At 46.9% G+C, this 57,671-nt stretch carries 41 protein-coding genes, 1 tRNA gene, 1 rRNA gene and 1 riboswitch (1 of these 44 running past the window's edge); of the genes, 11 read left to right on the forward strand and 32 right to left on the reverse strand.

Annotated features, from left to right (window positions below; all coding sequences use genetic code 11):
* A 5S ribosomal RNA gene (gene rrf / locus Tanf_RS02460) occupies positions 1 to 108 on the forward strand; the annotation flags it as partial.
* Between the two features lie 272 nt (positions 109 to 380).
* Here the strand turns inward: rrf and Tanf_RS02465 are convergent.
* From Tanf_RS02465 to Tanf_RS02475, 3 genes are read right to left on the reverse strand one after another with little or no spacing between them, the layout of a single operon-like run.
* Positions 381 to 2,015 (reverse strand): RagB/SusD family nutrient uptake outer membrane protein, encoded by a 1,635-nt coding sequence (locus Tanf_RS02465; RefSeq protein WP_371706626.1) that lies wholly within the window; start codon positions 2,013 to 2,015, stop codon positions 381 to 383.
* 39 nt (positions 2,016 to 2,054) lie between these two features.
* Positions 2,055 to 5,258, reverse strand: coding sequence for a SusC/RagA family TonB-linked outer membrane protein (locus Tanf_RS02470; protein WP_052448976.1), 3,204 nt, complete (start codon positions 5,256 to 5,258; stop codon positions 2,055 to 2,057).
* Positions 5,255 to 5,551: a hypothetical protein gene (locus Tanf_RS02475; RefSeq protein ID WP_046824793.1), complete on the reverse strand. Its 297-nt coding sequence runs from the start codon at positions 5,549 to 5,551 to the stop codon at positions 5,255 to 5,257. The genes Tanf_RS02470 and Tanf_RS02475 overlap by 4 nt, the downstream gene beginning before the upstream one ends.
* Positions 5,552 to 5,698: 147 nt before the next feature.
* On the opposite strand from Tanf_RS02475, the gene Tanf_RS02480 reads away from it, so the two are divergent.
* Both Tanf_RS02480 and Tanf_RS02485 read left to right on the forward strand, forming a co-directional pair.
* Positions 5,699 to 6,460 (forward strand): YaaA family protein, encoded by a 762-nt coding sequence (locus Tanf_RS02480; RefSeq protein WP_046824794.1) that lies wholly within the window; start codon positions 5,699 to 5,701, stop codon positions 6,458 to 6,460.
* 129 nt (positions 6,461 to 6,589) lie between these two features.
* Positions 6,590 to 6,925 (forward strand): YtxH domain-containing protein, encoded by a 336-nt coding sequence (locus Tanf_RS02485; protein ID WP_014226380.1) that lies wholly within the window; start codon positions 6,590 to 6,592, stop codon positions 6,923 to 6,925.
* Between the two features lie 21 nt (positions 6,926 to 6,946).
* Here the strand turns inward: Tanf_RS02485 and Tanf_RS02490 are convergent, their stop codons facing one another.
* The 5 genes from Tanf_RS02490 to glgP form a co-directional block, all read right to left on the reverse strand.
* Positions 6,947 to 8,218: a nickel-dependent putative hexonate epimerase gene (locus Tanf_RS02490; RefSeq protein ID WP_014226379.1), complete on the reverse strand. Its 1,272-nt coding sequence runs from the start codon at positions 8,216 to 8,218 to the stop codon at positions 6,947 to 6,949.
* A gap of 38 nt (positions 8,219 to 8,256) precedes the next feature.
* Positions 8,257 to 9,324: a sugar kinase gene (locus tag Tanf_RS02495; protein WP_046824795.1), complete on the reverse strand. Its 1,068-nt coding sequence runs from the start codon at positions 9,322 to 9,324 to the stop codon at positions 8,257 to 8,259.
* Positions 9,325 to 9,357: 33 nt separating this feature from the next.
* Entirely contained in the window at positions 9,358 to 10,170 is an 813-nt protein-coding gene (locus Tanf_RS02500) for an SDR family oxidoreductase (protein ID WP_046824796.1), read from the reverse strand.
* Between the two features lie 18 nt (positions 10,171 to 10,188).
* Positions 10,189 to 10,812, reverse strand: a complete 624-nt coding sequence (locus Tanf_RS02505; protein WP_014226376.1) for a DUF7847 domain-containing protein — start codon at positions 10,810 to 10,812, stop codon at positions 10,189 to 10,191.
* A 111-nt stretch (positions 10,813 to 10,923) separates the two neighbouring features.
* The gene (gene glgP, locus Tanf_RS02510; RefSeq protein WP_014226375.1) at positions 10,924 to 13,488 is read right to left on the reverse strand and encodes an alpha-glucan family phosphorylase; all 2,565 of its coding nucleotides are present in this window, start codon (positions 13,486 to 13,488) and stop codon (positions 10,924 to 10,926) included.
* A 370-nt stretch (positions 13,489 to 13,858) separates the two neighbouring features.
* On the opposite strand from glgP, the gene Tanf_RS02515 reads away from it, so the two are divergent.
* Positions 13,859 to 14,638, forward strand: a complete 780-nt coding sequence (locus tag Tanf_RS02515) for a hypothetical protein (protein ID WP_140230585.1) — start codon at positions 13,859 to 13,861, stop codon at positions 14,636 to 14,638.
* A gap of 18 nt (positions 14,639 to 14,656) precedes the next feature.
* Here the strand turns inward: Tanf_RS02515 and Tanf_RS02520 are convergent, their stop codons facing one another.
* On the reverse strand, positions 14,657 to 16,312 hold the full coding sequence (locus Tanf_RS02520) for a glycogen/starch synthase (RefSeq protein WP_046824798.1): 1,656 nt from the start codon (positions 16,310 to 16,312) through the stop codon (positions 14,657 to 14,659).
* A 152-nt stretch (positions 16,313 to 16,464) separates the two neighbouring features.
* Between Tanf_RS02520 and Tanf_RS02525 the strand changes: the two genes are divergently transcribed.
* From Tanf_RS02525 to Tanf_RS02540, 4 genes are read left to right on the forward strand one after another with little or no spacing between them, the layout of a single operon-like run.
* Positions 16,465 to 16,764: a hypothetical protein gene (locus Tanf_RS02525; protein WP_046824825.1), complete on the forward strand. Its 300-nt coding sequence runs from the start codon at positions 16,465 to 16,467 to the stop codon at positions 16,762 to 16,764.
* Positions 16,761 to 17,345, forward strand: coding sequence for a lysophospholipid acyltransferase family protein (locus Tanf_RS02530; RefSeq protein WP_046824799.1), 585 nt, complete (start codon positions 16,761 to 16,763; stop codon positions 17,343 to 17,345). Before Tanf_RS02525 ends, Tanf_RS02530 begins: the two co-directional genes overlap by 4 nt.
* On the forward strand, positions 17,338 to 18,126 hold the full coding sequence (locus Tanf_RS02535) for an amidohydrolase (RefSeq protein WP_046824800.1): 789 nt from the start codon (positions 17,338 to 17,340) through the stop codon (positions 18,124 to 18,126). Before Tanf_RS02530 ends, Tanf_RS02535 begins: the two co-directional genes overlap by 8 nt.
* Positions 18,123 to 19,274, forward strand: coding sequence for a Rid family hydrolase (locus Tanf_RS02540; protein ID WP_052448978.1), 1,152 nt, complete (start codon positions 18,123 to 18,125; stop codon positions 19,272 to 19,274). Before Tanf_RS02535 ends, Tanf_RS02540 begins: the two co-directional genes overlap by 4 nt.
* A gap of 12 nt (positions 19,275 to 19,286) precedes the next feature.
* On the opposite strand, the gene Tanf_RS02545 is transcribed toward Tanf_RS02540, so the two are convergent.
* From Tanf_RS02545 to rpmH, 11 genes are all read right to left on the reverse strand, one after another.
* The gene (locus tag Tanf_RS02545) at positions 19,287 to 21,098 is read right to left on the reverse strand and encodes a glycoside hydrolase family 2 protein (RefSeq protein ID WP_046824801.1); all 1,812 of its coding nucleotides are present in this window, start codon (positions 21,096 to 21,098) and stop codon (positions 19,287 to 19,289) included.
* Positions 21,099 to 21,252: 154 nt separating this feature from the next.
* Positions 21,253 to 24,495, reverse strand: coding sequence for a S41 family peptidase (locus Tanf_RS02550; protein WP_046824802.1), 3,243 nt, complete (start codon positions 24,493 to 24,495; stop codon positions 21,253 to 21,255).
* Between the two features lie 1,415 nt (positions 24,496 to 25,910).
* A complete protein-coding gene (locus tag Tanf_RS02560; protein WP_140230584.1) occupies positions 25,911 to 26,888 on the reverse strand; it encodes a hypothetical protein in 978 nt (325 codons plus the stop codon).
* Positions 26,889 to 27,068: 180 nt separating this feature from the next.
* Positions 27,069 to 30,500, reverse strand: coding sequence for a type IX secretion system sortase PorU (gene porU / locus Tanf_RS02565; RefSeq protein WP_046824827.1), 3,432 nt, complete (start codon positions 30,498 to 30,500; stop codon positions 27,069 to 27,071).
* 19 nt (positions 30,501 to 30,519) lie between these two features.
* Positions 30,520 to 31,131, reverse strand: coding sequence for a fumarylacetoacetate hydrolase family protein (locus Tanf_RS02570; protein ID WP_014226363.1), 612 nt, complete (start codon positions 31,129 to 31,131; stop codon positions 30,520 to 30,522).
* A 4-nt stretch (positions 31,132 to 31,135) separates the two neighbouring features.
* Complete coding sequence (locus Tanf_RS02575; RefSeq protein ID WP_046824805.1) at positions 31,136 to 31,786, reverse strand: redox-sensing transcriptional repressor Rex; 651 nt, start codon at positions 31,784 to 31,786, stop codon at positions 31,136 to 31,138.
* Entirely contained in the window at positions 31,783 to 32,949 is a 1,167-nt protein-coding gene (locus Tanf_RS02580; RefSeq protein WP_046824828.1) for a 1-acyl-sn-glycerol-3-phosphate acyltransferase, read from the reverse strand. The genes Tanf_RS02575 and Tanf_RS02580 overlap by 4 nt, the downstream gene beginning before the upstream one ends.
* Positions 32,950 to 32,988: 39 nt before the next feature.
* Positions 32,989 to 33,999, reverse strand: coding sequence for a D-alanine--D-alanine ligase (locus Tanf_RS02585; RefSeq protein WP_046824806.1), 1,011 nt, complete (start codon positions 33,997 to 33,999; stop codon positions 32,989 to 32,991).
* 17 nt (positions 34,000 to 34,016) lie between these two features.
* Complete coding sequence (locus Tanf_RS02590; RefSeq protein ID WP_046824807.1) at positions 34,017 to 35,087, reverse strand: RluA family pseudouridine synthase; 1,071 nt, start codon at positions 35,085 to 35,087, stop codon at positions 34,017 to 34,019.
* Positions 35,088 to 35,095: 8 nt separating this feature from the next.
* Entirely contained in the window at positions 35,096 to 35,764 is a 669-nt protein-coding gene (locus Tanf_RS02595) for a PASTA domain-containing protein (RefSeq protein ID WP_052448979.1), read from the reverse strand.
* Positions 35,765 to 35,875: 111 nt separating this feature from the next.
* A complete protein-coding gene (rpmH, locus tag Tanf_RS14090) occupies positions 35,876 to 36,031 on the reverse strand; it encodes a 50S ribosomal protein L34 (protein ID WP_014226357.1) in 156 nt (51 codons plus the stop codon).
* A 215-nt stretch (positions 36,032 to 36,246) separates the two neighbouring features.
* Here rpmH and Tanf_RS02605 point away from each other — a divergent pair, with 215 nt between their 5' ends.
* The gene (locus Tanf_RS02605; protein WP_080948534.1) at positions 36,247 to 39,093 is read left to right on the forward strand and encodes a T9SS type A sorting domain-containing protein; all 2,847 of its coding nucleotides are present in this window, start codon (positions 36,247 to 36,249) and stop codon (positions 39,091 to 39,093) included.
* Positions 39,094 to 39,095: 2 nt separating this feature from the next.
* On the opposite strand, the gene Tanf_RS02610 is transcribed toward Tanf_RS02605, so the two are convergent.
* From Tanf_RS02610 to Tanf_RS02620, 3 genes are read right to left on the reverse strand one after another with little or no spacing between them, the layout of a single operon-like run.
* Complete coding sequence (locus tag Tanf_RS02610; RefSeq protein WP_046824808.1) at positions 39,096 to 40,235, reverse strand: ABC transporter substrate-binding protein; 1,140 nt, start codon at positions 40,233 to 40,235, stop codon at positions 39,096 to 39,098.
* A gap of 22 nt (positions 40,236 to 40,257) precedes the next feature.
* The gene (locus tag Tanf_RS02615) at positions 40,258 to 41,358 is read right to left on the reverse strand and encodes a YncE family protein (protein ID WP_046824809.1); all 1,101 of its coding nucleotides are present in this window, start codon (positions 41,356 to 41,358) and stop codon (positions 40,258 to 40,260) included.
* Positions 41,359 to 41,394: 36 nt separating this feature from the next.
* Positions 41,395 to 43,377 (reverse strand): TonB-dependent receptor plug domain-containing protein, encoded by a 1,983-nt coding sequence (locus Tanf_RS02620; protein WP_236684366.1) that lies wholly within the window; start codon positions 43,375 to 43,377, stop codon positions 41,395 to 41,397.
* A gap of 69 nt (positions 43,378 to 43,446) precedes the next feature.
* Positions 43,447 to 43,651, reverse strand: a riboswitch (cobalamin riboswitch).
* Between the two features lie 168 nt (positions 43,652 to 43,819).
* Here Tanf_RS02620 and Tanf_RS02625 point away from each other — a divergent pair.
* Both Tanf_RS02625 and Tanf_RS02630 read left to right on the forward strand, forming a co-directional pair.
* Positions 43,820 to 43,893 (forward strand) — tRNA-Asp (locus Tanf_RS02625).
* 310 nt (positions 43,894 to 44,203) lie between these two features.
* Positions 44,204 to 45,289 carry a site-specific integrase gene (locus Tanf_RS02630; RefSeq protein ID WP_046824811.1) on the forward strand — a complete coding sequence of 362 codons (1,086 nt, stop codon included), beginning with the start codon at positions 44,204 to 44,206 and terminating at the stop codon, positions 45,287 to 45,289.
* Positions 45,290 to 45,865: 576 nt separating this feature from the next.
* On the opposite strand, the gene Tanf_RS02635 is transcribed toward Tanf_RS02630, so the two are convergent.
* The 9 genes in view from Tanf_RS02635 to Tanf_RS02675 are tightly spaced (at most 6 nt apart) and all read right to left on the reverse strand, a layout consistent with a single transcriptional unit that may run on beyond the window.
* Complete coding sequence (locus tag Tanf_RS02635; RefSeq protein WP_039441065.1) at positions 45,866 to 46,441, reverse strand: hypothetical protein; 576 nt, start codon at positions 46,439 to 46,441, stop codon at positions 45,866 to 45,868.
* Positions 46,442 to 46,447: 6 nt separating this feature from the next.
* Positions 46,448 to 48,622 carry an AAA family ATPase gene (locus Tanf_RS02640; RefSeq protein ID WP_046824812.1) on the reverse strand — a complete coding sequence of 725 codons (2,175 nt, stop codon included), beginning with the start codon at positions 48,620 to 48,622 and terminating at the stop codon, positions 46,448 to 46,450.
* Complete coding sequence (locus tag Tanf_RS02645; RefSeq protein ID WP_046824813.1) at positions 48,619 to 48,852, reverse strand: hypothetical protein; 234 nt, start codon at positions 48,850 to 48,852, stop codon at positions 48,619 to 48,621. Before Tanf_RS02645 ends, Tanf_RS02640 begins: the two co-directional genes overlap by 4 nt.
* Positions 48,853 to 48,858: 6 nt before the next feature.
* Positions 48,859 to 51,129 carry a DEAD/DEAH box helicase family protein gene (locus tag Tanf_RS02650; RefSeq protein WP_046824814.1) on the reverse strand — a complete coding sequence of 757 codons (2,271 nt, stop codon included), beginning with the start codon at positions 51,127 to 51,129 and terminating at the stop codon, positions 48,859 to 48,861.
* A 2-nt stretch (positions 51,130 to 51,131) separates the two neighbouring features.
* Positions 51,132 to 52,385, reverse strand: a complete 1,254-nt coding sequence (locus Tanf_RS02655; RefSeq protein ID WP_046824815.1) for a DNA sulfur modification protein DndB — start codon at positions 52,383 to 52,385, stop codon at positions 51,132 to 51,134.
* A gap of 2 nt (positions 52,386 to 52,387) precedes the next feature.
* A complete protein-coding gene (locus tag Tanf_RS02660; RefSeq protein ID WP_021663292.1) occupies positions 52,388 to 52,912 on the reverse strand; it encodes a hypothetical protein in 525 nt (174 codons plus the stop codon).
* A complete protein-coding gene (locus Tanf_RS02665; protein ID WP_021663293.1) occupies positions 52,909 to 54,018 on the reverse strand; it encodes an adenine nucleotide alpha hydrolase family protein in 1,110 nt (369 codons plus the stop codon). The genes Tanf_RS02660 and Tanf_RS02665 overlap by 4 nt, the downstream gene beginning before the upstream one ends.
* Positions 54,015 to 57,164, reverse strand: coding sequence for a hypothetical protein (locus Tanf_RS02670; protein ID WP_021663294.1), 3,150 nt, complete (start codon positions 57,162 to 57,164; stop codon positions 54,015 to 54,017). Before Tanf_RS02670 ends, Tanf_RS02665 begins: the two co-directional genes overlap by 4 nt.
* Positions 57,151 to 57,671 carry the 3' portion of a DUF4007 family protein gene (locus tag Tanf_RS02675; RefSeq protein ID WP_046824816.1) on the reverse strand. The gene runs 340 nt beyond the window's last position, so the window shows 521 of its 861 coding nt (coding positions 341–861); the start codon falls outside the window, past its right edge — the gene reads right to left on this strand; its stop codon occupies positions 57,151 to 57,153. The genes Tanf_RS02670 and Tanf_RS02675 overlap by 14 nt, the downstream gene beginning before the upstream one ends.

Raw genomic sequence — 57,671 nt, forward strand, 5'->3', positions numbered from 1 at the left:
GGTGGTTATAGCACGAGGGATCCACCTCTTCCCATTCCGAACAGAGAAGTTAAGCCTCGTCACGCCGATGGTACTGCTATATTGTGGGAGAGTAGGTAGCCGCCGTTTTTTAGGTATTATTTTTTTTCAAGAAGGAGCATTTTCCAATGAGAAAGTGCTCCTTCTTTTTGCATGGTATACTTCTGTCACGGGGATATTCTAACGGGTGCAAGTCCTTAAGCCGCCCTGATAACGAGATTACTTGTTCTTCTCATGTTTGGCCCATTGACGCTACTGTAAATAGATGCCCTCTGAAGTAATCTACTCCAGTTTTGTCTATTTGTTCATTGTGCAGTAAATATCGTCTTTCGCTGTATGAGGATCATTGATTATGTTATCATCTACTTATATCCTTCGTTCTGTTTCAATTTTCCGTTCGATTTGGTGATCTGCTCCGAAGGATAAGGAAATACGATCATGTGTTCCTTATAGCTGCCTTTATTGGCATAATCGGAGTAATACGTCACTTCGAAAGTCGATTTCGGATTGGCGCGGTCGGCGTATTTTCGGATGCGTGGACGGGAGTTCAGCTCTTTCACGGCCAGTTCTTTTATTACGGCGTTGGGCGAACGTTGCCACCGTTTCAGATCGTAGAGATGGTCTGTAAATTCGAAAGCCAGTTCGCAGCGCCGCTCGTGATACAGCTCGGCCATGGTTGGCGTAGCGGCAAGAGGCGTCAGCCTGGAACGTACACGGATACGGTTAAGGTCTGCTTTTGCTTCTTCCGCCCGGTTTGTCATCAGATACGCTTCGGCACGGAAGAGGAGCATTTCGGCAAAACGTATGATCGGGAAGTTCACGCGTACCGTAGGCCAGTCGCCATTCGAACACACGTAGCCGTTCTCGACAGGATTGGCGTGTTTGAACGGGTCCATGTACTTGTTGATCATGAACCCCGATTCGATATCGGAGGTGGAGAAGAACCGACGTTTTTCACCCCAGAACTCAAATTCCTGATTGTATTCGAGGATGGAACGTACGAGACGGTCGTTTCCGGGGCCGTCTTTGAGCATCAGCTCGTAGATGTCGTACGAGGGCTTGTTCTGTCCCCAGCCGTTGTATTTACCCCATCCTTTGTTTTCGAGCACGACCCCGGGAAATTCGCTCCCGCCCCCCTTGGCTCCGCCGGTCGAAGGAATCGACCAGAGGTATTCGGCATTCCAGAAGTCGGCGAAATCGGACGAGAAGACTTCGGCGAATGTTTTGGCCAGATTGCGCCCGTAATCTTTTTCGAGCAGATTGACCATGCTGATCACGTTGTTCCACTGCGTTTGATCCCACGTAGCCCAATAGGCGTACACCTTCGCTTTGTAAGCGACGGCCGCGGCCTGATGCGCACGTCCTCTGTCTTCTTCGCCGTAGGCTTCGAACCTCGGCAGGTACTTGATCGCCTGATCCATATCGTCGATGATATACTTGTAATTGTCGATCACCGACGGCTGTTGCGTGGGGATGGATTGATCATATCCTTCCGGGAAATCTTCGTATCGCACGAACGGAACACCCTGCTTGTCGGTACCGTAACGATAAGCCATGTAAAAATGTCCCATGCCTCGCATAAAGTAAGCCTCTCCCAGGCTGCGCGTTTCGATGGCTGTCAGGGCTACTTTCTGCTGTTTGTTCAGCAGCTTCTGAACAACCCAGTTGGAGCGGGAAATGATCGTATAGAATGCTTCAAAGTTCCAGCGCAGCGGGCCTTCGTCACCCGTATAAGCCAATGTGGCGAGCGTGTTATAGCCTCGTGTGCGCCCCCATACGATATCGCAGGCGGCTCCCTGCTCCCAGAATAAATCACGCCCGAAGGTCTCTTCCCAGTGAATCGGTATGTAGAGCGCGGTAATGGCGTCGATGGCTTGTTGATCGTTCGTAAAATACTGCTCGTCGGTCACGCTTCCTTCGGGCTGAACGTCTAAAAAATCACTGCACGCGCCTAACATAAGGAACGGCAGGATCAAGGCAAATCGATATTTTTTCAGTTTCATGTTCTTCTTCTTTATTTTGATGAATACAATAGATTAATATGTAAGTTGTATACCCAAAGACAGCACACGCGAAAGCGGGTATTTCAGCGCGTCGTATCCTCCGGTTTCCGGGTCCATACCCGAATATCGGGTGAAAGTGTATAAGTTCTCACCGCTGAGATAGAGGGAGAGCCGGCTGTTCGATCGGTCGGCAAAGCAGGATTTGCGTAACATATCGGTCAGATCGTAGGCTACGGTCACGTTTTTAATTCGCAGGTAAGAGGCGTCTTCGAGATACCAGTCCGAAGGGGTCGTGAAATTACCGTTCGGGTCGGCTTTCGAGAGACGGGGAATCTTCGACGACGTGTTGTTCGGACTCCATGCGTCGAGGATGGTGTTCTGGCGGTTAAAATTCCCTTCCACATCGCCCAACAACATGTATTTGGCCATGTACAACGATTGTGCTCCGCCGACGCCTTGCAACATGGCGCTGACCGAAAGTTTTTTGTACGAGCATCCCATCGAAAGGGCAAACGTCGTTTCAGGCATCGCATTACCGCAGTATTGGCGGTCTTTGTCGTTGATCACCCCGTCGCCGTTGGCATCGACGAATTTCAAATCGCCGGCCACGGCATTCGGCTGAATACGTTTTCCGTTTTTATCGACATACGCTGCGGCTTCGGCATCGCTCTGAAAAATACCGTCTGTCTTAATCACATAATACGAGTCCAACGGTTCTCCTTCGGCCGTCTGATACATATAAGGCACATTTCTGAAACTGCCCTCTCCGGTCCATACGCCGGGCGTGCCGTCGGCGTTTTTAACACCGATGTCCGAAACCCAATTCTTCAAGTAAGCGAAGTTGCCTGAAATGAAATACGAAAAATCCTTCCCGATGCGGTCGTTCCACGAAGCCTGTATCTCAAACCCCCGGTTACGTACCTCTCCCTGATTCACGAGCATGGGATTCAGACCGATGGTTTGCGGCCAGTTCATCGTCTGTTTCTGAATCAGGTTATACGTGCGTTTGCTGAAGTAATCGACAGCCAACGACAAACGTTCGTTGAACATGTCGATATCCATACCGAAGTCCGTCTGTTCCGAGGTCTCCCACGTAAGGTGTCGGTTCAAAGCATCTCCTTTATAAATGGCCGTGCCCCATGCTCCTCCGACGGTTGTTCCGTACTGCCCGCCCTCGTTCGACGGATTTTCCTTTTTCGATAGAATGGCGGCTTTATAATTGTAACCGATCGATCCCAAATTACCGACCCGTCCCCACGAAGCGCGGAGTTTGAGCAGGTTAAACCGGTCGCTCTTCGGGAAGAATTTTTCGTTCGAGATTTTCCACGCAGCCGTGAAAGCCGGAAAATCGCCGTAATTGTTCTCTTTCGGCAGACGGCCGGCATAGTCGCGACGCCACGAACCGGTGACAAAATACCGGTCGTTGAACGAATAGGCCAGACGTGAGATCAGTGAGACGTTGGCATCCGGCCCTTCCAGCTTATCGCCTGCGGTGATGGTCTCGGCATAAGCCAGATATTGCAGGGGCTTCGATTCGTTGGCAAACGTCCTTCCTTCTACTTCGAGCCTTCTATTTTCGTAATGATCGGCCGTGGTCGAAAGCAGGCCGCTTACGGTATGCTCACCGAAGGTGTTATCGTACGTCAGCGTATTTTCCGTTTTCCACGCATCGGTGCGATAGGTGCTTTCCGAAAGCGTGTTCGTGTTGCTCGGTTTGCCGACTTCTTTCCGGCGAGGAGTGAAATTCTTGTATAAGTTGTTTTCTACATTATACGTAAAACGGCTGGTGAATTTTAATCCTTCGACGATGTTGGTGATGTCGAGTGCCGTTGTCGTCCATACGTCGCTCGTCTTGTTGTAATTCGTCTCGGCGATCAGCGAGCGCACCGGATTGATGACGTCGCCGTGAATGTCCGGATAACTCGAACCGTATTTGGCAATGTATTCGGGGTCTTCCGTCGTAGTACCCCCGAACGAACCGGTGAGGGGATTATAGACTGTGGCGCTTCGAGGCATATAAATGGCCGAAAGGATGACTCCGGAATAAGCGCTCGAGGTGTTGGTTCCCCGGCTCGAAGAATTTTTCCATACGAAGTCTTCGCTGATCGAAACCCATTTATTCAGTTTATACGTTCCGTTGTAACGCAGTCCGACCGAGTTGTTGTAGGTGTTCAGTAACACGCCGTTGTCGACGTTCGAAGAGAATGAAATGCGATTCGTGAAATCGTCCGTCCCGACATTCAGCGAGATGTTGTGCCGTTGATACGAAGCGGTGCGGAAAATCTCGTCCATCCAGTCGGTACGTGTCGTACCGACCCACGGGTTTTTGGCGGTATCCCACCCGGTCGGGATCGACAGTTTGGCCTGGGTGTATGACGTTTGTCTCATCCGAATCTGCTCTTCGGCCGTAAGCGACTGCGGCAGGTTCATGGCTTGGCGTATTCCCAAGATACCCTCGTACGAGATGCTCGGTTTGCCTTTCTTCGCTTTCTTCGTCGTGACCAGCACGACTCCACCGGCGCCCGACTGCGCTCCGTAAATAGCCGCCGAAGCGGCGTCCTTCAGTACCACAATCGATTCGATGTCGCTCATCGAAGCGACAGGAGCACCGGGCACACCGTCTACGACCCAAAGCACACGGTCGCCATTCTGCGACCCTTGTCCGCGAATCACAATATGCGGGCTTGAGGTCGGATCTCCTCCGTTCGCCGTAATCGTGACACCGGCCAGTTGTCCCTGCAACATGCTTTCAGTCGATGTGACCGGGCGCGTGACCAGCTTTTCGGTGTTGCTGATAATCCCGACTGAGGCCGACAGGTCCTGCTTCCGCGCGTTCGTTCCGTAACCCAGAACGACAACCTCATTCAACATCTTCGTATCTTCGACGAGTACGATGTCGAGTTGAGTCCGGTCTCCGACAGGTACGGACTGCGATAGAAACCCGATATACGAAATCTCCAGTACGGCATTCGGCGGTACTTCGATCGAGAAGTTTCCGTCATAGTCCGACGTCGTTCCCGTGTTGGTACCCTTGAGAAGGATATTCACACCGACCATGCCTTCTCCAAGCTCGTCTTTGATCGTTCCGGTGATCTTTCGGACGCTCTGCTGCTGAGCTGCGCCTGTAAACTCCGGATTACTTCCATACGTTGTTACTTCTGCCGACAAATTGCCGCCGAGAAATAACATGGAAGAGAATAAAAGGATTCTGATCCTTGTTCCATTCGTTTTTCTCATACTTTTACTGCTTTAAAATGATTGTTTGTTGAATCTTTTATATCATAATGTTTGTATAGACCGTATTTCGAGAAAAAGACAGACGCTTTCCGTTCGGGCCGTTTCTGCCAAACTACAAGCCTTTCTCTGTCGGGTGTGCGCTCTCGGGCTGTCCGAACTGGTATATCGGGGTTCTTCTTCATGGTATTCCTGATATTCATGTGTCGGAGTTCGGATTTACCCCCTACCTTCCAGCGCAGCATATCGTCGTCTTGGGTAAGAGAGGTATCCGATTCCGCCACAAACTTACGCATCGTTTTTTAATTATAAAAACAGATGAGAGAAAAAATAAGCTGTCCGGTCTCCGATAGATATAGAGCGGTAATCAAAAAGTTGCTTTTTGTATTCATACTCTTTATCTTTGCCTCAAAAAGAATAGGAACTTCTCTAAATGATGATATATGCAAATTGTTTTATCTCCTGCCAAATTAATGGATTTTGACGGCGCCGACGATTCGGTCAAGGCTATCGACCCGCTTTTTACCGATAAGACGGCCGAACTGGTGGCGGTCTGTCGCGAAATGTCGGTCGATGAGATCGCCGCGTCGATGAATATCAATCCGCAGATGGCGCACGACGTGTTCGGCTATTTTCAGACGTTCGACCTGCCCGTTGCGCCTCGCCGCGCCGCTGCTCTGGCCTATAACGGTATTGCCTACAAGGGACTTAATGCGCATGACTTCTCGGCAGATGATTTTGCTTTTGCCCAGCAACATCTGAATATCCTCTCGGGACTGTACGGCATCATCCGTCCGATGGACGCGATACGTCCTTACCGACTCGAATTTCAGCGAAAAATCGTTCCCGAAGGATATAAAAGTCTGTACGATTTCTGGGGCGATACGCTTAATGCATACCTCGCGTCGAAGTTAGCGCACGACGAACGTGTCATCATCAATGTGGCCTCGCAGGAATATGGAAAGGTGGTTCGTAAGAACAAGCTTCCGCAGGGCACAAGAATCATCGATATCCGTTTTTTGCAACATGAGACAAACGGCTTCCGGCAGGTTGTCGTGCATGCCAAAAAGGCGCGCGGACTGATGGCGCGGTTCATCATCAAGAACAGACTTACGAAGTATCAAGACGTGCAGGCGTTCGACAGCGAGGGCTATTTCTTTTATCCCGACCTCTCGAAAGAGGATGAGTGGGTATTTGTCCGATAAAACGCGTGAAAGCGATCGGGATAATACAATTAAAAAGAATTAAATATGCCTAAACAATGGTCTGAGTGGGTAGAAACAAAAAATATATGATACATTTGTAGGAGTATTAATTTCAAAATTTTAAAAGCTATGTGTAATAATGCAGGAAAAACAGTCGTATCATTTTTAGTAGGCGCTATGCTGGGAGCAGGAATGGGTATTCTTTTTGCTCCGGATGAAGGAACGAAAACACGTAAGAAAATAAAAAAATCGTTTGACGATACCTCCGATAATATCAAACACAGTGTGGAGGATTTCAGCAAAAACCTTAAAGCAAAGGTGAAAGAGCTTAAAGGTTCATTGGAAGAAAATATTGAAACGTTGTTCTCTCACTCCAGCTACAAAGCCGATGAGGCGATTGAAGTGCTGGAGAAGAAGCTTGAGCAATTGAAAAAGGAAGCAGCGAAACTTCAGAATCAGAAGTAAGAAAAAACACCGAAAAAAAAATCAGGTCTTTTCAAATCTTTTCCGATAGGCCCAAAGCCCGAGCGCGGGATTGGAGATGTAGTAGATTTCTTCGCCGTCGACGGTGTTCCAGCCTTCGCGCAGGGTGTGCGGGTGATATTTTCGCATCATGGCGTCGAGGTCGGCATACCCGAAGCCTACGCTCTCGATTTCGCGGCGTGTCAGGTGTCCGGGGCAGTAGGTGATGCGGAATCGTCCTTCCGATGTGCCATGAATCAGATGGGCTGCTACGCCAAGCGCCTGTCGCAGCTCTTCGTTTTCTTCGACATGCCGCAGCACTTGCGGCGTGGCGACGTAGCCGTACCGGCGGATCAGCGTGTCGTTGTCCGCGTCTTCGCCGAACTGCCGTACACCGGGGGCGAGGATGATCAGTTCGCCGCCGTCGGCCATGGCCATGCGCGTGCGATAGATGCTTTTGTTGCCGACCCACGTACTGCGAAACTCTTCGGGATCGAGATAAACGACGGCTTTGTGTATCTCACGGTCGAGCATGGTGAAGTTTGTTTGTAACGAGAGGGCTGCAGCTTTCTCAAAGCATTCGGCATCGTTGCCTGCAAAGAGCCCGCGCATTTGCAGACCGTCATTTCCGGCCGAAATAACGGTTTGCAGATAGACGACCGGCAGATGGCGGATGAAATGTTCGGAGGCGTAGTTGAGCACGCGGCGCACGGGGGTGTGGGTACGTCCCATGATTCGCTCCATACCGTATGCCGCGCCGATAAAGTGGCTCTTGTGGATGCCTTCACTCCCCCCTATACCGACGAAGAGGTTCTTGTTGTAGTTCGCCATCCCGATCACTTCGTGCGGCACCACCTGCCCGATGGAAAGGATCAGGTCGTACCCGCCTTCGAGGAGCATGCGGTTCACCTGCATGGGCATGGGATAGTGGGCTACGCCGCCCGATACCTCGCCGACGTAGTCGGCCGGCACGGTACCGACATGCACGACACCGTTGCGCCAGTCATGCACGCGAAAGAGCGACCGGGGGATGCCGGGGAACATTTTTTCGATCTCCCCGTCCGTCATTGGAAAATGCGTCCCGATGGCGGGAAGAATATCCGTCAGGTGTTCGCCGTAATACTCGTAGATGTAGCGTGTCAGTTCCCCCGCCCGTGAGTGGAAGCGGGTAAAGTCGGGTGGGATGGCCAATACCTTGCGTCGCTCGCCCAGTCGGTCGAGGATCGAAAACACGGCTTTCCTCAGTTCGTCATGGCCGAATGCTTTGTCCGGCGCTCCCTGTTCATAGTAGATCATCGTTTGTGCTGTTTGAAAAACTTGCGGCCGCGGCCGGTTTATCGCATCACTCGTGCGTTTCCTTCCCAGATGCTCCATACCTGTGCTTCGTCGGCCGGTTGGGCATAGTCGGTAAGTGAAGTTACGGCCAGTGCGCCGGTAGCCCATCCGAAGCGTATCCACTGTCGCGGCTCCCAATTTCGGAGGATGCCGTAGAGCAGACCTCCTACAAAGCCGTCGCCTCCGCCGATACGGTCGAGCACCCGGATCGGAAGCGGCTCGACGCAGTGCCACTCATCGCCCGCGAGCATGATAGCGCCCCACAGATGATGGTTCGCGTCCGACACTTCGCGCAAGGTCGTCGCGAAAACCGAGGCGCTGGAAAACGTTCGCTTCACGTTCCGGATCATTTCTTTGAAACGCTCCGTTTTGGCTTCGATATTTTTTCCTCCGGTCTCCGGCCCGTCGATACCGAGGCAGAGTTGAAAGTCTTCTTCATTACCTGCGATGATGTCGGCCACGGAGGCGATCCGGGCGAAGACGTCGCGCAGCGCTCGCTCGCGTCCTTCCCAGAACGAGGCGCGGTAATTCAGATCGAACGAGATCCGTGTGCCGTGCTGTTTGGCCGTGCGTGCCAGCTCGAGGCAAAATTCGCCCGTTTGGTCCGAGAGTGCCGCGATCAGTCCTGAAAGGTGGAGCATCTCCACGCCTTCACGCCCGAACAGACGGTCGAGGTCGAAATCGCGCACGTTCAGCGTGCGGCCTACTTCGCCGCTCCGGTCGTTCCACACGCGCGGCCCCCGCGCGCCGAAACCGCTGTCGGCCATATTGATCTGATGACGCAAGCCCCACGGCCCGCCCTGTGGCACTTCGCGCCCTTCGCAGGCGATGCCGCGGCTGCGCAGATCGGCTTTGATAAATTGTGCCACGGGGCTGCCTTCGACGAACGTCGTCAGCGCTTTGACCGGCAGTCCGAGCGATGCGGCCACCGTCGCCACGTTCGTTTCGGCGCTCGTAGCCTGCATCAACATGGAGTGGCTCGTATGAAACGGCTGTCCCTGCGCAGTGGGTGTCAGTCGCACCCCCATGCTCGTCGGTACGACGAGCGACCATTGTTTTTTTGTCATGATTATATGTATTTTAAAGGTGTATGCGTGCGATTAAATCGAAAAAGCGTCGAATCCGCCATCGACGGGTATCACCGTGCCCGTCACGAAAGCCGACGCGTCGGCTGCCAGCCACTGTACCGTGCCCAACAGCTCTTCGGGCTTGCCCAGTCGGCCGTAAGGCGTGTGTGCGACGATACGTTGGCAACGCTCCGTCGGGGTACCGTCGGCGTTGGTCATTAGCGTGCGGTTCTGTTCGGTCAGGAAGAACCCTGGCGCGATGGCGTTCACCCGCAGTCCCTCGCCGAATTTCGTAGCCAGCTCGGTGGCCAGATACCGGGTGAAATTATTAACGGCCGCCTTAGCGCATCCGTAGCCCAGTACGCGCGTAAGCGGTCGCAGCGATGCCTCGGACGAGATATTGATGATGCTTCCTTTCTTTTGCTCGACCATGACCTCGGCAAATACCATCGTCGGGAGTACCGTACCGAACAGGTTCAGGTCGATGACTTGCCTGAAAGCGTCGAGGTCGAGATCGAAAAACGTCTGATCCGGCGCGATCGTAGCGCCCGGCATATTTCCTCCCGCCAGATTGATCAGCACGTCGATGCTTCCGAATGCTTGCACGATGGCTTGCCGGCTTTCTTCGAGCTGTTCGCGGCGCATGACGTCGGCCGCGTGAAACATGGCCATGCCTCCGAGTTTGCGCACCTCCTCTTTCAACCGGTTGCCTTTCTCGGCGTTACGTCCGAGGATGGCGACCTTCGCTCCTTCGCGCGCCAAATGTTTGGCGATGCAACGTCCCAGTATTCCGTAGCCTCCTGTCAAAACAATGACTTTGTCTTTTATACTGAATAAATGATTCATCCTGTATGTATCTTGATTTTATGAAGTGGTCGATACTGTCAGACGGCGAAATGCGTAGCAGCTCATCAGTCCGCACAGCGGCAGCGCCACGAAGATGCCGATCAGAAACAAGGCGAATCCGGCCAGCATGAGGCCGATCAGGACGAGCATGAGCAGGAAGAGCTTCAGTGTTGAGCTGCGTGTGATCTCCCAGCTCCGTTTCAATGATCCGACGACCCCCGTATTTTCTTCTACGATAGACATCGGGAAGAATTGTAGCCGGAGAGCGAGGTAAATGCCCGGCACAATCAAAAAAAACAGTCCGGCACATACCACAATTGCATAAATAACGGATGCAAAAAAATAAATAAATATTTTACGGCTCATCTGTCCGTAAGCCGAAAACTGCGGTTCCTCGCCGTCCAATGCCTGAAACATATTTTTAGTATATCCCAATGTGAAAACCAAATGGAATAAAACACTTATAGCTATAATAACGATACCCGCCACACCGATATGATTATCGGAAGGTGGAATAAAAGCATTGAGCAACAAGCCGATGATCACGTAGCCGATTAACAGTCCGCTCAATACCCAGATTTGTGCCCACAAACTTTTCCACGATTGGCGGAAGAGGTCGGAGAGAATGATTGGTTTGCCCATGGTGTCTTTTTTTATGATAGACAAATGTACGATATATTTTGAAAACGGAAACGGCAGGGCACAAAAAAACCGAACATAAGCCCGGTTTTTCTGTGACGGACGACCGTATGTTTATGGCTGAATCCAGCGGATGTATGCGAAATCCATTCGGTGAGGCAGCTGTTCGTTTACCGGATAGACCCGGAAACCGACACGCAGATGTCCGTAGACTTTTGTTTTCTTTTTCAACTCGAAATATAGTTTCGTGCCATCCACCTTTTTCAGTTGGAACGGTGTTGCCGAAACGAATTCGATCGTATGGTCTTCCGGGTTTTCACGTGTATAGACAATCTCAACGCCAAGCATGCTCTTGAGGCTTTTGCGATCGATGACAATCCGGACGATGTATTCGTCGCCCACTGCGGGATGTGCGGCATCTTCGCCATACTCGAACGATTTGATCTCAAAATCATCCCAGTGTTCGGCAACCTCTTTCTTCCATGCGGCGATATTTCGAGCTTCGGCGTAATCGTTTTGCATGAGCAAAGCGGAGCGTGCGGCCAGCTTCCTGTAGAACCGTTCGATATAGTCGTCGAGCATCCGTTTCATCGTATAGTCCGGTGCGATTTGCGAGATGGAGTTTTTGATGTACTGAATCCACTCAGGCGAATAGCCTTTGCTGTTCTTGGCAAAGTAGAGCGGGATAATCTCATCTTCGAGCAGATGGTAGATCGTGGCGGCATCAAGCTGATCCTGATATTGCTGATTGTCATACGTGCGTTGTGCGGTCAGCGCCCATCCGGCTCCTTCCTTATAACCTTCGTACCACCATCCATCGAGCACGGAGAAGTTGAGTACACCGTTCATCTCAGCCTTTTCGCCCGATGTGCCGGATGCTTCCAGCGGTCGTGTCGGGGTGTTCAGCCAGATGTCGACCCCCGAAATCAGGCGGCGCGCCAGACGCATGTCGTAATTTTCGAGGAAGAGGATCTTGCCTAGAAATTCCGGACGACGCGAAATCTCCACGATGTGTTTGATCAGGCCCTGTCCGCCACCGTCGGCCGGGTGCGCCTTCCCGGTGAAGACGAATTGTATTGGGCATTTTTCATTGTTGACGATCTTGGATAGTCTGTCCAAATCGGTGAACAGGAGGTGCGCTCGTTTGTATGTGGCAAAACGGCGTCCGAAACCGATCAACAACGCGTTCGTATTGATTTTTTCCATCAATGTAACGACTTTCGACGGGTCGCCCTGGTTCTTCAGCCAGTTATCGCGATACTGGTCTTTGATGTATTCGATCAATTTATGTTTGAGTGCCTTGCGGATTTCCCAAATGTCACTGTCCGGAACATGCTGGATGGCTTCCCAGATCGCTTTGTTAGACTGGTCTTTGAAGAAACTTTTGTCGAAATTCTTCGCACAGTATTTTTTCCATTCGGTAGCCATCCAAGTAGGCAGATGCACCCCGTTGGTCACGTAGCCCACGTGCAGCTCTTCGGGGAAATATCCTTTCCATACCGGAGCGAACATCTGGCGCGATACGATGCCGTGGAGGTAACTTACGCCGTTGGCCTCCTGACAGGTGTTGAGGGCGAATGTACTCATACAGAATTTTTCCTGACTGCCCGGGTTCGTACGTCCCATGTCGATAAAGTCCTGCCAGCTGATACCGAGTTTTTCGGCAAATCCGCCCATGTATTTGCCGAAAAGCGCTTCTTCGAAATAATCGTGACCGGCCGGTACGGGCGTATGCACCGTATAGAGTGAGGAGGCGCGAACGACTTCGAGGGCCTGATTAAAGTCTAACTTCTCGATCCGGATATAATCGACGAGCCGCTGTACGTTGATCAATGCGGCATGGCCTTCGTTGCAATGATAAACCTGTTTCTTCAGTCCCAACTTATTCAACAGTAAAATGCCGCCGATGCCGAGCATGTATTCCTGCTTCATGCGGTTTTCCCAGTCTCCGCCGTAAAGCTGGTGGGTGATCGAGCGGTCCCATTCGCTATTTTCGGGTATGTCCGTATCCATCAGATAAAGTGGTACGCGCCCGACGCTTACTTTCCAGACATGTGCATAGACGATCCGTTCGGGATACGGCACCTCGAGCACCATCGGCTGGCCATCGTCCATCATCATTTGTGTGAGTGGCAATGTCGAGAAGTTCTGGGCTTCGTAGTTGGCAATCTGTTGACCGTCCATCGCCAGGCTTTGGGTGAAATAGCCGTAACGGTACAGAAACCCGACGGCTGCCAGATCAATGTTGCTGTCACTGGCTTCTTTCAGGTAGTCGCCTGCCAACACGCCCAATCCGCCCGAATAGATTTTCAGTACGTTCGTTAGTCCGTATTCCATGCTGAAATAGGCAACCGACGGTTTGCTTGTGTCGGGTTTGACTTGTACATAACTCTTAAATTGTTTATATACGTCATTGATTTTAGCCATCAATACCTGATCGGCCAAAATTGCTTCAATTCGTTCCTGCGGTAACTTCTGAAGCAATAAGAGGGGGTTGCCTTCGGTCGATCTCCATAACTCGGGCGAAATCTCACCGAAGAGCTTTGCTCCTTCGTAATGCCATACCCACCACAAGTTGGTGGCGATTTCGTGAAGCGGCTCTAATCGTTTCGGAAGTTTAGAATGAGAGTATAGGTCTCTCCAAATCGGATCATTTGAATTCTTTGACTGAATTTTCATACGTAAGTTTTTTGATAATTGCCCGACAAAGGTAATGCAATTTTCGTGTAAAGCAGGAATGACGCCTCGTTAATTTTTTCATGCAATACTCTCAACAGAGTGATTTTTTATGGATTTACAGCCGTTAAATATCATTTATTCAAAAATGCAAGAGATAGTGTAAAAACACGTTGTGGTTTAGTCTTCTTGCAAGCTGTGGAAAGCATGATTTTCATGTAGATAATTACTGGTTTTGAATTTTTATGACAATCAAAATCAGGTCTGTTTAAAATAATATTTATTACATAAAAAATGTAAATATATACAAAACTTTTTTTGTATATATTTATATACTATTTTTGAAACGTTAAATTATTAAATACATTAGAGCATGAAAAAGTACATTATAGTATTAACTTTACTATGGGTAACAGGGGGAATGATTTCCGCACAGACAATTACGGGACCTCAGCACCCGATGAAACCGCGAATGCCGAGAAGTATGGCCGATTCGTCAGTCAGAAAAACGTATCTAGAGGGAGGCAATGATAAACCGCTATATACGGTATCCGAAGCTGTTTACAAATACAGTAAAGACCGACTGACGGATACAGCTACTCACATCAGTGGGACGATCGATTGTTTCATTAGTAAATATTCTCAGGATGGGCACTTGCTTTATCGGTCGGATTATTTTCCACGGAAAGTAGAATTGGATGGTAAAGTCTATCCGGACAGAGAATGGAATATCTTAAAATATACGTACGGTGATGACGGTCGGCTGCTCAAAACGGAAAACTATGATGTGGACTACAGCCATCCGAATAAAGATAAGCTGTTCGGCATATCCGAATATACATATATGATAACTGACAGCGGATACATAGCCGACCGGACCATAACGAAAGACCTTGACAAAGGTAAAGGCAACATCGAAAAGGAAAAGATTGAATACGTGTTGGACAAGGGAGGCCGCGTGGTTCGCTCGATCAATAGAAACGATGAAGATAAGTATGTCTCAGGCATCAATGGGCATCGTTACCGTATTGGCGATCATTATTATTCATACACCGACAGCGGATACACGGATGTACGGTATTTGGACGTCACCACCGGATTGCGAGCAGATTTTATGTATAAAGACAGTTGCTTGCTAAAAGAGAATGTATAATCGGGACAACCTATAACATCACATACGGTTTCTCTGTTTCGCCTTCGCAAAAGCCATATCAAATGCTTGATAATAATATGTAATGAATTGCTTCCATTCAGCCTGTGCAGCTAACTTGCGACAATTCTCTCGAATATATTCCCGATCGGCTGCATCTTTGCATATCAGAGAAAGTAAAATTTCCGAAATATCATTCACGACATCGAAATAATTATCATCTGTCCGGTGAATCACGGCGACTCCCTCCGTGATGTCATCGCCCGAAACCTTTGCCTTAGCCCATAACCCGAATCCGGCCAGATCGGTGGTGACCGTCGGGATGCCGAACGCAATGCTTTCCAGCGGCGTATAGCCCCACGGCTCGTAATACGACGGATAAACGGTCGCATCCATACCGATCAACAGGTCGTAGTACGTCATGTTGAATATACCGTCTTTCCCGTCCAAATAGCAGGGCACAAAGATGATTTTCAGGTTATCGTCTGCCGTATTCGTAAAGCCGCAACGGAGGATGAAATTCGTTATGCTGTCTTCATTCATATTGTTAAGCCAATGCGTGATGCATGAGGTCTGCATTGGCTCCGTCGTATGAAAGTCTTTCGCAAGAATTTCCTTCAGGTCGGCACGCGGAGCGAAAACCCACGCCGGGACAAGCAGAAAAGCGACGACTTGCCGATTCAGTTTGCCGGAAGTGCGCAAACGGTTCATGGCCTCGATATAAACGTCGATTCCTTTGTTACGATACTCATACCGGCCGCTCGTCGAGATGAGAAAAGCATCTTCATCGATCGTCCGGCCGCATAACGTTTCGGCTACCCTGAGCAGTTTTTTACGGGCTTCAGTACGACGTGCCGGATAAGCATCGGCAACAGGCACAAAGTCCGGCTCGAAACCGTTGGGGGTCACGATATCCGGTGCTCTGTCCAAGAGCTGCCTGCATTCGGTGGCCGTAATATCGCTTACGGTCGTGAAACAGTCGGCATAACGGGCAGCCTGCTTCTCGACCGAGTGCTTGGCTTCCATGTTTAATTCTCTTGCCATCCGATTGCCGTCGTATCCATTCATGCATCCGTAGAGGGGTTTACCGTTTCCGGCAATCGAACGTCCGATGGAGGTAGCATGTGTCGTGAACACCGTAGCAATCTGCGGTACGTATTTCTGTAGATATAGCTCTCCGAACCCCAGCATCCATTCATTGAAATGGGCGATGATCTTTTTCTGTTCCAACCCATGAAAGCGGTAGAAACTTTCGATCGTTTTTCCGGTGGCGTAGGCGAAGATACAAGACTCGTCATAATCGCCATAAGCCTTTGACGAATCGACACCGAACGATTCCCACATTTCGTAATAGACTTCGTTTTTCTTTTCGAAGAAAGGCTGATAGTCGACTAAAATCACCGGAGGTGTGCCCGGTATCTGCCATCGTCCTTTGCGCACGGACAGTCCTTCGGAAGCTGCCGCTTTCGCCCAGTCGGCGTAGAGCGCAGGGTCTTCTCGAAAATCGGCATCCGGCTTTCCGCGGTCCGGCCCGATGAAAATAATCGTATCGGTAAAACGCTGTTGTAACGTGCGTGCTTTTGTGGACAAGACGGTATAAATACCGCCAACTTTATTGCAGACTTCCCAGCTGCATTCAAAAATATAATCCGGTTGAGTTATTGCCTTTTTTATCATAGTTGTCTAACCTTATAAAAGGTAGTTGTTTAGCCGGCAAAGATACGTCTTTTTTTCTTTTTCTTGTGTTTCTTTATCCAAATCCCGGAGAATTGTCATACCTTTGATTGTCGAAAAAAAGAAAATGTTTAACTCAAAAAGAAGAAACTAAAATGGCAAAAAGAAGAAAATTAAAGAAACATATCTCCCGTCTGTTCGGGATGTTGTTTTCCGACTTGTTAATCTGTCATTATTTACTTCCGAAAATAGACAATGAGAAAGTTTTATTATTGGCGACGCACATGAGCGATCGGAACGATGAGTTTATTTGCCGTGCACATCATGCTCCGGGCACAAACCGGGCAGAGGTCAAGAAATATTATCAAAAGTTATCTGCTGATCTGAGAAAAGAATGGAATGCGTTGGCCGAAGAGATCGTCCGATTGACCGAAGCGCTTGATAAGAAAGCATGAAAAAAGCGATCTGTAGATGGCTTCTTAAGTGCATGGGATGGAATATCGGTCTGACGGGCGACGATGTTCCCAAGTGTGTGATTTGTGTAGCCCCTCATACGAGCAACACCGATTTTCTGATCGGCAAGTTGTTTTACAACGCGGTCGGGAAACAGGCTAAATTCCTGATGAAGAAAGAATGGTTTTTCTTTCCGTTAGGATTAATCTTTCGGAGCATGGGCGGCGTACCGATCGACCGGAGCCGCAACCAGTCCATGACCGAACAGATGGCGGCTGAATTTGCATCACACGATTATTTCCGTGTAGCTATCACGCCGGAAGGGACGCGCAAGAGGGTCGATGAGTGGAAACGTGGTTTTTATTACATTGCTTTGAAGGCACAGGTACCGATTCAGCTTGGTTATATCGATTACGGCAGGAAAGAAGTCGGGATTATGTCGACTTTCCGGCCGACGGGCGATGCGGATGCGGACATCCGTTATATCCGTTCATGTTATAAGGGAATCAGAGGCCATCATGGAGAGAAATTCGGAGAAGTCGGGGAAGAACGCGATAAGAAAAACGGAAAGATCGATGAATAGTAACAGCTCGTTGCGTGTCAGTATGATTCAAGCTCCGATTGTGTGGGAAGACAGAACGGAGAACGTGGCTTATTATGGGAAATTGCTGCATGGTTTAACCGGCAAAACCGATCTGGCAGTCTTACCGGAGTTATTTACGACGGGATTGTCGATGCGCGTGCACGACCTGTCGGAGCCGGTCGACGGCAAGACGATCGCTTCGGTGAAGCAGTGGGCCCGAGAATACGGCTTTGCCGTGACAGGGAGCTTTATCGCTTCGGAAGAAGGGCGTTTTTATAACCGTGCATTCTTTATTACCCCCGATGGTCGGGAGTATTATTACGATAAGCGTCATCTGTTTCGTATGGCGGGCGAAGATCGCAGTTTCTCGGCCGGCGATAAGCGGCTGATTCTCGATTATCGCGGCTGGAAAATCTGCCCGATGGTTTGCTATGACTTGCGTTTCCCGGTCTGGAGCCGCAATGTGAATAACGAATACGACGTGCTGATTTACGTGGCCAACTGGGTGAGTGTACGACGGGATGTGTGGAAGACGCTGCTGCATGCGCGGGCGATTGAGAATATGGTGTATGTGTGCGGGGTGAACCGTGTCGGTGTGGATGGCCGCGAGTTCGCTTATCACGGCAGCTCGAGAATATATACTCCGAAAGGAGAAAAGCTGGCGGATGCCGGCGAAGAGGAAGAAACAATCGTCACGTGTACGCTGGAGCGGGAGCCGTTGGATACGCTTCGGGAGAAGTTTCCGGTGTGGCGTGATGCGGATCAGTTTGATATCCGATGATTTGCACACATCACAGAGAATGGGCGGATCTGCCGGTCCTCGCTACTTACAGCGAATTTGCTCTGTCCGGGCAGGCTGCCGAATACCATTTGTCAATACGAATCGCGGCTTCGGAGTCAGATACCCAAACGCAATTTGCACAGCTTGAGGCGGCATTGAGCCGTTGGCAAAGTGAATATCCTCATACGATGCTTGTCTGGAGGCGTTACTTCCTTAGCGATGTCATGAATCAACACGGTTTTTTGTGTGGATACGATAACGAAGATGCGGCGTTGTCTGTCGTACAGCAGGCGCCCGGTCTGACAAAGGTAGCCCTCTGGGCTTATTGGGTGACATCCGAAAGTTCACGTGTGTCTAAAAACCTGTCTGTACAGGCTACAGAACTGATCCGTCCGTATTACCGTCACTTTTATCATACACAACTTCACTCATCGGCTTCGGACGAAGAGAAGCAGACAACCGATATTTTTGACCGTTACACGGCTTTATTGGCGACGCAGGCATGTACGTTGAGCCGTCACTGTATTCGTACATGGCTTTTTGTGCGCGACATCGACCTGCGTTATGCCGGCATGGTGAAAGCGCGCCGGGCATGTTTCGAGCGCGAAGGGCTGACGTCGCAGACCCATTTCATTGCCAGCACGGGCATCGAGGGACGGTATACCGATCCGCGGGCATTGGTGACGATGGATGCGTATGCGGTGCACGGCTTGGAAACGGAGCAGGTGAGCTATCTCGATGCACTTGATCATCTGAATCGAACGAGCGAATACGGCGTGACGTTCGAGCGGGGTACCATGGTGCAATACGGTGACCGGCGGCATATCTTTATCTCGGGTACGGCAAGCATTAACAAGTATGGCGAGATCGTGCATCCCGGCGATCTTTCCGGTCAACTCGACTGTTTATTCGGAAATATCAGGGCGTTGTTGGCCGAGGCTGATGCCGGCATGCACAACGTCATGCAGATGATTGTCTACGTGCGCGACCCGGGCGATTACGCAGCGGTCGGCACATGGATAGACGCTTATTTTCCACAAATACCCCGTATCACGGTCTGTGCTGCGGTCTGTCGTCCGGGGTGGCTCGTCGAGGTCGAGTGCATCGCCGTCACTTCCGACGGCGACAACCGTTTCCCCGTATTTTGAGAATGCGTCAGGCTATTCCGATAGCATACGAATAACCTCCTGATTGGCAGCACGTACTTCGGCTTCGTTGATTTTGATCTCTTTCCGGTCGTAGGTCATCAGCCCGTTCACTTCGCCTTCCACATCGGTTGTCTGCGTATAAACGGCTGCGGAGAAACCTTGTCTGACGAATGACTGAAGCGTCTTGGCAAACTGCACGTATTCGGCCGTTACTTCTTCTTTGTTTTTAAACTGCACATATCCCCAGTTGCGTTTATCCCACCATAGATGGCCTTCGAGCGCCAACCCGATACCGCCGTATTCGCCGAGAACCGTTACACGTTCTGGATCGAACAGGTACATTTCCGGACCGGGATAATTGTGCAGGTCGAGTATGCTTCCGCACCGGCGATGGTTTCCTCCGCTGGCCGGATTGACGAGTCGTGACGGATCACGATGTTCCGTCCATGCCGTTACTTTTTCGGTGTCGAATTGTCCCCATGCCTCGTTGAAAGGTACCCAGATAATGACGCAAGGATGGGAGATGCACAAGTCCATGATTTCTCCCCACTCATGATAGTAATTGGCGGCAGACTCTTCGCTTCGCTGTTTGTCTGAACCTCCGCCGTATTGACGCGGCTCCCACACATTGTCCATGTCACCGCTCGGCATGTCTTGCCAGACGAGCATCCCTTCCTTGTCGCAGTGGTAATACCAGCGCGCAGGCTCAACCTTGACATGCTTACGTATCATATTGAATCCGAAATCTTTCGTCTTTCGAATATCATAAAGCAGCGCTTCGTCAGTCGGCGCCGTATAGAGTCCGTCAGGCCACCACCCCTGGTCGAGTGGTCCGTATTGGAAATAATTCTTGTTATTGAGCTGCATGCGCATGATACCGTTGGCGTCACGAGCCGTCGATATCTTGCGCATAGCCGTATAGGACGATACTTCGTCTATTTTTTTGCCGTTGTGTGTGAGGCTGATCTTCATCGCATAGAGCGTCGGAGATTCGGGCGACCACAGCCGGGCGTTCGTAACCGGTATACGCAAGGTCTTTCCACTGATGCCTTTGGCCGAAGATACCATACGATCACCGTCGAAAAGACAGACTTCAACGATGTCATGGTTCCGATCGTCGTTGGTCGAGACGGTTACTTCAACGATCTCATGGTCGATATCGGGAATTGAGCGCACGCTTGTGATATGATGCTCCGCAACCGGCTCGATCCATACCGTTTGCCAGATACCGGTAACAGCCGTGTACCAGATGCCTTCGGGGTTCAATGTCTGTTTGCCTCGCGGCTGATACCCCTTGTTCGTCGAATCCCATATCCGTACGACGAGTTTCTGCGGTTCGTTTGCTTTAAGAAACGACGTTATATCGAACGAGAAAGGCGTATAGCCTCCTTGGTGTGTGCCGATAAAGATATCGTTTACAAACACGTCGGAGCGCCAGTCGACGGCTCCGAAGTTGAGTTTCACATGCCGGCCTTTCCAGGATGACGGTACGGTGAACGTACGTTTATACCATAGTTCCTGCTGTTCGTTCACGGTCTTTTGTACGCCCGAAAGCGATGATTCTACGGCGAAAGGCACGAGAATCTTTCCGTCGAAATCGGCCGGTTCGGCTTTTCCTTTGTCTCGAATCGCATACTCCCAGAGACCATTCAGGTTCATCCATACCGATCGTTCCAATAGGGGACGCGGATATTCGGGTAATATCCGGTTCGGGTCAAAGCGTTCAGCCCAAACGGTTTTTAACTTGTCGCCGGCCGGCTTCCATTGTGCCGATACACCGAAAGAAAAGAGCACGATAGATATAAATAAGATTGTCTTTTTCATGATGATTTTGTGTGAATTTTTGTAAGACAGATAAATGATGATTGAATTTTGTATATTGCCGACTGTACTGATATGCCGGAGAAAGATAGATGCCCTCCGTGTCCGTGCCGAGAGGGGTATTCCATCCGGCAGACACAGAGAGCATCCATAAGGGTTATTTATTCCACACCCGCGGCGCCGGAGTTTTGGGCAACGGTTTGCGGTTCTTCAGTTCTTTCATGACTTCTTCGATGGCACGGTTGAGCTGCTCGTCTTCGCCGTTCCATTCTTTTACCGGATCGTTGTCAATGAGGATATCCGGCTTTACGCCTTCATTCTCTACCATCCAGTGGCCATCCATGTCATAGCTTGTGAAGAACGGCACGCGCACGTCGGTACCGTCGATAAACGGTAACGAGGCTGTGATCCCGACAATTCCGCCCCATGTGCGGGTTCCGATCAGTTTACCGAGTTTAAGCGCGCGGAATCCCCACGGGAACAGGTCGCCGTCGGAAGCCGAATATTTATTGATCAGACACACTTTCGGGCCAACCAACACCGCATCGGGCACGGTACCGTTACGGGTCGATCCGCGGCGCATGGTCATGCGGTACGGTTCGCGAGCCAGACGTTCGAGGATCATCGGGGAGACGTTACCGCCGCCGTTCGCGCGGTCGTCAATGATGAGTCCTTCCTTGTCGAGTTGCGGATAGAAATATTTGGCAAATTCGTTCAGTCCGTCTACTCCCATATCGGGGATGTAGATATATCCGATTTTTCCGCCCGAAGCCTTGTCAACCTTCTCGATGTTATTTTTTACCCATTGGTAATGATAGAGCGAATATTCTTCTTCGAGCGGGCGGATCACCACCTTGCGGGCGCCGTTGAGCTGTGCTTTGCCGTTGAGCGACAATTCCGTCGGAACGCCGGCTTTCCCTACGAGGAGGGCATACAGGTCGTTGACCGTGTTGGTCGGCACTCCGTCGATGGCGACGATGAAATCGCCGACTTGAGCTTCGATGCCCGGCTCGGTGAGCGGAGAACGGAGAGCGGGACTCCATGATTCGCCCGGCAGAATTTTTTCGAGGCGGAAGAAGCCGCTCTTGTCGCGCGAGATCTCTGCGCCCAACAGTCCGGTCTTGATGCGTTGCGGGCGATTCGTCTCGCCGGTGTTCACGTAGGCATGGCCGCAATTGAGTTCACCGATCATTTCGCCGATCAGGTAGGTGAGGTCTTGACGGTTCTTCACATAAGGGAGTAATACGCCATATTTCTTCTTCATCGCTTTCCAGTCTACGCCGTGCATATTTTCGAGGTAGAAGCCGTCGCGGAAGGCACGCCATGCCTCATCGAAGATTTGTGCCCACTCCTTGGCATAGTCGATCGTAATCTTCATATCCGAGAAATTTACAGGGTCTTTCAAATCGATTTTCCCGGAAGGAATATCTTTGACAAACAGTTGCTTGTTTTTGAAGAATCCGGCTTTTTTGCCTCCCGGCTCCACCCACATACGGGCGCCTTCGGCCACGGTTTCTTCTTTCTGCTTGTTCAGATCATAGACGTAGGTGGAGTTGTTACGGCTGTAATACACTTTTTGCCCGTCGGAATAAAGATTACCGTGATATCCTTGCGGCAAGGGGAGTTTCACGATCCGGCCGCTCAGTCCGTCCGCATCGACTTTGACCGTGACGCCTTCGGGCTTTTTCTTCTCGTCCGTCTCTTTTTTCTTGCCTTCTTCTACGTTGATTTCTACTTTCTTCGGTTCAGCTTTGCTACCGTCGTCCTTGGTCAGGAAGGGGGAGGGCGTGTCTTTGGTCAGCAGCGCGAGGTAAACTCCGTTCGAATAACCGTAGACGTGGTTCCATTCTTTCGATCCGTAGGTTGGATTGAAGTCGCGCATCGAGGTAAATACAAGGTATTTCCCGTCTGTGCTAAACGTGGGAGAACCCGAATCGTACCACCGGTCGGTTACCTGAAATTCTTTCTTGTCGTCGATGCGGTAGAGGTAAATGATGTCGTATTCGTTGTCGGCCATGCGTGTATATGCCAGCCATTTGCTGTCGGGCGAGAAAGTGACCTCATACGGTTCTTTCTTCGGATCGCGCAGTACTTCGGTTACCTGTTTGGTAGCCACATTCAGCAGGTTGATCCGGTTCTTGCGGTCGGTGTACACAATCGATTTGCTGTCGGGACTCCATTCGAAGTTACGGATATACGTATCGTTATTTTTCGTCAGCTGAACGGCTTCGCCTCCTTCGGCCGGTTGCATGTAAAGCTCGGTTTCGCCCGTTGCGTCGGAGATGTAAGCGATGTGCTTGCCGTCGGGCGACCAGGTAGCGCTGCGTTCGTGAGCCCCCGGCGTACGGACGATGTTTTTCGTCACGCCTTTCTCAACGGGGAGGTTAAATATCTCGCCGCGTGCCGTGACGACAACCCGTTTCCCATCGGGCGAGAGGCTGGCTCCGCGCATGTACCGTCCGCCGTCCTTGATTTCGCTCCGGGCGTACAGATGGTCGGAGGTCAGTGTGATGTTGACCTTTTCGGCTTTCTTTGTGGCAGGATCGAACCGATAGATATAGCCGGCATTTTCGAAGACGATCAGTTGCCCGTTCGTGCTTGGGAACTTGATATCATATTCGGTGAAGTCGGTTACCTTCGAGGTCGTTTTTGTTTTTGTATCGTAGACGAAGAGGTTCATCGTCCGGTCGCGGTCGGAGAGGAAATAGATTTCGTCGCCGACCCACATCGGGAAGATGTCTTGTGCGCGGTTGTTCGTGATGTTCTCGACCGTTTTCTTTCCGGCGTCATATATCCAGACATCGTCTGCCATACCGCCCCGATAGTATTTCCATGTGCGGAATTCGCGCATCACACGGTTATAGGCCAGTCGTTTCCCGTCGGGAGAAAAACTGCAAAAGCCGCCTTCGGGCAAGGGGATGACTTCGGAGAGTCCGCCTTCTTTGGCTACGGTGTACAGTTTACCGCCAAATCCCGAGCCGATCCGGTTGCGGTAAACAATCTTCGCGCCGTCAGCTGTCCATGCGGTCACGATGTTGTTCGGTCCCATACGGTCTCCCACATCGTCGCGTTGATTTGTCGCAGTGTAAGTTACGCGCAGCGGTTCGCCGCCGTCGGCGGGGATGGTATACACTTCCGTATTTCCGTCATACTGTCCGGTGAAGGCAATCGTTTTTCCGTCGGGCGAAAAGTGCGGAAACATTTCGTAGCCTACATGCGAAGTGAGCCGTTTCGCTTCTCCGCCGCGGACAGATACTTTGTACAAATCGCCGGCATACGAAAACACAATGTCGCTACCGTTTGTAGCAGGGAAACGCAGCAACCGCGCTTCTTCGGCCTGTCCCTGTTGCGCTGCGACGAACATCGCACATACCAGGCTCCATAGTTGTTTTTTCTTCATACGTTTTTACATTTGATTTTAGACGTGTACAAAGGTAAGCATTATTACCTCAAATTGGGTTGATTTGTTTAGCCGTTTAGTTGTTGGGGGGCGTCAGTTGTCAGCTTCATCCCTGCAAATTCTCCCTTTGAAGGGGGGAGGGGGGGGCGTTCGGACACTGTGTACCCGCCCTGACTATTCAATGATGTCAGGCTTACAGCCCTTGTACCCCTTGCGAGCTAACCCTTTCGTGGCGTTGAGGTGTTTGGTTGTTGAGATGTTAATTTGTTTACTGACTACTGATTACTGAACGCTGTAAAAGCCCTGAAAGGGCACGTTAATTCAGCCCAATGTAGAGCGAAGCAAAGCGTTGGGAAAAAGCATTCCCCGATAGAGGGCTGAAAGCCTACTTTTTTTCTGATGTCTTAATGAAGGAGCTTTCCATATAAATGTTTTGTCGATCCGGTTGTTCATACAGAAGGTAATATAAAAAGAACGGAATACACAGGATAAAATAAGATACATCGATAGATGATTCTTGAATCAGAGAGATATAGACCGATGTACTGAGGGCATGATACACAAAATGCAGCATAATCGTTATAAACAGGATCACTCCGCTGTAAAAAAAAACATCCGCATTTTGCTTGCAAAACAGAAACATAAAACAGGAACAAACAATTGCAGTCATGACCCATCCGAACGGCATCAAGAAAGAGGATTGAATGATGAATGGATTCATCTGCAGAAAATCATCCCGGAATCCCATCACAAAAGGTAAAAATGTAGAGATAAAAATGAGGACGGATATCGCTCCGATCTTTATTGCCGATTTCAGAGATAGCTGCCCGGTTCTGATGGTATGCAGAAAAAAGATGATATAGCAGAGCGCAAATACGTTTCGGGTAGACAAAAGCAAACCGATTATTCCTCCGATAAATAATTGATTTTTCAGAGATGCGTAATTCTTAATTCTAAAAAATAAGACAATGGAGCATGCTATAAGGACGGCATTCAGAAAAATATTGCTTCTTACCAATACTTCCCAAAGATAAAAAGGGGACGTGGTTATCAACAGTATGAATAAGACAGGATAAGGAGACGCTATTTTCATGTATTTGATTAATCCATAAAAAACAACGATTCCTGCAAGCGAAAGAAATCCCAGTTCTCCGATGAGGTAAAAGGGGAGTGCCAAGATAAAATAAAAAGGCATTGGGCCCGGATAATTTCCCAGATGAGACTGGGCGTAATATACATATTGGCCACTAAAATACTGGTCCCAAAAAGAGGTGATTGCAAAAGAAAATTTGGTAAGCAAGCATTAAAGATAGAAAATCTGCTTGCTTACCAAAGCAAAAAAAACGTCTTTAAACCGACTTTAGATTCATTAATTACTGCGATTTTATCCAGAAATCTTTTAAAGATGTTTATATTTATTCATTATTTCCAAGAGGGGTACATCCCAGAAATGTATATGTTATATGGTTATCGCTAATGCTTTCTTGAATAACATACATGTTGGGATCTTTGCACCATTTAGGCATACCGTCCCTCCAAGAGCAGACATTATCAGGCCTTTCTATATTCTTATATACAAAAGGCCTAAAATCGTCTTCTCTCCTTTTGACCACTATATCCATAGATATAATGATATATGAACTGGGAATAGTAATGTAACCTGATTCATTTTTTATAGAAGAGTCATTATTTGTACCGAATGTTTCTGAATATGAAAGATTCCGGTATCGGTTATTGCCATCCTTTACTTTTAAATTGAAAGTGATGATGCATGGAGAAAATTCCATATATTCTATTTTGGCTGTAATAACATCCGCTTGTTTCCATGGATTGGGTCGTCCATAATATACATATCCGATATTTCGTTGAAAGACATAATCTTTTTCTTTATCCGGATCATTCCAAACTTTGTAGAAATGATTCTTTTTTTCCGCCGAATAATATTCTTTTAGCGGAACGGCTCCTATTTGCATGGAAGGATAAATATATCCGAGATGGGCCTCTTGTTTGTAGCCTTGGACAGACGGTTCAGTCGAGAGCAGATGGTCGTTGTAGGCTTCCGAATAATATCTGTATAAAGGTTGAGCATTCCAGATGCTCTCACTTGCCAGATTAAAATCCTGGCACATGTGAAGATAGTGCCGTCCGTTGATGATAAGCGGCTGGTTGGGTGCCTCCGTGCCGAAATAATGATCGCTCTTTTCGCCTCCATGGTAGTAATACACATGGATGGGAGTAGAGGCTTCGAATGGTGAAAGTCCGTTACCGGATGATCTAAGTTCAACCGATTCGCTTTCCGTGTCGATGATTTCGTCACGTACTAAGGTGAATTTTCGACCCTCCTTTGGAGTGTCTTTTCCGCTCCGGACTGAGCTCTGATTCGTTTCAGTCAAGACATTGTCACTTTGGCAAGAGGTAATGCCAATCCCATGCTGCATAATACAGCTAACATAACTTTTTTCATGTTGTTCTTAATTTAAGTTATAAAAATGTTCGGGGCAAATATAATCGAATCATTTTTATCGACACAAAAAAATCCCATCATTAACATTTCGCTTGATGGATACGGTTCCTTACTTTGCCAGAATAATCATTTTCTTTGCCAATGTGGCTTCGGCCGAGCTTCCCGAACGGATCACGGCGCGATAGAGATAAATTCCCGGCCGGAGGCGTGTGCCGTCACTGCTCGTCAAATCCCATGTTACGGTATAGGCTTTGAACAAGTCGGACGAACCGATCTCCTGATGCTTCCAATACAGGCGTCCGCTCAGATCGTACACGTAGATGGTTGCGTCGATCTTCGATTCGGGGCGATTATGGTACAGGTAGAACGTCACCTTTTCGCGTGCGGGCACGGGGCCGGCCGTCAGACCGGAAAGAAACGGTTTCAGTCCTTTGACGACATTGAACGTAAAGGTTTTCGTCGTCGAGTTATTGAAGATATCCCAGATTTTGAATTCAGCCGTATGCTTTCCTTCGGGCAGTGCAGGAATCGGGAATTTGACGATCCCTTCACCCTCGCTACCGGCTATATTCGTATAGTAAGCATTCAGGGTATAGCTGAGCGACGGGTTGTTGTCGATCGTCAGCATCACATCATGTCCGATGCTGCTGCCGGTGATGTTGATCCCGCTCTTGTCCCATACCTTGGCGACGAACAAAGGCGTTTCATTCGTATCGTGCCCGTCGGTCCAGGTGCTGTCGTTCAGGTACAACATGCGGATTTCCGGCTTGACGGTATCTCTTTCGGTTGGGTTGGCCGTACCGCCAACCGTGTACTTCAGGAAGGAGCCGTTCGCTTCAAGAGCATTCGTCTCGTCGAAGGCGTAAAGGCTCATTTTTCCAGGACCGTTTGTATAGGAGATATCGGCAGGCACGATAAACGAAAACGTGAACTTCCCGTTTTCAACGATCGCATTGCCTTTATAGATCGTATTCGGATAGTCCTTATAGCTGAATTTTTCTCCTTTTCTGTTGTTATCGAGGGTTGTAATTTCTTGCTGGCTGTCAAGTACCACAGCCGTCATTTGGCCGTTGAAGTTCGTCAGGATGGCACCGTCTGCACCAGTCACTTCTCCGGTTACGGTTACCCGGTCCAACGCTTTAAAGTTGACCGATGTTTCGGAAACAGGATTCCCGTTGATCTCCTTCACATTCATTTCGTACTCCGGATAGGCGAGCGAAAGGGCCGGGTCACCGATTAAGACAAAACAGCGGTTGAAATAGTTCCGATATCCGTTTTTCGTTTCTTTCAGTATATCTCCCAAGGTCATCCGCTTCCCCTTATTTTTCTTAAAAATATTGGCTACAAGTAATCTGTTGATAGCAAAATTGGGGGTACCAAACGCAACACGCGAAGTGGTAATTAGTGCAATCCCTCCGCTTTTTTCGGTCAGGAAGACATCCTCGCCGGCCGAGGTCGTTGTGTGATCGAACGGGGTAAAGTCGCATGAAGCAGTAATCCACAATGGTAAATGCGGGTAGGTATATTGCCGGATCATGCTTTGCGTAATTACGTGCTCGTCGCTTAACGATGCGGCATTGCCGTGCCCCGTATAGTTGATCAGCATCACCCCTTGCCGTTGCAGCTTTTGGATGTTTCTTTCCACATCGGGGTACGAACCGCTACTGCCCTTACTTGATTTTTTAAAGGCATCGAAAAACAGTTTGTTCGTGATATATTCCGGGTGGTTATCTTCTATGATCTGTGTCAGTTGATAGGATTGCTCCATATGATCCTTTGCATACGGCTCATGTTCACTGCTGCTTCCATCATCGGCAATAAAGCAGAGTTGATTTTTCCAACTGCCGTAGGCCGGGGTCTCGATGTAACGAACCACTTTATCTACAATGGCTTTTGCCTGATTGACGGTACGTGCCGGAAAACGTCCGATTCCCAGATCGACATAGCTTCTACCGATATCGCTCCCGGATCCGTCGCGTAAAAAACCGAAATAGTCGTCGGTAACGTAAGTCTCTTCATCAGGTTTACCGTAATTCCCTCCCATAATCGACTGTTGGGTCTGGAACGTAAGCAGGAAATTGGTCATATCGATTGACTTCCACGCTGTGGAAAGTTGACGGTTATCGTGTGCTCCGTCGCCAAAAAGCAACAGATATTTCGGTGCATCGGCTTCCGAGGTGCGTCGGTCGTAAAACATTTTCATAAAGCGCCGGATGGCTGTGGCATCGGGGGTACCGCTTGAAAATTCGTTGTACACCTGCTCCGGAGTGACGACAGTCACATGGATGCTGTCGCGCTTGCGGCGGTGGGCTGCAGCCAGCCGTTCGGCTTCGGGTACGAATGCCGGCGGAGAGAGGATAACCATGTCCGTTTGTGGAAGAGCGTGCAGGTCTTGTGCTGTCACTTCGCCCACCGTTTCGGGTTGGGGAAACGATTTGGACAGGTCGACGAGCACGAACTCACGTACGACGGTATGGCTTGCCGGGATGGAGAACGATAACTCGGAGCCGTTGAGAGAGGCTTCCATCCGGGTGATCTTTATGCCGTCCGTCACGTCGAACACAACCATATCGGACGTGGCATTCCGGATGACGAACTGCGATGCCTCCTGCCTCGATTGTACATCGCGAAAGAACGTATAGGCACCGTAGGGCTGCAGTCTCCGTCTGGCTTGCAGACGGATATAGTCCAAAAAGCTCGGTGAGGAAGGTCTGTTATATGATACAGTCACTTTCGGGTTTTCGCTTTTCTGTCCTTTCCATACGGCTGTTCCCACAAATTCGCATGCTTTCGTATATATATATATACAATCGCTCTGAGGAATTACTCCGTGGAGCAGTTGCTGTCCGTCGATGGAGAGCGTGACGGTTCCGTCTCCGGTAACCCCTGTATTGGCTACGAAACGAAGGGTGATCTTGCCGTCGTCGCTCGTGATGCCGGGCATGGAGAACGGAAAATTTTGAGACAGCACACTGGTGAAGCTCTCGCCGAACAGTTCTCGTCCGGAGCCGGTCTGCCCCTCTTTTTGCAGGAACTCGCGGTCTATTTCGTGCAGCAGATGTTCGTCGAAGGTCGTTACTTTGCGTAAGGGATTGCCTTGAGAGGGTGTCGTGCTCATGTCGTGCGTTTCCGTTGCGTCGGTCACGAAGTAGTAGCCGTGCATTGCGTACGGGTTATTTTCGTGAACGAAGAGGGATTTGTGGCTGTCGTAGCTCCACTTTACCGGTCCGCGCCCGTAGAATAGGATATAGTCGGTCCCGCGATAGATGGCTGTTGCCGGAACGTCGTCGATGTAAGGTTTAGAAAAATCTTCGTCGAGTATCCAGCCTCCATAGCCATGTATCGATACTTTCGACGGATCGGAAAACCCCATGGCCTTCAGGTCTGAATGGGTCAGTTTATAGATGCCGTCGTCACTGACGCGGATTTTCACCCATCGTCCTTTCGACAGGACGGAACTTGTTGCATACAGGCTTCGGTCTGCCCGTACGAGATTGCAAGCTAATAAGACGGCGCATAAAACAGCGATCGTTTGCCTCATACTTTTTTCTTCCTTGTTTTTAACGTACATAAAAGTCGAGTACCTTCCGGTTCTCGAGGAAGCCTTCCAGATGGTCTCCGATCCGTACCGGCCCGACCCCGGCGGGGGTGCCCGTATAGATCAGATCGCCCATGCGCAGGGTAAAAAAGCGACTTACATACGCTACGATCCGGGGGATCGAAAAAAGCATGCTGCACGTGTTGGCTTGCTGAACCGTTTGTCCGTTCTTGTCGAGTCGGAAAGCCAGTTGCTGAATGTCGCCCAGTGTGTTGAGTGGGACGAATTCACCGACCGCCGCCGAATGGTCGAAGGCTTTGCTAAGCTCCCACGGCAACCCTTTGTCGCGCAGTTCCCGTTGCCGGTCGCGTGCAGTAAAGTCGATACCTACCGTCACCTCGTCGTAGTAGCGCGGAGCAAACCGTTCGTCGATATTTTTACCCAGCCGGCAGATTTTTATGACGATTTCCGTCTCGTAATGGACTTCGTCCGAGAAGTCCGGGATGAAGAACGGCTTTCCGTCTTTCAGCACCGAGTCGGCTTTCATAAAAATCACAGGCTCCGATAAATCTAACGAATGATGCAGTTCTTTATTGTGGGTGGCATAATTCATCCCGACGGCAAAAATTTTCATCTGTTCAGGGGATAATTGAATTCAGGCGGTTAAACATTACTGCCAAATGTGCGTAAATCGAAGTGTTTTGTACGACGACGTTTTCCGGCACACGGATTCGGAACGGGGTGAAATTCCACAAGGCGCGGATGCCTCCGGTCAGGATACGGTCTGTAACTTGCTGCGCTACCTCGACGGGTACCGTGATGATGGCAATCGTGGCGTCATATTCTTTCTGTTTAGCCTCAAAATCATCGATATGGAATACGGGAATTCCATCGATGGACGTTCCGACGACTTTGGAACGCACGTCGAAGCCGGCTACGATATCCATCCCGTACTGATTGAGCCCCGAGTCGCGCATCAGAGCAGCCCCAAGGCGTCCGACACCGAAGAGAAAGGCCTTATGCTGGCGCGTAAAACCGAGGAAGTTTTCGAGAATATCGATTAGCGCATCGATTTCGTATCCCACACGCGTCTTCCCCGAAATATTCACAAATGAGAGGTCTTTGGCTACTTGACTGGGGTCGACGCCGATCTCCTTCCCGATCTGGGTCGATGAAACGGACACTTCGCCACAGCCTCTCAGCAGCTTGAGAAATGCGAGATACCACGGTAACCTGCGTAACGTCGGTTCCGGCACTCTTCCGGTAGGTTTCTGTTCGCCGCCTGTCATTCCTGTTTGTATTCCCAATGGTTTTTGAGCGGGTTGGAGTACATTTCGAGCATCTTGGTGCGCAGAAACGTTTCGTCTTTATCCGGAAGATCGATTTTGTTCAGTTGCTGTTGCAAGTATGCTTCGAAGCGCATTTTATCGCGCCGGTCGTAATGACTTCGAAAGCGCATGGTTCGGTACAGCATATCGTAAGCCACATGGTTGCAGGGATAAAAGCGGTAGTGGGCATAGATGTCGCAGTCGATGGCGTGTGCAACTTTGGCAATCAACTCGTTGCGTCCCATGTCACGATCGAGGTTCTTCAGCGTATCGTTCAACGGTGTACCGATGGTGAAATGTACGCGTCCTTTGTCTCCCAAAATACCGGTTTCCATGTTCAGCAAGTCGTCGCGTTTGCTTTTTACATAGTCCGGACGGTCTCGTTTCAACTGAAATTCCTGCGCTTTGAGGTAATCGCACGGGTCATACTCGTACGAGATGGCGATGGGTACAATGTTCAGCGCCATGAGATTCGTCAGCAGGTCATCCCTTTCACCAGCCATGCAGAGCATCTTTAGGACGCTGCTTTGGGTGCGGTCGTCCGAGTCTTTGGCTCGTCCTTCGCGTTGTGCGATCCAAATGGATTCTTTTGTGACTTCGAGGGTATGGCGGATATAGGCGGATAATTTCCGGCTGTCTTCGAGTACTTGACGCACCGGTACATTCCGTTTGACGATGAAGCTGTTGTTCAGACGTACGACGGTGTCGATCCACGGATGAATAAGCAGGTTGTCTCCGATGGCGATTTGTGTCATGTCATATCCGATTTCGTAGAGTAATCCATTGAGGAAGGCTGCGTCGAGTACGATGTCGCGGTGATTGGAGATAAAGGTGCACGGAGTTTGTTGAGTCAACCGGCTTCGTCCCGAGATGGTCAATGAGAAGGTACTGAGTCGGGCTACATCCATCACGACCTTGTAGCCGATCGCAGATTTGAATTGCGCTTTCGTTTTGCATGATCGCATTGCGGCCACGAATGCCTCCCAGTCCAACTCAGGTTTGATGAAACGTAACGCACGCTGCAATCCTTCGGACGATACCAGCGTTTCGATCGCTTGTTCCACTTCGTTATCATTCAGCGGGCGTATATCGTCAAAATTATACGAGTGTTCTTTTTTGTCCATGTTTTTTCCGAGATTCACAGTAAACTTACAACTAAAATGCTACAACGATTGTTCAAATCCTCTTTTTGTTATTTGTTTTAATTCGTTCTCGATGATTTCGGTCGTCACGTCGGTCATGTTTAGCCCGGCAGCGCGTACTTGCTGAGGAATAAAGCTGGTAGATGTCATTCCGGGAGTAGTATTGATTTCGAGCATGACGGGTTTTCCGTCCGAGGGAATGATAAAATCCACACGGATGACGCCTTTTGCTCCGACGAGGTCATAGATTCGCAAGGTCTCTTTGCGGATAGAATCGGCAACCTCGTCGGGGATACGTGCGGGTGTGATCTCCTGCACTTCGCCGTTGTATTTGGCTCCGTAATCAAAAAAATCGTTGTCTGTAACGACTTCAGTCAGAGGAAAAACAATTTCTTTTTCGGCTGTTTGATAACATCCGCAAGTCACCTCGATGCCTGGTACAAAGCGTTCGATAATGACCTCGTCCGCTTCGTCGAAAGCTTCGTGAATGGCACTCTGCATTCGTCCGGGCTCTTTGACTTTGGTCGTGCCGAGGCTGCTTCCGCCCTCATTCGGCTTTACAAAGACCGGCAGTCCGAGTTGTGCCACAATGGTTTCGGTCGGCAAGGTTTGTCCGCGGCGGATTCGAAGAGCATCGGGCACCCTCACCTCCTGTCCTTTCAGAAACTGCGTACACGTATATTTGTTGAATGTCAGTGCACTGGCCAGTGTCCCGCACGAAGAGTAGGGGATTTGCAGCATATCGAAATAGCCTTGCAGACGTCCGTCTTCGCCGGGTGTACCATGCACTGTGATATAGGCAAAGTCGAAGGTTACGGTCTGACCGTTATAGCTAAAACTGAAGTTGTTGCGGTCGATCGGTTGCATAGAGCCATCCGGGAGTCTGACACTCCACTCGTTGCGTGTCAAGAGTACGTGATACACATCGTATTTTGTTCGATCGATGAATCGATCCAACCCCTGGGCGCTTCTGAGCGAAACGTCGTATTCGCGGGAATAGCCTCCGGCTACGATGGCAATAATCTTCTTCATGTTCTACAATTCTTTCTTTATCCGTAAGTTGAGCTGTAAATTCTCCATTTCTCCGTCAATTGCCGCATATCGTCTGGTAGCTCGGCCTTGAAAAACATCTCTTTTCCTGTTGAGGGGTGTATGAATCCGAGTGTTTGAGCGTGCAGCGCCTGACGCGGGCAAACGGCAAAACAGTTTTGAATAAACTGTTTGTATCGCGAGAAAGGTTGTCCTTTTAATATCTGGTCTCCACCGTAACGCGCGTCGTTGAACACCGGATAGCCGAGATGTTTCATGTGCACGCGTATCTGGTGAGTACGTCCTGTTTCGAGTCGGCATTCCACCAGACTGACGTAGCCTAACCGTTCGAGTACGCGATAGTGTGTGACAGCCGGCTTACCCTGTTCGCCGTCGGCGAAGACGCACATCTTCAGTCGGTCGCGTACATCACGACCGATATTTCCTTCGATGCGTCCTTCGTCTTCTTTCAGGATACCCCATGTGAGAGCGACATAGTTACGTTGGGTCGTTTTGTTGAAAAACTGTCGTCCGAGGTCGGTCTTGGCTTCCGGTTTTTTGGCGATGACTAACAGTCCGGAGGTATCTTTATCGATGCGATGTACAAGTCCTAACCGCGGATCGGACGGGTCGTAGTATGGATGGTCTTTGAAATGAAAAGCCAGCGCATTCACGAGCGTACCCGTATAGTTCCCGTGTCCGGGATGTACCACTAATCCGGCGGGTTTATTAATGATGAGCAAGTCTTCGTCTTCATAGACGATATCGAGCGGAATATCTTCCGGTACGATTTCCGTTTCATGGCGCGGATACGCCATGACGATAGAGATGACGTCGGAAGGCTTGACACGGTAATTGCTTTTGACGGGTTGTCCGTCGATGAGGATACATCCGGCTTCGGCGGCTTGCTGGATGCGGTTGCGGCTCGTATGTGGCAGACGGTCGGTCAGAAACTTGTCGATGCGGATCGGTGTCTGCTTTTTATCGGCCGTAAAACGGAAATGTTCGTATGTCTGTGATCTTTCGAACTCGTCTTCGGATTCAAAAAACGCATCTGCCTGTTCGTCGTCCGGCATTTCCCAATCGTCCATCTTAAAACTTAAAACCATTTTTCGTTTTCCGACGGTGAAGACGTTGTTTCTTCCGTATGGGGACGCGAAGATTCCGGGGACGTATCGATCGAATCGCCCGATGCTGCATCGGGAGCTGAGCCTCCATCACTTACTTTCAGTACCAGCCGGGCAGCGACAGGCACTCGTTCGCCGGGTTTGAGAAGATGGCCTCGCAGTTCGATGCCGAGCGCCAAGTCACGATAGCGACCGGGCACGTACAAGATTTCAATGGAGGTGAATCCTTTCGATTGTAACAAGGCATAAGCTTGACGGAAAGAGAGGTCGGCAACATCGGGAACAGATGCCGTTTGAGCTGTTCGGGCATTCAACGTCACGAAAATGATACGCCCCTCTTTCACTTTCGATCCGGCACCGGGCACCATCTCGTAGATAGCGCCCGGCGGAACGTCTTTCGTATAGACAGAGTCGATCACCGTATAGCGCAAATCGTTGTTCTCAAAAAACGTCGTTGCCTCTTCAAGTGGTAAACCTTTTACATCCGGTACGATGATCGCCTGATTGTGAAGCGTATACCCCTTTAATGCTTGTAACGTAAGAGCTGAGAGAAGGCAAAGCACTCCCCCGATTAAAAGCACATGCAGAATGATCGGGATGCGCATGAACTGTTCGCGTATGTTCTTGAAATCTATTTGCATCTTGGCAGGCAAAAGTAGGCAAAAACGAGCATATGCACAAAAAAAGAAAGTAAAAGTTTCGTCTCGGAAACTTTTACCTTCTCTGGTCAATGCGTTTAAACGAATCGTTTATCAAAATTTCGGATATTCGTCCGATACAGTCAGTCTTTTCCGCCCTTTAGCCCGACGCGAAGCCAACACACGGCGTCCGTTAGCCGTCGACATTCTTAGGCGAAATCCGTGCTTATTCTTTCTCTTACGGTTCGAAGGTTGAAATGTTCTTTTCATCTTATTATCTTGTTTTTATTATTAGTCGTGAATCGGGCTGCAAAGATAAACGCTTTTTTTTATCAAAGCAAATAGTCTAACGCTTTTTTTCTATCTATTCCATTTTATTCTTTTCCGATGGTCAAGGTATGGAAGCAAAAATTTGAACATTTCGGAAAATCGCCTACCTTTGTGCGCTTGAAAAAATATAACCGTTTACTTTTCAATTGAAATAGATGATAAGAAGTATTATAGGAAGAAATCCCAAAAGATTTTGTCAGATCATAACAGCAATAGGGATAGGGGTCTCAACCACAGCAAGCGCACAGATAGGCGAAGGTGGAACTCCGCCGAGTTTTCGCTATCAGACGATGCTGCGCAGTGAGGCAGCCGTAACGGATATCCCTGTCACATTCAGTGTCGAGGACATGAAGCAGGTCGATCGTTGGCAGGAACAGGAAGGATTGACGCCTTTGTGTGTTTCGACACTTATCAACGTCGCTCTGAACCCCGGAAACTCCGGGAAGTGGAATATCTTGCCCGATGGTCAGGAAATCTGGCAATTGGAATTGAGGGCTGACGGTGCGATTGCACTGATGCTCTATTACTCCGACTTTTACATCCCTAAGGGCGGAAAACTCTTTCTGTATAACGCGGAAAAGACTCAAATTTTGGGGGCTTATACACATGCGACACATCCGTCCGGCGGGCGGTTTGCGACCGAATTTGTGGCGGGTGATGTCGTGACGCTGGAGTATGTCAAGGATCCCGAGGGTCAGATGCCACGTATCGAAATCGAAGCCGTCGGTTACGGGTATAATCACTTGTCCGTTCCGGAGCAGGGAGGCGTGCAGTTACGGCGTGGAGCGAAATCTTCCGGTCCATGCGAGGTCAATATTAATTGCGAAGAGGGTGACGCGTGGCAAAACCAAAAGAAAGGGGTCTGTCATACGGTGCAACGCATTGGCACGAAAAGCTATATCTGCACCGGTTCATTGGTCAATAATACGGCGCAAGACCTGAAACCGTATGTCTTGACGGCCATGCACTGCTCTACCGAAAAAAACACGGAAGCCTCTGATGAAAACATGAAACAGTGGGTTTTTTATTTTCATATGGAGCAGAGCGGTTGCAGTACAAGTTCGCCTGCTGTCGGCTCTAAAACGTTGACGGGCTGTAAGCGTATGGCCTATACCCTCACAAACGGACAGTCCGATGGCTTGTTGTTACTCCTTAATACTCCCGTTCCGGAGAATTATAACGTCTACTATAACGGATGGGATCGGCGCAATCGCCCCCCCCGGTCCGGCGTCTGTATCCATCACCCGAAGGGGGATTATAAAAAAATTTCGACCTATAGTAAACCGGGCACACACAGCACGTTCGTCTCGGACAATGATCTCAAAGGCGATATGCATGCGCATTGGAACGTGACTTTCAGTAAGACGCGCAACGGGCATGGCGTGACGGAAGACGGGTCGTCCGGGTCGCCACTGTTTAATACCGACAAACTGATTGTCGGGACCCTGACGGGCGGAAGTTCAACGTGTGCCAAACCGGAAGGCTTGAATTTGTACGGTAAGATGAGTTACCACTGGAATAAATATACGGATCAGCCACATTCTCATATGGACCAGTTCTTAGACCCGAAAAAAAGCGGTGTCGAAGTATTAGAAGGACGTTATCACACGTTGCTGATGCCGCCTTCGAATCTTCGCTCGACGTATCAGACTGGAACGGTTGTACTGGCTTGGGATGCTCCCGCGTCAGGCATTCCTCAAGGGTATCGCGTCTATCGGAACAATACGAAGATAGAGGAAACGAATGCCCGCTCATATATTGATCGATCGCCGCCGGCCGGAACGGTGACGTATGCCGTGACCGCAGTGTATGCCAACGGCAATGAGTCATCATCGATCACCTCTACTCTTGCTCTGACCGAATATAAGGCGCCCGATAATGTAAAGGTAACGCGAACGTCGACCGGAAAAGCGGCTGTCGTGTGGGATATGCCCGTTTACGAACAAACGATTTATTGGGGGGGAGAGAACTCGAAATATGAGGTGAATATGAATAAAGAGGGCGAAACGAAGCCTTTCTATTTCGGACAGGCATGGACGAGGGACGAAATCATGCCACTACATCTGAAAACGATTACGGCTGTGAAGTTTATTCCGATTCAGAATAACACATACGAAATTTATATCGTACAGGGAAACCGCAGTTATCGACAGAAGATTGTGGATGTAACGTATCGCAGGACGAACACCATCAAGCTGACGACGCCTTTCGTTATCAACGGGACACAACCGCTGACTGTGGCAATTTATGTATCGGAGCTGTCAGCCAGCAGTACAAATTATCCTGCCGTATGCGACCAAGGCCCCGCTATCGACGGGAAAGGAGACCTCTACTCGTACGACGGTAAGATGTGGAAAACGCTCCATAGTGGCCCTGATGCACATAAATTTAATTTCAACTTTTTCATTGCTGCCGTTGTCAGTTCCAAGAGTAGCGAGTTGCCCACCACGTACTCATCCGAAGTATCAATGCCGCAGCTGTTTTCGACTTCTTCTACGGAGACGGTTCGCGTTCAAAAAGCGCAAATTGCAGATATCGAACTTGATACGGTTTCGATGCGTAGTCTGCAACCGTATGCTTTCCCTCAAGTTACCGGATACCATATCTACCGTGATAAGGTGAAGATCGCCACAGTATCGGCCGCACCTACCCGTTATATCGATCCGATGACTCATCTCAAACCGGTGTATTATCAGGTTTCGGCATTGTACGGAAATGCGGAGAGTGTATGGAGTAAGGCGGTGGAATTTATACCGATGAGCAATGTGCCGGGAGCTGAAGATGTGACGATTTATCCTACGGTATTTACCGAACAGTTGCACTTGAAAGGTGCCGAAAGGGTAAAGCGTATCGAGTTCTATACCGTCGACGGCCGGCTGCGTTTGCAGGCAGACCGTCCCGGCGGGGTAATCGATACTCACTCGCTATCTTCGGGGATGTACCTGATACGCATTTATACGATTGACGGACAGACCGACGTTGCCCGCGGCGTCAGAAAGTAAGTTTATTCGCCAAGCGGAGCAAAGTAACGAAACCGGTAGCCGGGTATCCGATCCGGATGAAAGATGGCAATCAGTTCGGCCAGAAGGTAGTCGGGATGCATCGGCACTTGTTCGTAATAAAGCGATGAGTTTGTGTTACATCCGTAAATACGGCGTTCGCGGAAAGCGTCGAACCGACTGTAAGGGCTGTATTCGGATTGCAAATCGGCGTAGGTCATGGCCGTAGGCTTATTGTAATGGATCAGCCAGAAATCGGCATGGATTGCACGGTCGAGTACGGTTTCGAATGAAAGCGGGGAACTGCCGGTGCCGGGCAAGTCGCGAAAGATGTAATCGGCGCCGGCATCGCGAAAGATATGCGCCATGTAACTCTCTCCGGCCGGGACATGCCACGGTGTACCGAACTTCATGCCCGTCAATAACGTCGGACGGTGCGTGACATCTTCAGCCAGCGATTTTATGCGCAGGTAGTTCGTTTCGGTTTCACGGAACAAAGAATCGGCACGTGCCGAGTGTCCGGTCAGCAGTCCGAGAAACTTGAGCCATTCCGCGCGTCCGAGCGGGTCGGCTTCCATATAATCCGCACATTCGACAATGGGAATCCCGATCTTTTCGACGGGCCCGTAACTTCCATTCTGAAATGGAGAAGCAAGCACTACTTCGGTACCGATCTCCACCATCTTTTCGATATTGGGGGATGTCGCTTCGCCGAGATCGATGATCGTTCCGCCTTGCAAACCGTCTCGAACGGCCGGCACATCAATATAGCGCGATTCGCAGACACCGGCAATACGGTCTGAAGCACCCAGCTCATCGAGGATAGCACAATGTACGGAGGTGTAAACGACCATGTTTTTGACCGGCACGCGGACGATTGTTCCTTGAGGAAGTCCGTCGGGTTGTTGAGCGTCGCGAGGGATAAGCAGGTAACGTTGCAACAGACGGCCTTCGTTCCAAGGGTCGCGTACTTCGACTTTCGTGTAACCGTCGTATGCCGTTATGGTATATCCCGTGGCGTACCTTATCGAATCGGCTGAAGGCGCCTTCTCTCCTCCGGCTGCCGAAGAAGAGCTCTGCCCCACGTTACAGCCGGACGTGAGGCAGAGGAATAACCATAATAGGCAGAAGCAAATGCGTATCATTGGTTTTGTTCTTCAGAAACGATCAGTTAAAGAAAACGGCATGGTTCGGATTTATACCGCCCGATTCAAACTGCTCGATAAATTTGCCGTTACGGTCGAAGCGATAGATCGTGCCGTTTTCGGTAAAGCTCGATGTACCGATATAGATATCGCCGCTATTCGGGTTTACTTCCATCAGGTAAACACTCGTTTTTCCCAGCTTCTCCGGCATGTTAGTCAGGAAATTCGTTTTGTTCAGTGTACCCGTTTTTACGTTATAACTGGAGAATGTATTGGTTGTTTTATAAGGTTTGGAGCTCCAGTCCGTATCGCCGTAGACCATATAAATAATTCCATTGTGTTCGCAAAGATGGGTAGCGTTTGCAATCGTTGTAACCATTCCTTTGGCTACATCGACTTTCTGTACGGGATAGCTATAATCAGGACCATAGCCCTGAACAAAAATTTGTCCTTCGGATTCAAGTACTCTTTGAGGATTCTTGGCTACGATAATAGTTTTCGATACGGCGAACGCTTTTTTGTCGATAACGGTCATCGTAGAATCTTTACCGTGACCGGAGTTAACGGCGTAAATCCAGTCGTTATCCTCAGCAATTCCTTCGGGATTTCTTCCAACCTCAACATACCCTTCTATGTCCAGCGTTGTCGCATCGATTTTAGCGACCTTTCCGCTATACAGCGTCACATAAATCTTTCCGTTATCCGCTACTAACTGGCGCGGAGCACCGTCGCTTTTAGAAAAGGCTACACGCTTTTCTTCGACGCCCGCGGAGTTGAGCTTCAGTAATACCTGAGAACCAAAAACGGATACATACATGTAATTCTTGTACAGAATAACATCCTGTCCCGTATCGCCGAGTCCTTTTTTGTTCTGTTTCATAAAAATATCGGACACGAAATCGGCGTCTTTATTCGGCGCGTAAAAAGCCATACCGGCATTGTTTAGTTTGTGTATTCCTTCATTCAGGATAAACACACGCGTTTTGGGAAGAGTCAAGGTCGATCCGGTGTCGATCAAGGAATCACCTTCGTCGTTATCACATGAGGTAAACGAAAGGCCAATGGCCAACATACAGCATACGCTGAATAATAAACTTCTGATTTTTAAGATTTTTCTTTCCATACTTTTCTTTATTTATGGGGTTAATAAAAATGTTGGTTATAATTTGATTGAAACCGTTGCCCTGAATGATCGTCCGGGCATCGGGTAATATTTAATAATGTCATACTGTTCGTCGGTCAAGTTCACACATTCGGCTTGCACCCGCATTTCACACGAGCGCAGGTGGAAAAGGCGGGAGACGGCGAGCGTATGTTCCGTGTATCCGTTGATGCGGTTTACGGGGATATTTTGCTTCAGGTAATACCGTTTACCTACGGCTACGAGCGTGTAGGCAACATTTGCCCACGGCGTCTCGAAGGTCACGGCCCCACTGCCCGAATGACGTGGCGTATAGGGTATCTGCTGGTTATAATTCTTTGCCTCCGGGTCCGTTCGGTCGATGGCACGCTGATACGTGTAGCTCCCGTTGAGGGCGAGCCGGATCTTGTCGGTGACGGGGGCACCGGCCGACGCGTTGATATCTAATCCCGTGATTTTAACTTCTCCGAAGTTCGCCATCTTCCATACGTAGGTCGAAGGGAAAGCGACGATTTTATCACGGACTTCGTTGTAATAGCCGTCGACGGTCAGACTGAGATGGTCGAGAAAGCGCAGGGGTGTTCCGTTCCATGTAAATCCGACGTTGTATTCGTTGGCGAGTTCGGGACGCAATCCCGTATTTCCGAGTCGCAGGTAGTACAAATCGTTGAATGTGGGCACACGAAACGTCTTTTTATACAGGGCACGAATATAGAAATGGTGCGTAGTGAACGGTCGGCAGGTGAGCGACAGCGAAGGAGTCAGCTTTTTGCGGTCATCCGGCCGGTCTCCGCGTTTCACTTCTTCGGTGACGAACGTGTAAAGCAAAGTCCCGTTTACGGTCAGTACCCCTCGGTGGAAATGCGCACGCAGAGCCGTCAGCGAAGTGTAGCGCACGGGCGATGGATTTTCGTTGATGTTATTGTTCAGCGTATTGATTGCCCCATCCTCTGCCAGAGAGAATCGGAGATGGTCCGTGGCATTGAACTGGGCCGTAGCCGAGGCATAATATTCGTTCTGCGTATTCAAATCAATCTGCTTTCCGTTTTCATATTTAACATCCGTATCTTCGTATTTGTTCCAGGAGTAGGTATATTTAAGTTGTGCCTGCATCGACCATTGGTCGGAGAAATGATTTTTGTACGACGTTTGTGTGAAAAAGTTTTCGTCCCACAGCCGTTCGCGGTTATCATTGTTATAGAGGATCACTCCTCCGGGCAGTCCGCGTTCGGAATTATAGTAATATGCTTTGATGTTCAGATCGGAGGTGTTGCTAAAAGAATGGAAAACATTCGCCTCACTGTGCCATGCGACGATATCGGAATTATATCGCTTCTCACGAGTCCTTAAGGCTCCGTTCTTGAGGATGAACGGATAGGTGCCGTCCGCTCTCAGGAAATGACCGTCGATGGAAACGATGGTCTGTTCGCTGGCTTTGAATGCAGCTCGTAGAAACGGATGGAATTGCCCGAATGAGCCGGTGCGCACGTTGGCTTGTACGCTGTACTTTCGTTTGTCGATAAACCGGGGCATCTCGGTGCGGATGCTTAAGACGGCTGCCGAGGCCGCCATGCGTGCCGATCGGAGCAGGTCTTCCTCCTGTCCGACCGAGAGCGAAAGCATTGAAACGTTATCGAGCGAAAAGCGCCCGATATCGATTTGTCCCGCCTGACAATTGCTGACGGCTACCTCGTCGTAGCTGATGGTTGTGTGATGCGTGCCAAGACTACGGACCGACACCGTTTTCATTCCGCCGATGCCGCCGTAATCACGTACGGTGGTACCGGCAAAGCGTCGCACCGCATCGGCAATATTCTGCAAACCGAGTGTCTTAATTTTTTCTCCGCTGAGGGCTTGTACCGGAACGGTTGCTGTTACCTGTCGCGGCATACAATGAGCCGACACCGTCACCTCGTCGATTCTCCTCTCCGGCATCGTGTCACGCTCCTGAGCGCTTGCCGTGGCGAGAAACAGTGTAAGCATAAAGATGATAACACACATCTTTGGTTTACTTCTTCTGTCAATATACATACGTAATCCGTCTGATGTCAGGCGTTTTGACCCGAAACGTCTGAGTATCCGATTCCGGCAGGTTTTCCGGCTCGTTCCTCCTTTGGTCGGCTGCCTTCCCGGCTCGTATCGAGCCAGTGGCGGATAGATATGCCGAGGTGTTAAGAACTTACGGCTACGGGTACAGCTCCGGTCTTTCACCGGATTCCCTTTTACTAACCGGATACGGAAGCATCGCGGCTACACCGAAATCAGATGCAAAGGTATCATAAAATTGAGAATTATATACAAACAAAGTAAATAAAAATAAAGAGCTTTGGGACAGTTTCCCCATACTGTCAGAAAAATATTGCTCATTTTTTTTGAAAGTATTTGTGCGTTTAAAAAAAAGTATTACCTTTGCACCGCAATTGAGAATTCAATGCAACATATTGGTGTGGTAGTTCAGCTGGTTAGAATACCTGCCTGTCACGCAGGGGGTCGCGGGTTCGAGTCCCGTCCATACCGCTAAATAGCTGAAAGATAGGCTATAGGTCATCTGAAGCAATTTTAGAAACGAATCCAAAAGCGTCTTAATTCCAACGAATTAAGGCGCTTTTTCTTTGTCGCCACCCCACACGTCGGATGAGGTTCGGAATAGGCGTATATTCCGTAAATATGCCTCCGGTGGTTCCATTTTGGTTACAAAAAACAAAGGGGCTGAAAATTGTAACCACAGACGACGTTAAGACGATGTTTAGACGATTGACAAATTACTCTGTTTCAAAATCATATGTCGAACTTTGTAGCCGTATGGTTACACTAATTTTGGAGCAAAATGAAGAGTCAATTTCGTTCAGTTTTTTACTTGCGCAGCAATTACATCAACAAAGAAGGTAAGACGCCCATCCTCATTCGGATTTATCTGAATAAGGAGCGTTTGTCGCTGGGATCTACAGGCCTGTCTGTCAATGTCCAATTATGGGATTCAGAAAAAGAGAAAGTCAAAGGACATAGTGCAGAAGCACTTGAAGTCAATCGAAAGATCGAAGAAATCAGGGCCGATATTCTGACCATTTACAAACGTTTGGAAGTAACAGTAGATGATTTGACGCCGGAGAGAATCAAATCGGAATACTGCGGACAAACGGATACATTAAACAGTATAATGGAACTTTTCGATAAACATAACGAGGATGTCTGGGCCCAGGTGGGAATCAATAAAACGGCTGCCACTTTACAAAAATACGAAAACAGCAAACGGCATTTTACCCGATTCCTCAAAGCGAAGTACAACAGAACGGATCTCAAATTCTCAGAGCTTACCCCGTTGGTCATTCATAACTTTGAGATATATCTGCTGACTGTAGCCCATTGTTGTCCGAATACGGCAACCAAAATCTTGAAGCTTTTCAAAACCATTACTCTTTATGGGCGCAGACATGGATTTCTGTCTCATGACCCCTTTGTGAACAAGCGGTTTCATACGCAAGATTCCAACAGAGGGTTTCTAACCGATGAAGAAATTCAGCGAATCATTGGAAAAGAAATATCCATACCCAGATTGGATTTGGTTCGCGATATTTTCATATTCTCCTGTTTCAGTGGCCTGGCGTATATTGATGTGTCCAATTTAACCGAGGATAACATCGTTGAATTGGACGGACGTGAATGGATCATGACCAGACGCCAGAAAACAAGGGTAGCCACCAATATCATCCTGCTCGACATCCCCAAGAGGATTATCGAGAAATATGCTCCTGTCCGGAAAAACGGTCATCTCTTGCCGATTCTCTCCAATCAGAAGATGAATGCCTATCTGAAAGAGATAGCCGATTTGTGCAATATCCGTAAACCCCTTTCCTTTCACTGCGCAAGACGTGGAAAATTTTATAAACACCAAATAATCAACAGATTAAATTGATTATCAATGAAGGCAGGTAACGATAAGGAAACCAGTGATCTTCTATACTCTACCTTATTTTGCCATTTCAAAGAACCACTTTGTCTGTCGCAAAGATAAGGGGATATCGTGAGAAAATAGAAACCTTTCCAAATTATTTTCGTAAAGCTGTCCGTTGAGGTGGCTTTCTGTTTTCCGTGTATTCTCCTCTTCCTATGATAAAATGAGTCCTTAAAGACTGTGTTTTTTGTTTTGTCCTGCTTCTCTCCCTGCACATCCTCCACTTATGCCCGTATATCATGTCGGGCTCGGTTGTTCGTTGTCAGTGACAAAGGTAGTTTCGGGCTTTCACGGACAAAAAAGGTCGGAGCGGCAAGCCGTTACGACGACAATCTCCACACTTTCATTTCATTGCAGGTAGTATTCTCGCTTTGTTTGTCCTAAGCCCTCCCTTTTTTACGCCACTGAAACGAAAATGACCTCCCCGACGGAAAAAACGTATAAAATGCGGGATATACGAGATGTAAGAAAAAGGAGATAGAACAAATCTGTTATGAGTGAGTATCAAATGTACTTTGTAAAGCAAACTCCATCAATTTAATCCAAAGATTCAGGCTCTTCTTCGTCTATACTTGTTGCAATAGAGGCATTGAAAGCTAAAAATACTTCTAAGAATGCAGTTTCTCTAAAGAAATAATTAGGGGAATCAGTTAGTTTGTCTTCCATAAAGTGAAAACCCCAATTAGCATATTCTTCCATAGTTTGCATGAGCATATCAACCGCTTTGCGTGAGGTCATTTCGCCTTTTTCCAAAGCGATGAAATCAATGTCGGTACGGCTGACAAGGGCGGTGAAAATGTACTCGCGGAGTTTCGGATAGGCTTTCCGTCCTTTGACAGAGTCTAAATTGCCCCAATACTGAATGGGCTGTCCGAAAGTCTTACGTTTTTGCGTGTCTTCTATGAGCGGTCGTTTTTGGTTGAAATAAAGCCCTATAAAAAATGCAACAATGAATATTTCATAACCACCGCCAAAGACTTTACCTCTGTCTTCACGTAAAGAAGTTGCACCACGCCCATAATCGCAAAAGTTCTTGATGATGCTGTCTTCGTATCTTTTTTCCCATTGTGGATTTCGGCTTGCCCACAAATCATATATTTTTTCTGTTGCCATAATTCACTATCTTACTCGTTTAACAACTGTTTGAATAGTTGACAAATCCTTATCATTGAACGGCTCTACTTTCTCAATCCGATAAATAGAACACGAAAGTTTGTTGATTGTGTCGAAATCCAGCGCCTTTTGACCTGTTGCCTTGTTGATATTGAGCAAATCTTTCGTAACGATAACACATTGCTTGTCAATGGTATCTATTACATTGTAGAATGTATCTTCCTTGAAACCGCCGAATGAAGATGTCGGAGCATCAAATATCAATGGATAGTCTTGTTCGCGTTTCAAAGTCGTAATTTGAGAAATAGCAAACAGAACCGACATATACATAGTTGTCTTCAGTGCACCGTTCGGATTTTCGATTCGTGTGCCATTGTCACTATAAAGTTCGATACGTGCTGAATTGTTGATGGTTTTTCTGATTCGGATTATACCGTAGAAGTCGTTTTTGTTCAACTTCTGTAAATACTTGTTCGATTCAGTTTCAAGCATTTGCAAGAAGTTGTTGATGTTCTGCTCTTTTGCGTTTGCAAATGCTTTGGTTATTCGTTCAAATGCAGTATGAACACGCTGATAAACCTGTGTCATTGAACTTGTTGGTTCAAGTTGCGACAGTTTTTCTTGTATTTCTGCCCTCGTACTCTCCTTATATTTCAGAGTGGTTTCCAATTCTGAAACACGGCTTTCGGCACGGCTTTTAGCATCAAAGAAGCCTCTCAAATCGGATATGCTTTTATCTAGCAGGTCTGAGCTTAACCCTGACTGCATCAGCAAATCATTTTGTTCTGTTTCCAACTCTTGTAACTGTTTGTCCACTTCTGTCAACTCGGCTTTTCTTTTGGTGACAAATTCCAAACGGTCTGAAATGGTTGTCGCAATCTTTGAAATCTCCTGCTCCGTGTCGCCACTCAATTTGATTTGGCGAGAATGCAACTCATTGATGAATGAATTGGGAAACAGCGGCTTCTCATCATCTTCTTTCGTACCTGAATTTTTATTGGCTTCCGCTGCTATATGGGCAAGATATTCATTCAGTTTGTTGCACATAAACTCGTAAGCCTCCGAACCTATTGGGGCAGGGCGACCGCAGACTTTGCAAATCTCATCGTCGATCATTTCTTTCATTGTCACCTCATCGGGCAAATTCCACGGCAAAGGAACGGCATCATTGGCGAGTTTCTGAATCTTTGATATTGTCTCACGCTCTCCAGCCTCTTTCGCACGGCGTTCCGTTTCCTGCCTGTCAAGTCTTCGTTTTTCCTTGCTCAATGCAGATACTTTTGCCGAAAACTCTTTTATGATTGCTGGGAAAGAACGCAGAATCCAATATTCATCCAACAGATTGGTGCTGTACTCGCACGATGACCCCACTACCAACTTTATTCGCTTGTCTTTCAGTCCTTTGATGCGCTCTTTTATGGCTTGGTAGCGTTCCGATGTTTCTTGGTTCTTTTCCAGCAATTCCAATTTCGAGGAAAATTCATTGATGGATATTTTCTTTTGACTGAGTTCTGACTTGATATTCTGAATGTCATTTGTGACATCATTCAGTTGTGCATTCAGTTCTTTTGCCTGCTTCGATACTTTCTTATCGTTTTGCAACTCACGATTTGTAGCATTGGCTGATTTTTGCTCGAAATTCGAAGTTAATTCAACCAATTTATCAAAATCCTTAATACCAGAAAAAGTGTCAACCAGAGTTTTCAACGCAGTGTCATTGTCGAAAATATTGAGTTCATTTTCTCCTTTGAACAAACAATATTTACGGATGACAGGTTCGAAACAAGTATTTAGCAGTTTATCGCCAGCACATGAATGTCGTTCTGTACCATCAATGAAATATCCGACAAACTTGTAATCCTTTGTACGAATATTATCTTCGGATATTCTCTCAAAAGTGAAACTCTTTTCTATCTCCTTCTCGCCATCGTGTTCAAAGGTAATGTTTACCGAAACTTCATCGCTTTCTCCAATTTCCAATTCTGATTTACGCTTTTCAGAAATATGAGAATCTTTTCGGCTCTCTCCTGTTGTGTCGAACAACCATTCTAATGCCTCAAACAAAGTTGTTTTGCCATCACCATTGTCTCCAATTACCAAAGTCAGACCTTTTGATAGCGAAAGGTTGTTATTTCCATAATAACTGCGAAAGTTATTAATTCTAATGTCTTTGATAATCATATATTTGCTCTTAGATAGTTACTAACCTCATTGTATATTTCCTTTTCGGTCGCTTTTTCCTCGTTTCGATTGATGATTTGGGCAATAGCTTGAATTACTGCAATATCAGAATCCAATGCATCTGATATTGACATAAAATCATCGGGATTATAGTCATAGAATTTGATAAGCTGTTCATCAGTAATCACAGCTTGTAAAATCTTATCGCCGTTAGTTTGATATGTACTCATATTGCACTAATTAAATATGGATAAATTATAATGATTCAACACATCTTGCAGTTCGTTGTCGGTATCATTCAGATTCTCTGACAATAATGCAAAATCACGGACACGCCTCAACTCGCTTTGCACAAGGCTTTTTTCCAAAGCATAACATTCTTCATCGAACACATTGTCGGGTATTACGATGAGGTCGTGAATGATGGCGAAGCGTTTGTCTTTGTGTGTTCGCAGGACACGACCACGGCGTTGAATGAATTGGCGTGGGTTTCCTGTGCTTGCACAGAAAATAGCCAATTCGCTTCGCGGCACATCAACACCTTCGTCCAAACACTTCATCGAGGTAAGCACATCAATGCTGCTATCGGCAAAGCCTTTGAGCATGGCATCGCGGTCGGTTGATTCGGAAGTAAACTGACGGACAATGATATGGGAATCCATATCACGAACAATGCGGGTGAAATCATCAATCAGATGTTCGGTTTCGGGGTCGGAAGCGATGGTGTCGGATTGGTCGAAAATATCAGCCTCGAAATTATCGGGCTTGTTACCCTCTGGGACATAGACCAATGTGTATTTCAAACTACTTCTTTCTTCCATTCGCTGTTGAACAATCTGTTTAAAAACAGACAACTTATTTGCAGCTTTATGAATGATGCGTTTGCGTTTCAGCAAAAGCATTTTCAAACGTTCCTGGCTTTCCTCATCATGGAAACCCATTATCTTGACTATTTTCTTTGATAGTCCAACATATTCTTCCATCTCGTTTTCAGTCAAACGAACAATGTGCGGATAGTAATAGTAACGGCACAAAGCTCCATTCTGAATAGCTTCTGCCATTGAATACTCGAATGTATAACTGTCGGCACAGCCAAAGAAGTCCATCAGTTTGCGGTTACCCGTATTGTCAAACTGCCTTTCGGGTGTGGCAGAAAGTCCAATGCGGCGCAAATATCTTATGTCTGACAAACGTTGATCCATCAATCCTCCGCCCATATTGTGTGCTTCATCTGCGATAAGCAAAAGTTTGTTTTTGGGGAATTGGTTCAATTCCATAAAAACATTGGATCGAACAAATGAAGCGTAAGTTGATATGATAATGTAAGATATATCATTGTGGGCGTTTGTCATTTCGAGCAAACGAAGATTGGCCACTGCCGATTTCCAATTGTTATACTTCGAGCAGACTTTTATAATAGTACTGAAATTAAACTTCTTACATTCAATTTCCCACTGTTCGACAAGTGTGATTGTCGGGACAAGGATAATGGCTTTGTAGTAGTCTAACTTGTTGTAGATTTCAAGCAGACAATTCAATGAAGTGATGGTTTTTCCTGTGCCTGTAGCCATGGCAAACAAACCTTTCTGTTTGTTGCTCTTCCAATTCTCGAATGCTTGTTTCTGATATTCACGCGGTCCAGATTCGTAGGGGAAACGAGGTCTGCCGAAGTCAATTGGCTCAATGGTTTCGCCTTGCTTCTTTATCCTCTCAATCTCGATTTCAACCTTGCTTTTAGCTTTACTCAATGCTTTTATTATTGATTTTGGCAATGATTTATCGGCAATATCCTGTTGGATAAATTTGTACTCATCTTCAAGCAAATCTTTCAGTTCCTTGTTCTTGAACGATTCGGCAATATGGGTTTTTACCTTGTCTGTTGGTACAAAAATAACATTCTCGTCTTGACCATCAAATACAAGTTCAAATTCACAATTGATTCTTTTTATTGTTGCGGATGCTGGGTTGCTATCCCAATCGCAGAAAGCCGTAAGGCTTTCGATGTTGTCAATCAATGCCGACCGTGAAAAGTTGCAAGAGCCATCGAACCCGACCTTATTCACACCATCGCTAAAAATGCCTGTTTTGGTGTGAGAAATGCCAATGCCGTCTTTGGGGGCAACGATTCTTATATCAAGTCGATTGTTACGGATAAGCCACGCAAGACAATCGAAGAAGTGAGCATCACGCTCCGAAAGTGTGTTTTTCAGTTTCTCAATGTCTGTAATATCAAAAAACGGAATTGGTGTATCAAGTTCACCGTTGGCAATGGCGTTTTTGTCCTGTTCGGTAAGAATGTCATTTACAATCAGATTCATACGACCACCATTGTAGAGGAAAGAGGCGAAACCGTCTGCCAAAACATTGATTGCGGACGAGGAAAAGAAGCCTAACATCAAATCGAACTGTGTGGCATTGCAAAGGCAGTCAGAGAAGAAACCTATCGGCTCCCACTCTGTCCGCGATTTAAAATGGCGGTGTGCCGGAAATGTCACATCTTTTAACATAGTTACAATCTTATTGTAGCTATTCTTCGTTCTGCCTCAGGCAGTTCTATATTGAATATTGTTGCGTACTTACTTATCATATTAGTCTTTTCTCTTTCGGTTAAAATGCTATCATCCATCATTTTTATCAATAGGGAATTAACCAATGATTGGTTTCTCATAATCATCTTTCTAGTTATTGGATTCCATAATATCATATCCCACATGTCAGAATGAACATTACGATTCAAATTTACATAACCAGAGATTATCTCATCGAATGACTTATTTGTTGCTAACAATATTCTAGCAACAGCCTCAACAAATGGCAATAAACCGATTGGACGGAAAAACAGATTTCCTCCATTTTCTGTAGAACGTAGTTCTGCAGCTGGATTATCTGAATTATTATTTATGTATGCCTCTATCTCTTCAAAAGTAGAATTCATACAATCCCAGAAACCGACCAAATACCGATTAAATTCAGCAATAATATCATCAGATGGTCTATATTTTAACTGATCTTTTATTTGAGATTTTACATAACGATGCCGTTCTTTTTGACATTTGAATACCCAGTAAAGCACAAGATGACATTCATATAATGTCATCAATGAAGTAAATGCTTTTTTATCTGACTGAGGAATTGATTTATTATTACTCGCCTTTATCCTTTCTCCCATAAACAAGGGGTATGTTTCCAATAAATCTCGTGTAACAATAGCAACCGTATCATCCTCATCAAGAGCAATAATGTCTCCTAAACGAACAGGTTTAACATACCTGTTAAGCGTTGAAAAGATTCTCCTAGATTTTTTCATTCCTTCTGTTGTATTTTGATGACCTATAAGCATCACACTAATGGTCTCATTTTCCAACTCTCTATTTTCCAACAATGCAGCTCTGATTCCTTCTACTCTATGCTGACCATCAACTGGAAAAATCTTTTCACGACCAGAGAACTCCAATAATCCGATATTTGGGTACTGATTATTTTCTACCTCAAATCGAATTTCTGTCCACAAAGGATCTCCATCATAAACGGCAAGAACAAGGCTGTCAAAAAAGCGGTCTTCACGGTTTAATATATACTCTTTTATCCTTATGTAATTATTGGAGAGAGAGCGTTGTATCTGCTCTTTTAATGAATTAGCTGTATGTAATTCATCATCAACCTTTTTTACCATCCTGCTAATTTGCCCGAAGGACATAGTGGCACAATAGTAAACAGTATTTCCAATTCTTCCTTTTATTGCAGGTATTTTTGTTGGTTCCATGATTAAAATGCCTTTTCAGTTGGTTGAACATCTAATTTATCTGGTATTTCCGAATTAAATGGAGGTCTTATTGCACGAATAAGGGCAACCTCATCTTTATCTATTTGTTCATTATTTGTTTCTGGATAATAACGATAAAACAGATAATCTTTCCAGTACTTTTTCATTCTGACAATATCTGTCCTTGATTCATCAGAATCATATTCTTTTGCCCGTTTACGAATATGTTGTCTTCCTTCTGAATAATGACACCTACCGATGTAAACAACATATTTTTCAATAAATGGAAGATTAATCCCTTTAAGATAAAACATATATATACCACCTGTATTCGTTGGTAGATTCTTAATACTTTCAGAAATGACCCCTCCTTCATAATATTTTATTTCTTCTGACCACTTAGCTTCATCTGAGATTGGATTTAAATCATCAATTTTATTATCTATCCAATGAGAGGGATTATGATAGTAGATTATATCATATAACTTATCCTCGTCATACAAATTTAAAAATGCCCCTTTTCTCATATAAAACAATTTGCACATAAAACATCATTATCATCATCTGCGAATATATCTACCAACAAAGAATTGCTGTTCATCTTTGCTCTTTGTTCTTGTCGTTTGATAGCATCTAACTTAATTTGACGTATGCGTTCAGGCTTAATTAAGTCTTCCAAACTCTCGCCTTGAATCCATGTGTAACCATCCTTCTCGTATTCCATTGCCTTTTTGAATAGGTCGGGGTGTTGCTCATAGAGCCAAATCCATTCGATTTTCTGCTGGTAGAAACAGAAATAGCAGCCTGATCGGCTTCGGCAGTATGTTCCAATTTTTCCATCAACTTCAAAAGGTATCTCTTCATAATACGCGGGAACTCCAACTCCACTTTCGCGCAACAAACGGAATATATCTTCCTTTACAAGAACCTCATCATTATCTATTAATGGAAATGAATCCAATTTTCCCACAGGATACTCTGTAGTCTTTAGATACTCAAAAACTACGCGGTTGAATAATTTTACATCAATATCAAGCAAAGCATTAAGCGTTTTAGAATAGTAGAACTGTTTATTCAGAGGTCTTTTCAAGATCTCCATAATTTCTTCCAATTGGAATTCAGAACAAAATCGATTATAGATATCAATTATTTGTTCCCGCTGATCATTATGCAGAGCCTTATTGATAATATCAATACTCCAAATATTTCTCCTGAATGGAAATACAGCTTGGATATTGGGTTTTGAGGAAATATAGCCATCACGATTTTCATCACCACGTATACCGACATAGGATACAGCATAGTCATCTCCAACAAATCTTTCAAATTCAGCCAATTTCATTTTTTGCGTGCACCATCGAGCCTGTGGAGATGGAAGAAATCCACCACAGGCTTTTAGAAAGTGGTCAAAAGGAGTTGCCTCTGGACTGCCTTCTGCTGCACGTAATCGCTTAATACTCCCTAAATAGGCTTCGAGTTTATCTATTAGTAACTCCGTCTCTTTCAACTCACAACCTGTGTCAGAATTGTAATACTCTATCTTCATATGAGGGTATTTATGCTTTAGATAGATGGAAAGAGCTGCACTATCTTTCCCTCCCGATATGCCGAGTATATGTCTCACCTTTATCATTTCATTTTCTTCTTCAATAGGTTCATCAATGCATAAATGTTGAGATTGACATCCTCCGACAATAACTTCTCAATTCTAGCTTCTAATTCTTTAGAACGTTTTTTTTCTTCGACACTTACTTGAAAAGACATCGCTTCTGAAACAACAGAGTGTTTTTCACACTCTCGGAAGAGATATATGATATTGTCAACGAGTTGTTCCTCTTGATCATCTCTCAAACGTTCAAGTGGTTGATCCAGCGCAGCATAAGCAATACTTTGATACCATTCTTGTCGATTGTCGAATTCTGCCATAACGTGATTATAGAAATCACGTTGCTTGTCTGAAAGGAGATGTTCTTTTATGTGTGAAAGACGTTGCCGAATCTCTGTAATGTAATCTATATATTCATACTCTTGAAGTTCAAGCCGTTCAATTATCTGTTCCTCTATTCTGTCTATCAACGAAGTATAACACGAGCGAAGTTCTCTCACTGCTTTTTGTATAAGGTGGCAATAGTTTGCAACAAAATCCGTGTTGTTTAATGAATTCTTGTCGTATCCTAATGCTTCAGGTAAATCCTCAAAGAATGTCTTCTCAGGATCTTTCGCCTTGGCAAGTACGTCTCGAAAACGCAGAGTTGTTATATGATCAAACTTGCAAGTGTGCTTAGCATAATCATTCAACTGATGATAAAATACAAAGAATGGCTTGATAGTTTCAATAAACTTATTGCTATTTATCTTTTTACTCTCCGGCGCATGGATAAACTTGCGATACTGATTGTAGAATTCAATCTTTACCCCATCCTCAGCATACGCCTTGATAGTAAAATCAGAGGGATGTTTTTTTAATAAATCAAAAAACTCCATATTGATTTCAGGGATATACACGCCATTGCTCCCAAAAAGAGAATAGTCAAGCCTTTTTATAAATAAATAGGTCGGGATCCAAAAATCCAACACTCCCATTTTTATCTTATAGGGCTGCTCTGAGAGTATTTTTATCAGCTCTGATATTTTACGTGGTTTTTCCTGAGTGCTACGAAGAAAATTCTCACATGCATTCCAAAGTGACATCATACCATCCACTTGTGGAGCATCCGCAAACTCTCCGTATTGATGTAACCCCGTCGTTTGGAGTAGTGTGTAATAGATTGTCTTCTCTGGCGGATATTTATCTTTTTCCCAACTGAGGTCCTCTTTATCCGCATATAAAATGAGAGCTTGCAGATATTTTACACGTGCAGCAGATATACTAGCACTCAGTTTTTGACGATTAATAAGTTCATTGTTTATTACAGGAGTGAGGAAATATACATCATTACAAACATCAGAAAGCAAAGCATTAAAATCTCGTTGGCTACTAATCTTTTTCTCCATACCTTTATAAAACCACGTTACCTCGTCATGATATGAAAATAGACTGTTTTTTATCTTTTTGTTCAGCAAATTCTGTTCATACATTCTAAGGTTGCGAATTTCACTCAAGGCAACATTATCAGTTTTGTCTATCAAGATTTTTTCTACGATATAGTCATAGATTTGTATTTTGTGCAGATGTTCAATGATTGCTTCCGTATGGTTGAAGACTGCAAAGACGATCGCATGCTTACAATCTTTACTGAAACTACTTACTTCATCATACGTATTTTCACGGGTTGAGAAAATTAATTCAATAAAACCATCAACCTCGTTCGCAGGAGGCTGACCGAATGGCTCATCATAAAGCCTATACTCAAAATAGCGAGGTGTCCCGCTGTGATAATAATATGCTTTGACTGGAGCTACACGATTCTTGAATTCCTTTCGAAGTAAATCAATAGGATGTATTGGAACAGGAATAACAGCAGAAGCCTTTATAATCTCATCTTCAATGTTTATATCTGTCCCTTCAAATAGAATGTATCGTGCTTTATATTCTGCGTATCGTATGATGCGGAGATTAATGAGTTGTTCTAACACAACCTCTGCCATATCTATAGCCATCGCATATTTCATATATTCAATAAGTTGCTTCCTTGGCATAGAAAAACCTGAACTGCCAAAAATATTAAGTAGTCCGATAGCCTTTACTGTTTTTAAGGCAGCTGTCATTGACAGATCGTTTTCCCAATTAGCAGTTTCGACACGCTCAATGGCAATAATAATAGCCCTCCATCCCATTGAATCTGCATTTACATCGGTTAAATACGAATGAAAGTTTGCCACAAGATAATCATAAACAACACTTAAATTGTATGTACAGGTAGGTGTAGGAGTGAAATTACTTAAAGAATCAGAACTTTTGGAATTAAGGAATGAAAATAAGGAGCGTTCATTTTGACCATATTTCTGAATAGCCTTAGTGAGTATAATCGCAGAGAATGTATCTAAAGGAAAAAGCTTTTGCATTGTTCCTTCCTTGAGAGTAGGTGCAATAAATTTACATTGCAAAGCAATTTCATAGATAGAATGGGTTTGTATACTAAGTATATCGGTATTATTACGCAATACCTCTGCCGCCATATACAACAGTTGCTCCACTGGCTCCGCAAAAACCACCTCTTGGAAACGCCCTTTTACTTTTGCCCATTCGTTTTTTTGAACAATATTCAGCTTTGAAGCGTATGCACTAAAATTCTGATGAAGAGTTGTAAGCAGAAGTATATTTCGTCCTGGAACATTGACGAACTCTGCCAACTGTTGTATAAAGTATAGTTCTTTCTCAACCTCATTTTTGGCAGCATGTTCAAGAATCTTGCCAAACTCATCTATAACTATTACGAGCATCTTATTATGCTTCTTCAGTCGGTGATAATAGTTACGCAACATCTCTATAGCTGTATCCCCATTAGTCTTCTTGCTCAATTTCTTAATGAGCAAATAATCTAGTGGATGATACTCTCCCACTATATTTAGAACATCAAAGCCACTAACTGGTGCTAGTACTCTTGAATTTTTTATCAATACATTGTATGTATCCGTTCCTATCAAATCATGCTCCAACCTGAGTAGGAAACACGATTTTCCAGTACCGTATGTACCAATAATGGTAAAAGAGTGTATGCCAGTCTGATATTGGCGGACAATTTCTCCCACCACTTTTTCTACATTAGGTGTAACAATATACCTATCGCTACCTGTGACTCCTGATTCTATGTTGGCTGACAGACTAAAATTCTTCATTTCTATAGTAGTGTTTAAGAACTTCACTTGGTTTCAATTTATGAAGAAATTGAACTTGACGTAATCCTGCTGTGTCGGAATAACGAAATACATCTGGAAATAGTTCTTGTATATCGATGAGCATATTTATGAGTTCCATATCAGTTAGGCAGAATATGCTACCTATGGTTTGCAGCATATCATAGTCTACGCTATCATTATCTCCTTTCTCTCTCACGATTGCGTAGAGCAGAATCTCAAGCGGAATTTGACGCTTCCCCTCTACATTAAAAGAATATTGCTTTTCGTCTCCTGATAAACGAATCAAGTCTAGATCTGTCATAAGGACAGAATAATCTTCCATAGATAAAGTTTTGTGTGAGAGAACATAATTCTGTAGAAGCACTCCAACGTCTTTTTTTACCGTATTCTCATTGAAACTCTTCAATTTCCCTTTTTCCGTCATCGTACGCTTCACAAATGCAACAACGTGTTCACGATCAAAGGTGAGACGTTCGCGTTGGAAGT

The organism is Tannerella forsythia (assembly GCF_001006485.1).
Taxonomy (GTDB): Bacteria; Bacteroidota; Bacteroidia; order Bacteroidales; family Tannerellaceae; genus Tannerella; species Tannerella forsythia.

Bases quoted from the DNA above. Each gene is read 5' to 3' on its own strand.
- Tanf_RS02545 (WP_046824801.1), bottom strand. From the start codon at position 21,098: ATGAAAAAGACAATCTTATTTATATCTATCGTGCTCTTTTCTTTCGGT.
- Tanf_RS02475 (WP_046824793.1), bottom strand. From the start codon at position 5,551: ATGCGTAAGTTTGTGGCGGAATCGGATACCTCTCTTACCCAAGACGAC.
- Tanf_RS02635 (WP_039441065.1), bottom strand. From the start codon at position 46,441: ATGGCAACAGAAAAAATATATGATTTGTGGGCAAGCCGAAATCCACAA.
- Tanf_RS02645 (WP_046824813.1), bottom strand. From the start codon at position 48,852: ATGAGTACATATCAAACTAACGGCGATAAGATTTTACAAGCTGTGATT.
- Tanf_RS02605 (WP_080948534.1), top strand. From the start codon at position 36,247: ATGATAAGAAGTATTATAGGAAGAAATCCCAAAAGATTTTGTCAGATC.
- Tanf_RS02480 (WP_046824794.1), top strand. From the start codon at position 5,699: ATGCAAATTGTTTTATCTCCTGCCAAATTAATGGATTTTGACGGCGCC.
- Tanf_RS02520 (WP_046824798.1), bottom strand. From the start codon at position 16,312: ATGATAAAAAAGGCAATAACTCAACCGGATTATATTTTTGAATGCAGC.
- Tanf_RS02660 (WP_021663292.1), bottom strand. From the start codon at position 52,912: ATGAGAAAAGGGGCATTTTTAAATTTGTATGACGAGGATAAGTTATAT.
- Tanf_RS02470 (WP_052448976.1), bottom strand. From the start codon at position 5,258: ATGAGAAAAACGAATGGAACAAGGATCAGAATCCTTTTATTCTCTTCC.
- rpmH (WP_014226357.1), bottom strand. From the start codon at position 36,031: ATGAAAAGAACATTTCAACCTTCGAACCGTAAGAGAAAGAATAAGCAC.
- Tanf_RS02655 (WP_046824815.1), bottom strand. From the start codon at position 52,385: ATGGAACCAACAAAAATACCTGCAATAAAAGGAAGAATTGGAAATACT.
- Tanf_RS02585 (WP_046824806.1), bottom strand. From the start codon at position 33,999: ATGAAGAAGATTATTGCCATCGTAGCCGGAGGCTATTCCCGCGAATAC.
- Tanf_RS02550 (WP_046824802.1), bottom strand. From the start codon at position 24,495: ATGAAGAAAAAACAACTATGGAGCCTGGTATGTGCGATGTTCGTCGCA.
- Tanf_RS02505 (WP_014226376.1), bottom strand. From the start codon at position 10,812: ATGGGCAAACCAATCATTCTCTCCGACCTCTTCCGCCAATCGTGGAAA.
- Tanf_RS02590 (WP_046824807.1), bottom strand. From the start codon at position 35,087: ATGGACGATTGGGAAATGCCGGACGACGAACAGGCAGATGCGTTTTTT.
- Tanf_RS02530 (WP_046824799.1), top strand. From the start codon at position 16,761: ATGAAAAAAGCGATCTGTAGATGGCTTCTTAAGTGCATGGGATGGAAT.
- Tanf_RS02525 (WP_046824825.1), top strand. From the start codon at position 16,465: ATGGCAAAAAGAAGAAAATTAAAGAAACATATCTCCCGTCTGTTCGGG.
- Tanf_RS02610 (WP_046824808.1), bottom strand. From the start codon at position 40,235: ATGATACGCATTTGCTTCTGCCTATTATGGTTATTCCTCTGCCTCACG.
- Tanf_RS02640 (WP_046824812.1), bottom strand. From the start codon at position 48,622: ATGATTATCAAAGACATTAGAATTAATAACTTTCGCAGTTATTATGGA.
- Tanf_RS02665 (WP_021663293.1), bottom strand. From the start codon at position 54,018: ATGATAAAGGTGAGACATATACTCGGCATATCGGGAGGGAAAGATAGT.
- Tanf_RS02490 (WP_014226379.1), bottom strand. From the start codon at position 8,218: ATGATCTACTATGAACAGGGAGCGCCGGACAAAGCATTCGGCCATGAC.
- Tanf_RS02540 (WP_052448978.1), top strand. From the start codon at position 18,123: ATGATTTGCACACATCACAGAGAATGGGCGGATCTGCCGGTCCTCGCT.
- Tanf_RS02620 (WP_236684366.1), bottom strand. From the start codon at position 43,377: ATGTGTGTTATCATCTTTATGCTTACACTGTTTCTCGCCACGGCAAGC.
- glgP (WP_014226375.1), bottom strand. From the start codon at position 13,488: ATGAAAATTCAGTCAAAGAATTCAAATGATCCGATTTGGAGAGACCTA.
- Tanf_RS02650 (WP_046824814.1), bottom strand. From the start codon at position 51,129: ATGTTAAAAGATGTGACATTTCCGGCACACCGCCATTTTAAATCGCGG.
- Tanf_RS02570 (WP_014226363.1), bottom strand. From the start codon at position 31,131: ATGAAAATTTTTGCCGTCGGGATGAATTATGCCACCCACAATAAAGAA.
- Tanf_RS02575 (WP_046824805.1), bottom strand. From the start codon at position 31,786: ATGACAGGCGGCGAACAGAAACCTACCGGAAGAGTGCCGGAACCGACG.
- Tanf_RS02580 (WP_046824828.1), bottom strand. From the start codon at position 32,949: ATGGACAAAAAAGAACACTCGTATAATTTTGACGATATACGCCCGCTG.
- porU (WP_046824827.1), bottom strand. From the start codon at position 30,500: ATGAGGCAAACGATCGCTGTTTTATGCGCCGTCTTATTAGCTTGCAAT.
- Tanf_RS02485 (WP_014226380.1), top strand. From the start codon at position 6,590: ATGTGTAATAATGCAGGAAAAACAGTCGTATCATTTTTAGTAGGCGCT.
- Tanf_RS02670 (WP_021663294.1), bottom strand. From the start codon at position 57,164: ATGAAGAATTTTAGTCTGTCAGCCAACATAGAATCAGGAGTCACAGGT.
- Tanf_RS02495 (WP_046824795.1), bottom strand. From the start codon at position 9,324: ATGACAAAAAAACAATGGTCGCTCGTCGTACCGACGAGCATGGGGGTG.
- Tanf_RS02500 (WP_046824796.1), bottom strand. From the start codon at position 10,170: ATGAATCATTTATTCAGTATAAAAGACAAAGTCATTGTTTTGACAGGA.
- Tanf_RS02615 (WP_046824809.1), bottom strand. From the start codon at position 41,358: ATGGAAAGAAAAATCTTAAAAATCAGAAGTTTATTATTCAGCGTATGC.
- Tanf_RS02630 (WP_046824811.1), top strand. From the start codon at position 44,204: ATGAAGAGTCAATTTCGTTCAGTTTTTTACTTGCGCAGCAATTACATC.
- Tanf_RS02515 (WP_140230585.1), top strand. From the start codon at position 13,859: ATGAAAAAGTACATTATAGTATTAACTTTACTATGGGTAACAGGGGGA.
- Tanf_RS02535 (WP_046824800.1), top strand. From the start codon at position 17,338: ATGAATAGTAACAGCTCGTTGCGTGTCAGTATGATTCAAGCTCCGATT.
- Tanf_RS02595 (WP_052448979.1), bottom strand. From the start codon at position 35,764: ATGCAAATAGATTTCAAGAACATACGCGAACAGTTCATGCGCATCCCG.